Raw genomic sequence first — 57,671 nt, forward strand, 5'->3', positions numbered from 1 at the left:
CGGACGTGATGTGCCTGGGCAAGTCGATGACGGGCGGCTACCTCACCATGGCCGCCACCCTCTGCAGCAGCGAGGTCGCGGACGGGATCAGCCGCGGCGAGATGCCGGTGCTGGCGCACGGCCCGACGTTCATGGGCAACCCGCTGGCCGCCGCCGTCGCCAACGCCTCGATCGACCTGCTGCTCGGACAGGACTGGCAGGTCGAGGTGAAGCGCATCGAGACCGGTCTGCGGGACGGCCTGGCCGCCGCGGCCGACGTGCCCGGCGTGCGCGACGTCCGGGTCCAGGGCGCCATCGGCGTCGTCCAGTTGGACCACCCGGTCGACATGGCCTCCGCCACGGCGGCGGCCGCGCGGGAGGGCGTCTGGCTGCGCCCCTTCCGGGACCTCATCTACACCATGCCGCCCTACGTGACGGGGGACGAGGACGTGGCCCGGATCGCGGCCGCGGTGACCGCAGCGGCGGTGGCCGGATGATCACCCCTCCCGTTCTCTTCGTGACCGGCACCAACACCGAGGTCGGCAAGACCGTGACGACCGCCGCCATCGCGTCGGCGGCCCTCCAGGCCGGCCTGCGGGTCGCGGTGCTGAAGCCCGGGCAGACCGGGGTCGCCCCGGGCGAGCCGGGGGACGCCGAGGAGGTCGCCCGCCTGGTCGGCGCCCCGCTCGGCACCAGGCCCGACGCCCCGCTCGACACCAGGCTCACGCTGCGCGAACTCGCCCGCTACCCCGAGCCGCTGGCGCCGGACACGGCCGCCCGCCGGTCCGGCCGGCCCTGCCTCACACCCGCCGAGACGGCCGCCGCGGCCGCCGAACTCGCCCGCGACCACGACCTGGTGCTGGTCGAGGGCGCCGGCGGCCTGCTGGTCCGCTACGACGAGGAGGGCCGCACGCTCGCCGACCAGGCGCTCGCCGCCCGCGACCTCGGCCTGCCGGCCCAGCTGCTGCTGGTCGCTTCGGCCGGCCTCGGCACGCTCAACATCGCCGCCCTCAGTGCGGAGGCGCTGGCCGCGCGCGGCCTGCCGCTGTTCGGCGTGGTCATCGGCGCCTGGCCCGACTCCCCCGGCCTGGCCGACCGCTGCAACCTCGCCGACCTGCCCCGCTCGGCCGGCGCCCCGCTGCTCGGCGCCCTGCCCGAACGGGCCGCCGGCGCCGCGGACTTCGCCGCCCTGGCGCGCGCCGCGCTCGCCCCGGCGCTGCACGGCCACTGGGACGCGGCGGAGTTCACCGCGGCCAACGCGCCCGCGTAGGACGGCACACGGCCGACCTTGCGCGCGGTGCGGCCGGCACTGCGGCGGTGCGGCCGGAGTGCGGCGGTTCGTCGAAGGGCCACCGGTGCACTCCGGCGTCCGGGTTCCGGTCGGTTTCGCTCGAAGGAGTGAGAAATTCCGACGGGTGCGGCGCGGGTCCGGTAGGGCTCAATACCGTTCTCGGTATGACAGATGGCCTGACGGTAGACGAGTCCCTCCGGGCCCTCGCCGCACTCGAGGCGGCGTGGAAGGACGACGAGGAGGCGCTGGCCGCACTGGCCGCCGGCGGCCCGGACGAGCAGCCGCTCCCGGTCCTGGTCGCGGCGTACGGCGAACACGCCATCGACACCCTGATGGCACTCGCCTTCGGCCTGCGCTCCAGCATGACCGACGAGGAGCTGGAGGCGCTGACCGACGCCGTCAGCTCCAACATCGGCGCCCGGATGGCCGCCCTGCTCGCCCGGACCCTCCGTGCCTGGGCCGCGACGACGGCCGCCGGCGACCTCGGGGCCACCAAGGCGATCGCCCGCACCGTCATCGACGCGATGCGGGCGGTCACCGAGGAGCCGGGCAAGACGGACGTGCTGCCGCTGCTCGCCACCTTCCGCACCTACGCGCTCAGCAACCCGTGAGCGGACCGGTGGGGGCGCGGTTTCGTCACGGGAGCCGTCGCGGCGCCTGAGGCTTGAGAGTCGAGGCGTGCGGTTCGCGGGGTCCGAGGGGTGAGGGTCGGGGCCTGCGGTCAGGCGTCCAAGGGCTTGGCCCAGCGGGTCCACTGCGGCTGGGGCCCGTAGCCGGCCGCCCGCCAGGTGCGCTGCCCGAGCCCGTTGTCGTCCAGCACCATCGCGTCGGCGCGGCGGCCGCCGAGGGCGGTGAAGCGGGCCTCGGCGGCGGCCAGCAGCGCGGCGCCGATGCCCCGGCGGCGGTGCACGGGGTCGACTGCGAGGCGGTAGAGGTGGCAGCGCCAGCCGTCCCAGCCGGCGATCACGGTGCCGACGATGGTCCCGGCGTCCGCCGCCGTCGTGGCGACGATCAGGCACTCCCGGTCCCTCTGCAACAGCGCGGCCACGCCGTCGGCGTCGTCCGTGATGCTGGTCCCCTTGGCCGCGCGGGCCCAGAGGGCGAGCACGGCGGGGATCTCGTCGGTGGTGGCGGTGCGCAGCGCGATGTCGGCGGTCGTCCCGGCCATCACGTCGTCGGTCAGGTCATCGGTCACGTCGTCGGTCAGGCCAAAGGTCAGGTCATCGGTCATGCCGGGTTGTCTACCAGGGGGTCGGATCCGCCCGCGGGGAATTCCGGATCACGGACGATCCCGGCGCTTCGGACGGTCCCGGCCTTACGGGCGGTCTCCCTCCGGGCGGGTGTCTCAGTCCTTCGGCGGGTCGAGCCGCCAGACCGTGGTGGTCTTGAGCGCGGCGTCCTCCAGGTCGGCGACCACCGGGACGTCGTACGCGGCCAGTGCGCTGAACCGTTCGCGCGGCAGGTAGGCCCGGCCCGGGTCCCCGACGATCACCACCGCGCCGCGGGCCCGCGCCCGTTCCAGGAAGGGGAGGAAGCGGGCGGCCATCGCCCGCTCGTAGAAGACGTCGCCGGCGAGCACCACCTCGGCCGGCGCGCCGTCCCCGTCCAGCAGGTCCTGCACCGCCGCGTCGACGCGGACGCCGTTCGTCTCCGCGTTGACGTCGATGGCGGCCACCGCGTAGGCGTCGATCTCCGCGGCCCGCACCGACCGCGCGCCGCGCAGTGCCGCCGCGATGCCCACCAGACCGGATCCGGCCGCCAGGTCGAGCACCGTCCGCCCCGCGACCAGCTCCGGGTGGTCGAGCACGTACCGCGCGACGCCGACCCCGCCGGCCCACGCGAACGCCCAGAACGGCGGCGCCAGGCCCTCCTCGCCGCGCGCCGCCTCCGTGGTCTCCCACAGCGCGATGGCGTCCTGCGCCATGTGCAGGGTGACCTCCGGCACGAACGGCACGGGAGCCGGCCGGGTCTCCCTCCGCACAAAGCTCCGGTCCGACGGCACAGTTGCGCCGGGATGAACGTCGCGCGTCTCGTTCAGCATGTCCGCAGCATAGAGGCTCGGCGGGGGTGTCCCGACCAGGCGGCGCGGCCCCGGCGGCCGAGGCGGGAGAGGGGCCCGGGGACGTCCGGTGGCGCCGTGGAAGGGCGGCGTACGCACGGCGACCCGGTGCGTACCATTTCGATACCGAAGCCTGGGTGAGCTGCGGAGATGCTCGCCCGCCGGGCCCGGGCCCGGGTAGCATCCGGCACATGCCCTCCGGGCCTGGCGCAGACGGCCCAGCGCTGTCGTGCCCGCGGTCCGGTCGGCGGACTCTCGCGGGACACCCGGCGGTCGGCCTTCGGTGGTCGGCACTCGGTGGTCGCCGCGCACTCGGCACCGCGCGCCAGGGCTGTCGCGCGAACGGCGAAGGGCAGCGTTTTGGCGGATCGGCTCACCGGAGGAGACTCCTCGCTGCTGCGGCGGATCAACGCGGCGGTCACGCTTCGGGCGCTGCGGGCCGGCCACTCGGTGACCCTCACTCAACTGGTCGGGGACACCGGACTCTCCCGGCCGACGGTGGAGGGTGTGATCGAGGGGCTGGTCGAGACCGGCCTGGTCGCCGAGGTGGACCAGCCGCAGAACGGCGGTCAGCCCGGTGGTGCGGGCCGCCGGGGGCGTCCGGCCCGCTGGTTCCGGTTCCGCGCCGAGGCCGGGCACATCCTCGGCGTCGAGATCGGTGTGCACGACATCCGGGTCATCCTCGCCGACCTCACCGGCGAGGTGGTGGGCAGTCACTTCCGGACCGTCGAGGAGACCCTGGACGCCGAGGAACGGCTGAGCGCCGTGCGCACCGTCGTCGCCGAGGTGCTGCGCAAGGCCGGCGTCTCCCGGGACAACCTCTGGGCGGTCGGCGTCGGCACCCCCGGCATCGTCGACCGGGACGGCACCGTGCAGCTCGGCACCGCCATGGCCGGCTGGACCGGCCTCGACCTGGGCGCCCGGCTGCGGCGCTCGTTCCGCTGCCCGGTGATGATCGAGAACGACGCCAACCTGGCCGCCATCGCCGAGCACTGGCAGGGCGCGGCGGTCGGCGCGGACGACGTGGTCTTCGTGATGGCCGGCCTCAGCCCCGGCGCCGGCTCACTGATCAACGGCAAGCTGCACCGCGGCTTCGGCGGTGCGGCCGGCGAGATCGGCGCCCTCCACCTGCTCGGTCAGGAGGTCACCCCCGAGCGCCTGCTCTCCACCACCGGCAAGCCGCTCAACCCGCTGGACGAGGCCGCCGTCGCCCGGGTGCTGAAGCTGGCCCGCGAGGGCGACGAGGTGGCGAAGGTCGCGATGGACCGCTTCCTGACCCGCCTGGTGCAGAGCGTCGCCGCCCTGGTGCTGGCCATCGACCCGCAGTTGGTCGTGGTCGGTGGCTGGGCCGCCGGCCTCGACGGCGTCCTGGAGCCGCTGCGCGAGCGCCTCGCCCAGTTCACCCTGCGCGCCCCCGAGGTGGCGCTGGCCGCCCTCGGCTCGGAGGTCGTGGCGATGGGTGCACTGCGGGTGGCGCTGGACCAGGTGGAGGAGCAGCTCTTCGCCGTCGACCCGCCGACGGGCGCCGGCGCCCGGGGGTGACCTCGGGTGACGTCGGGTGACCGCTCGGCCGTGGGGGGCGGACCGGCGCCCCGTGGCCGAGCGCGCCTGCGCCCCGTGGCCGAGCGTCCCGGCGCCCCCTCTGCTCGCCCGTCACCACGGCCGAGGCCCGGGCGCCTGTGGGGCGTCCGGGCCTCGGCCTGAGGGTGTTTCGGGGTGGTTCAGGAGGCGGGTCGTTCAGGAGGCGGGTCGTTCAGGAGGCGGTGCGCACCTCGGTGGTGGCACCGGCGGTGGCGGCGACCGGGGTGACCTCGACCAGGCCGGTCTCGCCGAAGGTGAGCTTGCAGGTGTCCGCGCGGTAGGTGGAGACGGCGAGGGCGACCAGGCGGCCGGCGGCGGCGTACTGGGTGGTCATCACCAGGACGGGCGAGCCGGGCGGGCGCTCCAGCAGGGCGGCCTCCTCGGCCTCGGCGACGCCCAGCTCGACGGCGCGGGACTCGCCGTCGACCTCCAGGCGCTCCAGCTGGCGCAGCACCGAACGGGCACGGTCGCTCTCGGCGCGGAAGCCGGGCAGGTGCGGCAGTGCGGAGGCGGGAACGTGCAGCGACTCGGTGGCCATGTTCTGGCCCTGGACCATCCGGACCCGGCGGACGGTGTGCACGGTGGCGCCCTCGGCGACGCCCAGGGCCTTGGCGAGCCGGTCGGAGGCCGGGGCGGTGGTGCAGTCGACGGTGCGCCAGGCCTGGCTGCGGGCGGTGCCGGGCCAGCCCTCCTCGTGCCGGTTGACCGGAACGCCGACCCGGGGGGCCGCAATCAGGGTGCCTATGCCGCGGCGGCGTACCAGCCGGCCCTCCAGCTCCAGCTGGTCGAGCGCCTGGCGCAGGGTGGCCCGGGCCACCCCGAAGCGGGCGGAGAGCTCGCGCTCGTTGGGCAGGACCTGGCCGGTGGAGAACTCCGTGTCGATCGCGCGGAGCAGCACCGTGCGCAGGTGCCAGTACTTCGGCTCCGGTACCGCCGTGAGCTCTCCAGTCGTTCCCACCGTGGCCTCCACCCTGCTTTGTCCGCCCTGCCGAAAGGAGGGCGGACCCGGCCCGCTGTCCGCTGTTGCGGCAGGTGGGAGAGCGGGCTTTATCCGTCCTTCTTTATTAAAGGTCCTTGCAGTAAGTGACCCTAGGGGCTGCCTCCGGAGATGGTCAAGACCAATGGCGGCGGTTGGTGCGGTTGTCGCGCGGATTCATGCCGCGTTCACGACATCCTGACATCCGGACCCGACGCCGCCCCGGAGAGACCCCTCCCGGACGTGCCGTTCCCGGACGTGCCGCCGCCGGGCCGGCCGGGGCGCTCGGTAGGCTTCCCGGGTGATTGTGGTGACGAGTGTCAACGTGAACGGGATCCGGGCGGCCGCCAAGAAGGGCTTCATCGAGTGGCTGGCGGCCACCGAGGCGGACGTGATCTGCCTGCAGGAGGTCCGCTCCGAGCCCGGGCAGCTCCCGGTGGAGCTGCGCGACCTGGAGGGCTGGCACGCGGTCTGGGCACCGTCGGTCGCCAAGGGCCGCGCGGGCGTCGCGGTGCTGTCCCGGCAGAAGCCGGAGCGCACCGTGGTCGGATTCGAGTCCGAGGAATTCGACAATTCGGGCAGGTATGTCGAAATCGACCTTCCGGGGCTGACGGTGGCCAGCCTCTACCTCCCTTCCGGAGAAGTCGGCACCGAACGCCAGGAGGAGAAGGAACGCTTCATGGCGGAATTCCTCGTCCACCTCGGCAGGCTCCGCACCCGGGCCGCCGCCGACGGCCGCGAGGTCGTGGTCTGCGGCGACTGGAACATCGCCCACCGCCCGGAGGACCTCAAGAACTGGAAGGCCAACCAGAAGGCGGCCGGCTTCCTCCCCGAGGAGCGCGCCTGGCTCACCCGCGTCTACGAGGAGGCCGGCTACGTCGACGTCGTCCGCCGCCTCCACCCCGACCGCACCGGCCCCTACAGCTGGTGGTCCTACCGCGGCCGCGCCTTCGACAACGACTCCGGCTGGCGCATCGACCTGCAGTGCACAACTCCCGGCATCGCCGCCAAGGCGGTCGAGGCCTACGTCGAGCGCGCCGCCACCCACGCCGAACGCTGGAGTGACCACGCCCCCGTCACCGTGGTGTACGACCAGGGACTCTGACGGTCCTTTTCGGACCAGGTTCAGTCCGGCGCATCATGTGGCCCTCATTCGGTCGGATCGTTGTTCTGGCCACGGGGCAGGGCGATCCGACGAATGACGAGTCGGGGCGACTGGAGCCGCATCCGCCGCCAACGCCCAGGCCGGGACAGTAGCACACCTGACGGTCAGCCGCCCCGACCAGGCCCGGCAGTTGCTCGCCTCACTCACCGGCACGTGGCCCGGGCCCTGCGGGCCGGGGCCAACGGCTTCGGTTGCCCTGGGCTCGGACGCCCGGAACAGCGACACCGTCCTCGTCGCCGGCCAGGTCCGCAAACGGGCCGGCCGGGTGCTGGACGTCGACCTCCGGGTGCTGCGCGAGGAGGTGGCCGCATCACGTGGCCACATCCTCGCCGCCGCGCGTCCGCGTGCCGCCGGCCGTGCCGGATGACGCGCGACGCCGACCGTCCTCGAAGTAGGTTGAGGAACGTGACCGGCTGATCGTGCGCCGACTCGTGGAGGAGGCAGGGGGCCCTGCAACCCGGACCCGGCGCGTCATTCCTCCAGGGCTGCCGCCATGCGGTCGAGGTCGGCGAGCAGCGCGGCCACACGCTCGGGCGGGATCGCCTCCACCATGCGCCGTTCGATGGCGTAGACGGCGGCTTGGACGGCGGCCAGGCGAGTGCGGCCTTCCTCGGTGAGGTGGGCCGGGCGGGCCCGGCCGTGGTCGGCGACGGCCGGACGGGCGATCAGTCCCGTCTCCTGCAGGCCCCGCAGTACGACATTGCCGGACTGCCGGGTGACGAAGGTCGCGCGGGCGAGGTCGGCGTTGGACATGCCCGGGGACAGGGCCAGGAGTTCGAGGGTGGCGTACTGCGGCACGGTGAGCCCGTGCTCGCGCAGGACCCCGTCCATAGCGCCGCGCAGGGCAGCCTGGGTGCGCTTGAGTACGTATCCCACGCGCCGGGTGACGTCTTTCGCGAGGTGGGGCGGCTCGATCGGCGACTTCTCCATCATGTCAGCATTTTGACACGGCCGGCCCGGGATCCTAGTCTTCGCTATGTCAAAGTTCTGACATCAAGGATCCTGAGGATCGAGGAGGACCCATGTCCGTCACCATCGACGGCCCCGACTTCGTCGCCCTGCAAGTCCGCGACGTGGACGCCGCAGCCGCCTTCTGCGAACAGCACCTGGGGCTGCGCAGGGCCGCGGTCTCACCGCCCCACGCGGTCGTGTTCGATACCAAGCCGACCCCGTTCGCCGTCCGCGAGCTCCTCCCGGGCGTCGACCTCACCGACGCCGCACGGCCCGGCCTGGGTGTGGTGCTCTGGTTCCGGACCCCGGACGCCCACCAGCTCCGTGACCAGCTCACCGCCGCCGGCATCAGGATCCTGACCCCCATGGCGGACAGCCCGTTCGGGCCGATGTTCTCCTTCGAGGGCCCCGAGGGCTACACCCTCACCGCGCACGGAGGCTGACCCGTGAGCGCCGTCTCCCTCACCCCCACCGGGCCCTTCTCGCTCGCGGCCGGTATCCGGTTCCTGGAGGGCTTCACTCCCGCGAGCCACACTCAGGCCGCTGACGAGATCCTCCGTCTGGCCTTCCCCGCGGACGACGCGGCATCCGTCGTCGCGGCCACCGTCCGACAAGGGGTGGGGGCAGACGGCGCCACCGGCACGGTCCGGGCCGAATTCACGGTTCACCCCGGCACCCCGCCCCGGACACAGGCGTTGACCGCCGGGCATGCGGCCGGCCCAGCCGTACCGGCTCAGCTCGCCCGCATCCTCTCCCTCGACACCGACGGCACCGCATTCCCCGCTCTTGCCGCGGACCCGGTGGTCGCCGGACTCATGGCGGACTACCCGGGGCTGCGCCCGGTCTGCTTTCACTCCCCCTACGAAGCCGCCGCCTGGGCCCTCATCGGCCACCGCATCCGCATGACCCAGGCAGCCGGCATCAAGGCCAACATTGCCCGTCGGCACGGACAGCGCACAGACATCGCCGGCCAGACCCTGCACGCCTTCCCCACCCCCGCCTCCCTGCGCTCCATCACCCACGTGCCAGGGCTGACCGACCTCAAGATCCAGCGACTGCACGCGCTGGCCGAAGCGGCCCTCGCCGGACACCTCGACGCGGCCCGCCTGCGCGCCCTGCCCGCCGACCAGGCCCTCGCCGAACTGCGCACCCTCCCCGGCATCGGCCCCTTCTCCGCCGAGCTCGTCCTCATCCGGGGAGCAGGACACCCCGACGTCTTCCCCCGCCACGAACCACGCCTCCACCGAGCAATCGCCATCGCATACGGGCTCGGCACCGCCGCGGTTACCGACGTCACCCGACTGGCCGAGATCGCCGACCGGTGGAAGCCGTACCGTAGTTGGGTCGCTCTCCTGCTACGCACCCGCGCCCAGGGCATGGCGGGCGGTCCGGCCTGCCATGCGTCGAGCCGGAGGTGACGGCCCTCGCCGGCCGCGGTTCAAGCACTTCGACAAGAAGGCCAGTGGCGGGTGCGCACATGTTCTCGTCGTGGAGGACGACGCCCTACAGTCCGGTCTCCTGCACCGGCTGCTCCTTCGGGACGGTCACACCGCCGTCGCGGCCCGGAACAGCCGGGTGGCGAGCGACGAGGCCAGGAGCCGCAGGCCCGACCTGATCGTCCTGGAGCTGACACTCCCCGACATCGACGGCCTACGGGTCTGCCGTGTGCCGCGACGCGACGACGACGTGCCCGTCCTCATGCTCACCACGCGCTCAACCGAGGAGGACGTTCTGCTCGGCCTCGACCACCGCGCGGATGACTAGAATCTCGCGGCTCCCGTCGAAGCCGGCCGGCGTCCAGATGCCGCACCTTCGGGTCACAGTCCGCCGCGCCCAAGGCGGCGGTAGTGGGCAACGTTCCTCTTCGGCGTCGTGGCCACTCTGGACGGCCGCCGACAGTTGGCCGGTGCTGGAGCGGAAGTACCGATGGTCAATTCGCCCGCGTCGTCGAGCAGTTTTGACAATTCGACAACGATGCGGCATGGAGCATTGACCTCGTCGTCACCACTGGAAACCTCGCCGAGAAATGCGTCGAGGCCTACGTCGAACGTGCCGCCTCGCATGCCGAGCGCTGGAGCGACCACGCCCCCGTCACTGCCGTGTTCGACCTGAACTGACCGGCATGCAAGAAGCCATTGTCGTACCGATCTTGGCGGACATGGATTCGGTTGGTCCAGCCCGGCCGGTGGTCTTGCCACCTGTCAGGAATGAAGGCAGGGCCTCTGGGTGCGGCTCGGGGTTGTCGAGACCTTGAGCGCACCAGGAGGCCCTGCCGCCGCTGTTGTAAGCCCTGATCGGGCGATCGCCCGCCTGCGGTGACACCACAGCACACCAGGGAACCACGACCGGCCGGCCCGAGGGCGTACCCCGGGCCGGCCGGTCGAGCACGGTCTTCGGTCAGTACCGGGCGTGCACCCGGTAGATCGGGCGGTCCGGCACCCACCAGTGGCTGGAGTTCCAGATTCCGAAGACGAACTTCACCCCGTGGCTTCCACGCTTGTTGGCGGCCTTGAGGAACTGCTTGCCGACCCGCCTCAGGAGGAAGGCCACGGTCCGCAGGAAGGCCGCGGCGGCCTTGGCGGCCCAGTGCGGGAGCCTCCCCGTGATCCTCGAGATGCCCTGGCCGATCTTGCCGGAGACGTACAGCAGGGTGCCGATGGTGTTGCCCTCGGCCCGGCTGAAGTACACCGTCCACTTCTTCTGCCAGTTCATGCCGGTCAGGTCGTCCATGGTGATGGGGTCGACCGGGTAGCCATAGGCGTTGGGCGAGCCCTCCAGGACCGGGTCGGTCTGCAGGAAGCGGCCGGTGGTCGGGTCGTACACCCGGACGCCCATCAGGGTGAGGCCGGAGAGCTCGTCGGCCTCGCGCTGCGCGCCGCCGAGCCAGCCGTACTCGGTCGAACCGGTGGCGTCCACCAGGCTGCCGTACTCGTCGTAGTGGTAGACGGCGAGGTCCTGGGTGCCGTCGGGCGACAGCTGGACCGACACGTCACCGTGCAGGTTGGTCAGCAGCAGGACCGCCCCGCCGTCGGGGCCGGTGGCGGCCGTGAGCTGGCCGGTGAGGTCCTGGACGTGGCGGACCAGCCGGCCGGCGGCGTCCTTGGACCAGGCGGGGCTGTCGGTGGCGCCGTCGAAGTGGTTGGTCGACAGGCCGGTGACCGCCCAGGTGCCGTCGGTGCCCCCGGTCTCGGTGGTGCTGGTCGCGAGGCGGCCGGAGGCGTCGAGGTCCCAGGTCTTGCGGGTGTCGCCGAGGGTCTCGGTGCGCACCAGGTCGTTGGTGTAGTAGCTCAGCTGGGTGCCCTTGGGCAGGGCGGTGGTGCGGCCGTAGGCGTCGTACACGTAGCCGGTGTCGGTGAGGCGGTCGGCAGTGTCGTAGCCGTGGTTCTCCGTCTTGTTGACGGTGTCGTTGGTCGCCGGGTCGCAGTCGTCGGTCGTGGTGGTGCGGTTGGTGCGGTTGCTGCTCTTGTCGAAGGTGTAGGTCCGGGTGGCGCAGGCAAGGCCGGTGGTGTCGGCGGCCTTGAGGAGCCGGCCGGTGGCGTCGTAGGTGTAGGTGACGGTGGTGCTCTTGCCGTCGGACTGGGTGCGGCCGGCCTGCTGTCCGTGGACGGTGTGGTCCGCGTTGTCGGCGAGCAGGACCGCTCCCGCCTGGTTGGTGTAGGTCTTGCCGGTCTGGATGCCCCGGCTGTCGTAGGTGTTGGTGAGGGTGTTGCCGCCGGGCAGGGTCTGGGTGAGCAGCCGGCCCTCGATGTCGTAGGCGGCGGTGAAGGTGCCGGCGACGGAGTCGGTGAGCGAGGTGGGCAGGCCGCGCGGGTCCTTGGCGGTGTCGTAGCCGTAGGTGGTGGTGGACGGCACGGAGTCGGACCTCTTGACCACCCGGTCGAGCTTGTCGTACTCGGTGGTGGTGACGTTGCCGGCGCCGTCGTCGTAGGCGACCTGGCGGCCGAGCCTGTCGTAGGCCTGGGTGATGGTGGCCTTTCCGTTGCCGGTGGTGGCCGGCTCGCCGGTGGCCGGGTCGTAGGTGAAGACGGTGTCCGGGACGGCGGTCCCGGTGCCGCCGCTGACGGTGGCCTTCACGAGTCGGCCGGCGGCGTCGTAGCTGCGGGTCGTCGTCCGGGTGGCGCCGTTGGCGACCTCGGTGATGACCGTGACGTTGCCCCAGCGGTCGTACTGGTAGGTCTTGGTCGGCAGCTGGAGCGGGTTGGCGCCGCCGCCGGCGATCTGCGCGGCGGGGGCGGTGGAACAGACCAGGTCCGCCCACTCGGGGTGGCCGGCACACGCGCCGGAGCCGTTCGGGCCGTAGTACGCGGTCACCGTGGTGGACGCGTCCGAGCCGTTGGAGTTCGGGCGGCTCTGCGCGGTCACCCGGCCGCCGGCGTCGTAGCCGGTGGCCGTCGTGATCTTCAGGCCGGCCGGGTCCTGCACGGACCGGGTGGGCAGCCCCTGGGCCCAGTCGTAGGAGGTGGCGGTGGTGCGGGTGTCGGCGTCGGCGTCGGCGGTGTAGCCGTCGATCCGGGCACCGACCGTGCTGGACGTCGCGCGGTCGCTGACCGCGGCGTCGGCCGGGCGGCCCTCGTCGTAGGCGGTGACGGTGTGGGCGCGGGCCGCGACCTCGGCGCCGGCCGTGAGGGCAGGGCTGCTGCCGGAGGCGGCCAGGTCGTGCTCCAGGGTGACCAGCCGGATCGGGTCGTACTGCTCGGTGAGGCGCTTGCCGTCGGCCGAGTAGACCGAGGCGGAGGAGAGCAGCTGGGCGCGGTCGGCGGTCGAGCGGCCGGCGATCCCGAGCGTCTGGAGCTTGGCGAGGCCGGCGCCGGTGGTGGCCAGGGCGAGGATGCGGTTCTCCGCGGAGAGGGTCCGCACCGGGCTGCCGTAGGCGTTGTACTCGGTGGTGGTGATGCCGCCGCCGGGGGTGGCGGTGTTGACCTCGCGTCCGGAGGCGTTGGTGTAGGTCAGCTTGGCGCGGGCGTAGGCGGCGGTGCCGAGTGCCTTGCCGTCGTGGCCTGCCGGGACGGCGTCGGGCGGCAGTACGGCGGTGGCGTCGGTCGGGGCGTCGCTCTGGCCCCAGGCGGCGACGTCGGAGGGCGCCAGCGGGTAGGGGGCGTTGGCGCCGCTCAGCGGGACGTCGTAGACCACCGAGGTGGTCGCGGTGCCGTCGGTGACGTCCTTGCTGCCCTGCTTGAGGGTGGGCCGGGAGGCGGCGAGCAGCATGCCGTCGCCCGCGGTGGCGGCGTTGCCGGCCTTGCCGTACTCCAGGGTCCACGGCAGTTCGCCGGGCTCGGTCACGGTGGTGACCCGGCCGGAGGCGTCGTAGGCGTAGGCGGTCTTCAGCGCCGGGCTGATCCGCGGGTCCCAGACCTCGCGCAGCCGGCCCTGGTCGTCGTAGGCGTACTGCGCGACGACGACGGGGGTGGCGGCGGTGGCGCCCGCGTCGGTGGACCAGAGCCGGATCTGCTTCACCTGGCCGGCCGTGTCGCCGAAGGCGGACGCGCCGGCTGTAGTGGTGTCGGCGTAGACGTACTCCAGCACCCGGCAGCCGGCCGTGGACGGCACGGCGGCGCAGTTTGAGGCGGTCGCCGAGGTCGGCGCGACCACGTACTTCGGGCGGGCCAGGGTCTTGCCGCCGGCCACGACCTTCTCCGAGACCAGCGAGGTGGTGGAGTTGTCGCTGGGCAGCGAGGAGGTGGAGGCCTGCCAGGTGATGGCGGACGGGTCGACCTTGGCGAAGGTGACCGTGGTGCCGGCGGTGTCCCTCAGGGTGAAGGCACCGGTGAGCGCGCCGGTCAGGGTGAGGCCCTCGGCACCCGGCTCGGGCCTCCAGCCGCCGGCGCCGGTGGCGGTGAAGCCGACCTCGGCACCGTCGGCGGAGACCACCGACAGCGAGGTCGGCGAGGTCTGCCGGACGTAGGCGTAGTCGGCGTCGGTGATCTCGGCGGTGGTGCCGGAGCTCCACTGCGGGCCGAAGATCGCCGCCTGGCCCTCCTGCGCCGCGCCGCTGAGCGGCCCGCGGGAGGAGAAGGAGCGCTCGGCGGTCAGGCCGAAGCCCTCGGCATCGGTGGCGGAGAGGACGAGGTCACCGGTCAGGACGTTCACCTGGCCCGGGCCGACGTTGGCCATCGGGGCGTCACCGGCCCGGCGGTCCACGGTGATGGTGTTCGGCTCGGTCGCGGCGGTGGCGGCGGTTGCGGTGCCGTCGGTGAAGACCGCGCGGACGTCCACCGGGCCGTTCTCGGCCAGGGTGTCGGTGACGTTCCAGGTCAGCGTCGCCGGCTTGCCCTCCGGGGCCGCGAGGGGCCACCCGCTCACCGGCTTGCCGTCGGTGGTGGTCACGTTGGCGGTCGGGACGTCCTGCCAGGCGTCGGTCTCGCCGCGGCGGTACTGGTAGCGCACTCCGGTCGCGGTGCCCTGGCCCTCGGCGGCCAGCGTGGTGCGGCGGGCGGTGCGCTCGCCGGTGCCGGGGGCGGTCAGGGCGGCGCCCTTGCCGGCGTAGAAGGTGTACGTCCGGTCGGCGGAGACGTTGCCCGCCGCGTCCCGGCTGTGCGCGATGACGGTGTGCGCGCCCGCCTTGAAGGTGAGCGTCGCGTTGACCGGCGTGCCGGTGGTCGGCACGGTGACCCAGGTGCCGCCGTCCACCTTGTACTGGATGTCCTTCACGTCGCCGGTCGGCGGGGTGAAGGTGAAGGTGGCGCTGTAGTCACCGTTCCCGTCCGGGGTACCGGACCACTGGCCGGCCGGGAAGTCCCCGGAGGCGATAGTGGTCGCGCCCGGCGCGGTGGTGTCCACGGTGAACGAACGGAAGGCGGACCAGGCGCTGTTGGCGGTGCCGTCCCAGGAGCGGGAACGCCACTTGTAGCCGCCGGCGGGCAGCGCGGTGCCCGGTGTCCAGGTGAAGGTCGAACCCGAGGCCGCGTAGGCGGTGTGGCCGGACTGCAGTGCGCTGGTGCCGTTCGAGGCCCAGACCTCGAAGTCCAGCAGCACGTTGCCGCCGTCGGGGTCGGTCGCCTTCGCCGACAGCGCCGGCGTGGCATCGCCGGTGACCGCGCCGTCGGCCGGGGAGACCAGCGTGGAGACTGCCGGCGGGGTGTTGTAGGTCACCGACAGGTACGGCGTGTTGGAGGACGCGTTGCCGGAGTTGAATCTCTTCCAGCCGTACGGGTCGCTCTCGTCGGTGGCCCGGATGCCCAGGGAGTTCACCGGCTTGCCGTTGGCCGCCCAGGCTTTGACGAGCTCGGTGATGTCCTGGTTCACCCAGCCGTCGTTGCAGGAGCTGGAGTAGCCCTTGGTCGCGGTGGAGGTGGCCCACTTGTGGAACCAGGTGGGCTGCGCCGTCCACCGGGTGGCGGTGGTGGGGGTACCGGTGTCCCAGACCTCCCAGCCCTTCGCGGTGCACGACCAGCTGTGGAAGTTCCACAGGTTGAGCTTGCCACCGGTGACCTGCTTCCCACTGATCTTGGACATCGGGAACTGCAGGAAGGAGCGGGCGATCTGGCCGGAGCCGTTGTTGCCCAGCTTCAGCTCGGTCTGCGAGGACACGTCGGTGGCGTAGCCCTGCTGGACGAAGGTGTCGAAGCCGACGCCGATGTTGACGGCCGGGTCGATGGTGACCGGGTACTGGGTCCTCGGGTCGTTCAGGAACCCGGCGTCCGGGCTGAGCGTGAGGTCGACGGCGTCGCCGTGCTGGGTGACCTTCAGGCCGACCGGGGCGGTCCGGTTGTGGTCGCCGCTGCGCTCGTCGACCTGGGCGTCCCACATCACCGGCGCGGGCAGCCGGCCCTTCTCCTCCCCGCTCTTGGAATCGAGGAAGGAGACCGAGTCGTCCGGGTTGTGTCGGGCCGTCAGGCCGGCCACGTCCAGGGTGAGGGTGACACTGCCGTTGGCCGCGACGGCCGAGCGGTCCTTCAGCTCCAGAAACTGCTCGAAGCCGGTCCGGGTCGACTCGATCACCAGGTCGGTGGCGGTCAGCGCGTTCTCGTACCGGGCTCTGGTGCCGTCCACGGTGGGCGCCGGCAGGGTACCGCGCCAGGACAGCGCCATGCTCACGCCGCTGCCGTTGTCCAGCGACACCAACGGGACGGCCGGGGCCAGTTCGCTGCCGGCCGGGGCGCCGGCCGCCTTGAACTTCGACGCGGCGCCGGCCGGGGTGGCGCCCGCCAGGGAGAGGCCGAGCGGATGGCCTTTGGCCTTGACGGAGCCGTCCGGCTGCTTGGCCAGCGACACGTCGACCGGCTGGAAGACCCCGGACCCGTCCTTGAACCGGACCGGGCCGGAAGCCAGGTCGAGGGTGGTGGTGCCGTCCGGGTTGATCCAGGTGGTGGTGGACTCGGCGCGCTCGCCGGTCACCTCGATCCGGCGGTTCTCCAGCCGGGCCTTCAGGTGCGCGGTCGCGACGTCCTCGGCCTCGGCCGGACCGAGCGCCTTCGCCGGCTCAGGGACCGGCGCCTCCGGGGCGACAGCCACGGCCTGACCGGTCGTCATGATGACGGCGGCGGCCTCCGCGGCGAGCACCACGGCCAGGGCGACCGCGGTGTTGCGCAGCATGCCGGCGCGCCGGCGCCGGCATGCTGGTGGGACGGCTGAGGCGGCATCCCCGGCGCAGGGCCGGGGGACGCCGTTCGGGCGTGACATGGAACTCCTCGACGGTCGTGGAAAGTGACGGGACGCGCTGATCCGCGCGGTTTCTACAGGCCACTCCGGCTGCTGCGGCCATGTCGGCCGGATGCCGCCGAGCGGGCAGCCAGAAATGTTCACGCGGGGAGCAACTTCACCTGATGGCAGGACATTTGAGCCTGTCGGCCCCTGCACCGAGTCTCGTCCACCCATGGCTCGCTGCGGAAGTGATCAATGATGCATTGATGCACGGGTTTGATAGCCTTTTATGCATGGCCAGGGGCAGAGCATCCGATCCGAGCATGCATCAGCTAAGGCTGCTGCTCATCCTGTCCGAGGAACTGCACTTCGGCCGCGCTGCCCAGCGGCTGTTCATCAGCCAGTCGGCGCTCAGCCGCCAGATCCAGGCACTGGAGGAGACTCTCGGCCTTACCCTCCTCGATCGATCCACCCGGCGTGTGGTCCTCACCGCGGCCGGCGAGGACCTCCTGCCCCATGTGCGGGAGATGGTGGACGCCGCCGACAAGCTTCGGCAGGCCGCGGAGTCGGCCACGTGGGCAGGGGAACTCTCGGGACGACGGCTCACACTCGGCGCATACGTCACCTCGCTTCCCGTTCTTCGGGCGATCGTCGAACGCACCCGTGAGCGCCACCCCGGTCTGAAGGTCGAACTCCTGGAGGTGAGCTTCGCCGATCAGGCGCACGCCCTTCTGGAGGGGCGGGTTGACGCGGTCCTGTGCTTCGGGCCCGTACCATCGGGCCTCCAGGCCATGGAGGTGGCCACGGAACCCCGGCTCGTCTGCCTCCCCGACAGCCATCCGCTCGCCGACCGTGATCGCGTGGCCCTGGCCGAGCTCTCCGGCCTCCCGACCATCAGCCTCGCGGAGCACATCCCTCGGACCTGGCGCGACTACTGGGCAGCGGACCCTCGCCCCGACGGCACCGCCGTCCGCTACACCGATCACGGCGCGACGACGCTCGAGGCCATCGTCGCCGCCGTCGGCCTCGGCCACGGCATCGCCTTCGTGGCGGGCACCGCCGCCCAGCTCTTCCCGCGCCCGGGCATTCGCTATGTCGAAGTCGCCGACCTGTCCCCGTGCAACGCAGTCCTCGCCTGGTCGGCTGCCCGGCGGGACGAGACCATGTTGGCCGCCCTGCGTGACGTCGTCCGCGAGGCGCGCACGGTGACCCTGACGGCCGGACCGGACACCCCGTGGTGGAACACACCTCTCCAGCCCGACCGCCGACGCCGCGACGCCCGAAGGTGACCGGGGCCGAGGCAACCGGCTTTTGCTGCGACACCGTGCCCCACGTCCCCGTGCGTGTCCGGCACACGAGAACCCACCGCCGCAACCGGCGACAACGCCGTCATGCGGCCCACGGGAAGCCCTCTACCGTCCAGGCCGGCAGACACCCTCGAACACCCCCGCACTCGAACCGGTGGACGCTTTCGGAAAACGCGTCCACCGGCTGGAGAGTAGACCTAATTGTTTCTACAAAAGCCCTGGCCGAAAGGGCCGTCGAGGCCTACATCGAACGCGCCGCCACCCACGCCGAACGCTGGTCAGACCACGCACCCGTCACTGCCGTGTTCGACCTGAACTACTGACCCATGTCTCGGACCTGCCGCACTTCGCCGGTGCCGGGGGGTAGAACCCCTGATCGGCGGGCTCCCCGTCGACCAGGCACGGGGATTCGTACGCTTCCGGGGCTTCCCTCGGCTGTGGCAGCCGGAGCGAAGACATCACCCTCCACCGGTTTCCTGCCGTACGGGGAGCGCGCTCACGAGACGCTGACACAACCGGCCCTGGCATCCCGGCAGGACTGCTGCAGAGTCTCCGGCACCCCTCCATTTCCTGTGGGTTGCGGGTGTTCCGCAGAGCCCGCCGGCGCTCCGGCAGGAATCAGCGGGTGCGGCGCCGCCGGCCGGTGGCCCCGGTGGTGCGGGCGATGAACGCCGCACGTCCTTCGCCCGCCTCATCGACCGGCGGAATCGCGGCCCGTTGGCGGTCGGCGCGGTTCAGCAGCCACGCGGGGACGGTGGCGCGGGCCAGGTCGAGGAGGCTGTCGGTGAAGTGGATGTCGGCGAACGAGGATCCTTCCGGGTGGACCTGTCGGGCCGTGGTCCATTCGGCGAGCGCGCATGCGGCGCTCCTGGCCATCGACACGGTGTCGATGGCCAGGGCGTCTCGGCGTCCGCCGGTGGCGCGCCGCCAGGTCTCCTGCATCGCAGTAACCACTTCGTCCCGCAGACGGTGGAGTTCGTCCAGCGGAGTGTCGCAGAGCATATCGAAGCGTTCCTCACCATTCGTCTCCTCGAAGCGGCCCATCTGGCCCGCGTGAGTCGTGGCCGCGTACTCCCAGACGGCGAGTCGGGCAAGGCTGAACTCGTCGGAGTCCAGGTCGATCGCGGCCTCCAGGTCGCGCATGATGACGAGATCGTCCTCGGGCAGGCGGGGTGAGTTGAGGTGGGTCAGCACGCCGACCAGGCGTTCATCGGCCTCTTCCCGCGAGGCGCGGGCGAGATCGGGCAGCCGGCGCAAGTTCGCGCGCATCTTCCGGATTGCCATTCCACCTTCCTTGACATCGAGGACGGCTTCGGCCTCCGCCCGGTCGTAGAAGATGTCCTGCCCGGAGCCGGGGTCGTCAGGGACGGCGTCCGCGATCCTGGCCACCTCATCGCGATGGCGTTGCCGGTGTGGGAAGTACGTCCTGACCAGTGCCAACTTCAGTGGGAGTTCCGGAATTTGGGCGCTGTCACAGAAGAAGGCAGCAGGACCGTGTCGTCCAGCCGGCGGCCGGGCCGGTGCCGGCGCGCCAGCGCGCGGGCGAGGTCGTTCACTTCCTGCGGGTAGGAGGTGCTGGTGCCGGCCCGCCCCAGGAACAGCCCGTCGGGAGCAGGTAACAGGCCCGAGCAACGCCAGCGTTCGAGCTGGGCAAGGGTGGAGGTCCGCCCGGCGAGCCGGGCGGACCTCCACCTGCCCCGGAACCACGCGTGCACGTCCGGTCAGGGGTCGGCCTTCTCAGAGGTAGGCCTTCTGGAAGTCGGCCTGCCCGAACGCCTCACCACGGCCGGCGCCGGACGCCACGGCGCCCGGCGGGCCGCCGGGGTCCGCGACGCTCCGCAGGTCACGCGCGGCGGGGACGGGCGCGCCGCCGGTGGCCGTGAGCGAGGTGCGCACCCCGTACACGATCGCCTGCAGGTTGTCGGCCGCTAACCGAGCAGCACATGGCCGTCGCCCGGCCGGTGGGAGAGCGAGCGGCGCAGGTCGCGTGCCGCGAACGAGCGCTGCAGCCAGCGGTCCCGCCCGTCGTAGCGCGGGGTGAACTCGGTCCGGCCGTGCGCGGTCACCGAGTTGTCGACGATGGCCAGGTCGCCGGGGACGAGGTGGTGGGTGAGCGCGTGGCGGCCGAACAGGGACTGCAACGCGCGCAGGGCGGCTGCGGCCCGTTCGGTCAGCGGCTCGGTCGCCGCGAAGTCGACCACCATGTCCGGGTCGTCCGGCGCGCCGCTGAGCACCGCGTGCGGCTGCGGCTGTGTCGTCCCCGCCCCGAAGGACGGCGGCGGGCTGGTGACGAACTCGGGTCTGAACAGCACCGCGCGGTGGTCCTCACCGAGCAGCCGGTGGACCTGGCGGATGCACACGGTCCGCAGCCCGGCCACCCGTTCGTGGTCGGCCCGCAGGCACAGCAGCAGCACGTAGTCCGGCCGGTACGGGTGGAAGGCGTTCTCGGTGTGGAAGTCCAGCAGCACCGAGCCCTCGTTGCCCTGGAACTCCTCGTTGCCCGGCACCGGCACGACGTCCTGCACCATCGCGCCGGACTTCTCCGGGCGGAACGCGATGGGGTCGCCCAGCGCACTGGTGACGAGCATCAGCGCGCCCGCCGGGATGGTCGCCTCCCGCTGGACGGAGCCGCTGACCATCGGCGTGTCGGGCAGCAGCTCCTGGTCCACCGGCAGGCCGCGGACGAGCAGCGCCCCGGTGGGTCCGGAGTCGCGCCGGAAGGCCGAGAGGGACCTGCGCAGCGCCAGCGGCAGTTCGTGCCACCGTCGACCGGCCTCGCGCAGCCACCGGACGTCGTCGACGCGCCCGTCGGCCACCGGCAGCAGAGCCGCGGCGACCGCCTCCAGGGCCGGTGCGACGCCCGGGTCCAGCGCCACCACGCCCAGCTGCGAGTCGGCCGTGAGTATGGTCGGCATCACTTCACATCCCTCTTGCTCGCCGTGGTGTCGCTCTCGAACAGGCTGGTCAGCAGCTCGGCCACGTCCGCGACGTGGGGCGCGCGCAGGACACCGAGGTGGTTGCCGCTCACCCGGTGGACCTCGATCCCCTCGGTGGCCAGTTCGGCCCACCGGGCGGTGAAGTCCGTGAAGCTCACCCCGACCGCGACCTCGTGCTCGCCGGCGGCCAGTTCGTCGCCGGCCAGCAGGTGCAGCCGGGCGGGGACGGGCGTGTGGCGGTAGTCGAGCCGGGTCTGCAGCAGTTCCCGCCAGACCCGGACCCGGGAGGGCCAGAACTGGTCCCCGGGCACCGGCGGGTCCACCTCACCCTCATCGATGATCTTGGTGAGGACGGTCACCGCCTCCTGCTGGAGTTCGCCGATCCGCTCCCCGCTCGCCTCGGCGAGCTCGGCGAGCACCGCCTCGGCGTACTGGAACCTGCGCACGAAGTCGTGCATGTTCTCCCGCTCGTAGGTGTCCAGAGCGGGATCGAGCAGCATGAAGGTGACGTCCTCGCCGGCTGCCTGCAGCCGCCTGACCATCTCACTGGTGATCTGGCTTCCCCCGCACCAGCCGAGCAGCCGGTACGGCCCGGTCGGGGCGATCCGCCGCAGTTCGGCCAGGTTGAGCTCGGCGATCTGCTCGACGCTCTCCGGGGCGGGGCACGGCCGGGTCAGCCCGGGCCACTCGAACGCGGCCACCGGCTGGTCGGCCGGGAGGTGCTCGGCGAGTTCGGCGAACCAGTGCGCACTGCCCGGGTGGATGCAGAACAACGGCGGCTTGGTGCCCGCCCGGCGCAGCCACACGATCGAGTCCGCGGCCTGCGAGCCGGACGGGGTGTCGGCCCTCGCGTCCGTCACCGCGACGGCCAGTTCGGCCACCGTCCGGTGCCGGTAGAAGTCCTGGAAGGACAGCCGGTAGCCGTGCTCGGCACGGAGTTTGACGATCACCCGCATCACGGTCATGGAGTGGCCGCCGAGTTCGGCGAAGCTGTCGTCGATACCGACCTCGGCCACTCCCAGGGCCTCGGCCCAGGCCCTGGCCAGGATGTTCTCCACAGCCGTGCGCGGCGCCCGGTAGGGCCGGGTGGTCGTGGCCTCGTCGATCCGCGGCAGCGCGGCCAGGTCCACCTTGCCGCTCGGGGTCATCGGCAGGTTGTCGAGCACCAGGTACCTGGACGGCACCAGGTGGGCCGGCAGGATCCGGGCCAGCCGGTCGCGCAGCGCGACCGGGTCGAGCTCGGTCCCGTCGGCCGGCACCAGATAGGCGGCCAGCTCCCGCTCGTGGCTCGGCGTCGTGTGCACGCGCACGGCCACCTCGCGCAGTTCGGCCTCCCGGCGCAGCGCGGCCTCGACCTCGCCCGGCTCGATGCGGAAGCCGCGGATCTTCACCTGGTGGTCGACGCGGCCGGCGAACTCCAGCACTCCGTCGGCACGGTAGCGGGCCAGGTCCCCGGTGCGGTAGAGCCGCCCGCCGGGCACCGCGGCGTAGGGATCGGGCACGAAGCGCTCGGCGGTCAGGCCCGGCCGCTCCACGTAGCCGCGGGCCAGTTGCGCGCCACCGATGTACAACTCGCCCACCACGCCAACCGGTACCAGCTCCATCGTCCGGTCGAGCACCCGCATCGTGGTGTTGGAGAACGGCCGGCCGATCGGCAGCACGCCCGCTTCGAGGTCGGCCGCGGTGCCTTCGAGGTGGGAGCAGCCGACCGTGGTCTCGGTCGGACCGTACTCGTTGTCCACCACGGTGTCCGGCGCGAACTCGGCCCAGCGGGAGACCTTCTCCCGGGTCAGCTCCTCGCCGCCGGCGATCAGCCGGCCCGCCGCAGTGCGCAGGCCCTGGGGTGACAGCGACTGGTTGAGCAGGGCGAGGTGGGAGGGGGTCAGCTTGAGGATGCCGAACCCGCCCTGCTCCAGCGCCGCGACCAGGGCGTCGATCCCGGGCGTCCCGTCGTCCTCGACGAGCATGACCGGCTGGCCGGACAGCAGGGCGGGGAACAGCGAGGTGACCGGCAGGTCGAAGGCCATCGAGGAGTACAGCGGTGCGCCCGTGCCGCCCAGCGGGGTGTAGCCGCCCAGGCACCAGCAGACGTAGTTGACCACGTTGCGGTGCTCGATCATCACGCCCTTCGGCGTCCCGGTCGAGCCCGAGGTGTAGATGACGTAGGCGAGCGTGTCCGGTGTGGCGGTCCGCTCGAGGTTCTCCGGCGACTGGTCGGCGACCGCCGTGTCGGCGTCGACCAGGTACCGCTCGGCCGGGCAGTCGGCGAGCAGGCCGGTCAGCTCGCTCTGGGTGACGACCACCCGGGCTTCGGTGTCGGCGACCAGGGTGGCCTGCCGCTGCGCCGGGTGGGCCGGATCGAGCGGGAGGTAGGCGGCGCCGGCCTTGAGCACGGCGAGCAGCGCGACCACCAGCTCCGGTCCCCGCCGCAGCAGCACGCCGACCCGGGACTCCTGGCCGATGCCGAGCGAACGCAGGCGCCTGGCCAGGCGGTTGGCCCTGGCGTTGAGTTCGGCGTAGCCGACGGTCGTGCCGTCGGCGCACCGCAGCGCGGTCGCCTGCGGGGTGCGGGAGACCTGCTGCTCGAACAGCTCGTGCAGGCACAGCTCGGGGTAGGCGGTGTCGGGACCGGCGGCGAAGGAGAGCAGCAGGGACCTCTCACGCTCGTCCACGGCACTGTGGCGGGAGTCGCCGGCCGGGTCGGCGGCCATGCTCTCCAGGACCGTGCGGTACAGCCCGGCCAGCCGTTGCCCGTTGGCGCGGCTGATCCGCTCGGGCCGACCGGAGACGTACAGCACGCCGGGGAAGGTCCACACGTCCAGCCCGAACTCGTTCGGGCTGACGTCCACGACTTTCGCGGACTCGATGGGCCGGGTGTCCAGGACGTGGAAGTCCAGGTAGGTGAAGGCGATGTCGACCAGCGGCGTGCCGCCGCCCCACTCGCGCTGCATCTCCGGCAGCGGGAACCGGCGGTGCGGCCAGGCCGCCACCTCGGCGGCGAAGACCTGGCCGACCAGCTCGGTCCAGTTCGACCCGGTCAGCTCGACCCCCAGCGGCAGGGTGTTCAGGTGCATGCCGCGGACCAGGTCGCCGCCGTCGGTCTCCAGCCGCCCGTTGCAGACCAGGCCGGTGTGGAAGCGGTCGCTGCCGCTGATCACGCTGAGCACCTTCAGGTGCGCGGCGAACAGCACGCTCTTGAGCGGGGCCCCGGCGGCGGCCGCCAGCCGGCGCAGGCCGGGCTCCAGATCCTCGAACAGCACCGTTGTCTGGTACGGCGCCTCCCCGCCGTCCGGGGCGGCGGCCCAGGCGACCGGCAGCTCGACCCGGTCGAATCGGGAGACCTGCTCGCGCCAGAACGCGCGGTCCTCGGCGGACTCCAGCGAGCGCTTCTCCAGGGCGATGTGGTCGGCGAAGCGCACGGTGTGCGTGCCGGGAGCGGCCGCTTCGCGGCCGGCCCGCAGCGCCCGGTAGTCCGTCATCAGCTCATCGAGCAGCGAGTGGTGGCTCCAGCCGTCGAGGATGGCGTGGCACTCGATGAAGGAGAAGGTCCAACGGTCCTCGGCCGTCTGGTGCACGTGGAAGCTGAGCATCGGCGCCCGGCCGAGGTCGAAGGGGCTGCGCCGGGTGTCCGCGGTGAACCGCCGCAGCGTCTGCTCGGCCTCCTCGGCGCCGAGCGTGCGGAGGTCGTCGTAGCCGACCTCGATGGTGCCCCCGGCGTGCACCAGCTGGAGCGGCTCGGAAAAGCCGGTGAGATCGAAGCTGGTACGCAGGATCTCGTGCCGGCCGGCCAGCAGCCGCGCCGCCTCGCGCATCGCGGGCAGCGAGAACGGCGCGTCGTCGAGGAACGGGAACAGCGTGATGTTGTGGTACGGGCTGTCGTCCTGGTCCGAGACCATCTGGTAGGCCATGGCCGCCTGCACCATGGACATCGGGTAGGCGTCCGCCAGGCCGGCCGGCAGCTTCGCCCGGTCCATCGGCCTCAGCAGGGCGAACGGCTCGACCCGCTGCTCCTCCACGCCGCCGGCGTCCGCTGCCGTCGCCTGCGCGCCCGCCGACTGCGCGAACCGGGCGAGGGCCGAGACGCTCTGGTACACCAGCAGGTTCTGCACGGTCAGTTCGACCCCTCGCCGGCGCAGCGCTCCGACCACGCGGATGGCGCGGATCGAGTCGCCGCCCAAGGCAAAGAAGTTGTCCTGCGCGCCGACCCGTTCGAGCCCGAGCACCTCGGCCCAGGTCTCCGCGACGGTCCGCTCGACCGGGGTCCGGGGCGCGACGTACTCGTCGTCGGCCTGGGCCCGGTGCGCGTCCGGATCGGGCAGCGCCCGGCGGTCGGTCTTTCCATTGGCCGTCACCGGCAGCGTGTCCAGCGGGACGAAGACCGCGGGGACCATGTAGGCCGGCAGGACCCGGCCGAGGTCCTCGCGCAGCCGGGCCACATCGATCCGGCGGCCGGCCCCGGCCGTGAGGTAGGCGACCAGCCGCGCCTCGCGTTCGCCGCTGCGCCGGTGAGCGAGCACCACGCTCTTGTCGACGTCCGGGAGCCGGCCGAGGGCCGCCTCGATCTCGCCCGGCTCGATCCGGTGCCCGCGGATCTTGACCTGGTCGTCGGCCCGGCCGAGGAACTCGAGGTCGCCGCCCGGCCCGAAGCGCGCCACGTCGCCGGTGCGGTACATGCGCGCCCCCGGCTGCGTCGTGTACGGGTCCGGGCCGAATCGCTCCGCGGTCAGCGCCGGGCGGCCGAGGTAGCCGCGGGCCAGCCCGGGGCCGGAGACGAAGACCTGGCCGGGCATGCCGGCCGGCACCAGGTTGAGGTCGTCGTCCAGCAGGTAGACGCGCAGATCGCGCAGCGGCCGGCCGATCGGGCTCGGGCGCGTCCCGGCCGCCTCGGCCGCGTGCAGCGGGCGGTACGTCACGTGCACGGTGGTCTCGGTGATCCCGTACATGTTCACCAGGACCGGGCCGCTGTCGCCGAACCGGGCGAACCACGGCTCCAGCTCGGCCACGTCGAGGGCCTCGCCGCCGAAGACCACGGTCCGCAGCGCCAGAGCGTCCGGCCGCAGCCCGGCCTCGGCCACCGCCTCGCCCAGCACCCGGAAGGCCGAGGGCGTCTGGTTGAGAACGGTGACGCGTTCGGCGACCAGCAGCTCGAGGAAGTCCTGCGGGGAGCGGGAGACGGCGAACGGCACCACGACCGCCCGGCCGCCGTGCAGCAACGCCCCCCACAGCTCCCAGACCGAGAAGTCGAACGCGTAGGAGTGGAAGAGCGTCCACACGTCGGTGGGGCCGAAGCCGAAGTCGGCCTCGCAGGACCGTAGCAGCCGCAGCACGTTGGCGTGGGTCACCGGCACGCCCTTCGGCCTGCCGGTGGAGCCCGAGGTGTAGATGACGTAGGCCACGTTGTCCGCACCCGCACCCGCGGCGGGGGCGGGGGCGGTGTCCGGCCAGTCGCCCGCCGGGGCGTCGGTCGGCACCGTGGCGACCGCGTCGCCGGCCGGCTCCCGGCTGACCACGACGGACACCTCGGAGTCGGCCAGGATGTAGGCCAGTCGCTCGGCCGGCTGTCCCGGGTCGAGCGGCAGGTAGCCGGCCCCGGACTTGAGCACGCCGAGCAGGGCCACCACCAGGTCGAGGCCGCGCTCCAGGCGGACGCCGACCAGCTGGTCCGTCCGCACGCCCAGCGAGCGCAGCCGGTGGGCCAGCCGGTTGCTCCTGGCGTCGAGCTCGGCGTAGGTCAGGTCGGCGCCGTCGCAGCTCACCGCGACCGCGTCGGGGGTGCGCTCGGCCCAGCTCCGGAACACCTCGGGGATGCTCTGCCGGACCGGCTCGGTGGAGCCGGTCCCGGCCCAGTCGGTGAGCAACTGCTCGCGCTCGGGAGCGGTCAGCAGCTCCAAGCGGCTCACCGCGTGCTCCGGCGCGGCCACGGCGCCCTCCAGCAGCCGCAGGTAGTGGCCGGCCATCCGCTGGATCGTCGCCGGGTCGAACAGCGCGGTGGCGTACTCCAGATGGCCCACCATCGAGCCGTCCGGCCGCCGGACCAGGCCGAGACTGAGGTCGAACTTCGCGGTTTCCCAGTCGACCGGCCGCTGCTCGCCGCCCAGACCGGTGGGCGACCCGGCCGGCTCGGCATCGACCAGTTGGAAGGTCACCTGCACCAGCGGGGTGCGGGAGGCGTCCCGTTCCGGCGCGAACTCCTGGACCAGCAGCTCGAACGGGGTGTCCTGGTGCTCGAAGCCGCTCAGCACGTCCTCGCGCACCCGGGCGAGCAGCTCCACGAAGGACGGGTCGCCGGACAGATCGGTGCGCTGGACCACCGTGTTGACGAACAGGCCGATCAACTCGTGCGTGTCGGGGTGGTTGCGCCCGGCCACCGGGGTGCCGACCGCCACGTCGCTCTGCCGGCAGTACCGGCCGAGCAGCAGCTGGAAGGCGGCCAGTGTGACCATGAACGGCGTCGCGCCGTGCTCCCGGCCCAGCCGGACCAGGGCCTCGGCGAGCGTCTTCGGCAGCTCGAAGGAGACCTCGGCGCCGGCGGCGTCGCGCACCGGCCCGCGCGGCCGGTCGGTCGGCAGGCGGAGCGGCTCCAGGCCGGACAACTTCGAGCGCCAGTAGGTGAGCTGCTCGGCGAGCCGGGGGCCGGAGAGCCGTTCGCGCTGCCAGGCGGCGAAGTCCGCGTACTGCACCCGCAGCGGGGGCAGCGGGGAGGGCAGACCGGCCGCGAAAGCCGAGTACAGCCGGTCCAGTTCGGACAGCAGGACCGACTCCGACCAACCGTCGGAGGCGATGTGGTGCAGGGTCAGCAGCAGAGCGCACTCGTCGTCGGCCAGACGGACCAGCAGCGCCCGGATCGGCTGCTCGCCGGCCAGGTCGAACGGCCGCTCGCCGGCCTCGGCCACCAGCTCGGCGAACCGCTGCTCGGCGGCGTCCCGGTCGCTGCCGGACAGGTCGACCCGGGTGTAGGCGACGGCGCCGGGCGCGTCGATCACCTGCAGCGGCTCGTCGTCCACCGTCACGTACCGGGTGCGCAGCACCTCGTGCCTGGCGGCGATCTCGTCCAGCGCACGCCGCAGCGCCTCCTCGTCCAGTGGGCCGGGCAGTCTGAGCTGCAACGCCATCAGATATTCGGTGCCGCCCGGCTGGATCTGGTCGAGCACCCACAGGCGGCGCTGCGCGAACGACGGCGGCAACGAGCCGTCTCGGCACACCGTGGCGATCTCGTCGCTGTGCTTCGCCTTCGTCAGGCCTCGCAGGCGCCGCTGCAGCAACTCAGCGCGGGCAGTGGAGCTCGTGCTCATCTGGGCCTTCCTGTGTTTGCGGTGGTCAACCAGGAACTGGGGGGTGGGCTGGGCCTCAGCCTGCCGGGTGGGCGGCCGGCGTCGGCAGAGTCACTACGGCACACTTCGCACGGCTGTGACTGCGCGCGTGACTGCCGGTCCTTCTCTGCTCCCGGCCGTTCGCGCCCGCGCAGCATCGGCGCATGACAAAAAAGGTGCAACCGCTGCGGCACAACCGGGACTTCCTGCTGCTCTGGCAGGGCGCGGTGGTGTCCGAACTCGGTTCGAACGCCACGACGGTGGCCTATCCGCTGCTGGTCCTCTACCTCACCGGCTCGCCCGCCAGCGCCGGGTTCACCGGGTTCGTCGCGCTCCTGCCGCAGTTGCTGTTCCAGCTCCCGGCCGGCGCGCTGGTCGACCGGTGGAACCGGCGACGGGTGATGATCTGGTGCGACGTCCTGCGCGGCCTGGCCATCGGCAGCCTGGCCCTGGCCCTGGCCGCCGACCGGCTGGTGCTGGCGCACGTGCTGGTCGTCGGGTTCATCGAGGGCACGCTCACGGTGTGCTTCGGGATCGCCGAGGCGGCGGCCGTGACCACCCTGGTGGACCCCTCGCAGTACGCGCTCGCGCTGGCCCGCAACGAGGCGCGCACCCGGGGAGCCGTTGTGTTCGGCCAGCCGCTCGGCGGTCTGCTGTTCGGGCTCGGCAGGGCGATCCCGTTCCTCTTCGACGCGGTCAGCTACGCGGTGTCGCTGACCACGCTGCTGATGATCAGGAAGGACTTCCGGGCCGAGCCGGCCGACCGGCCGGGTCGGCTGACCACGGAGCTCGCCGCCGGGATCTCCTGGCTGTGGCGCCAGCCCTTCCTGCGCGTGACCACCCTGCTGGTCGCGGGCAGCAACCTGCTGTTCCAGGCGCTGTTCCTGACCGTCATCGTGATCGCCCGCGCCGACGGCGGTTCGTCGGGCGCGGTCGGTGTGATGTTCGGCGTGGCCGCGGTCGGCGGGGTGCTCGGTTCGCTGGCCGCGCCCGCGCTGGAGCGCCGGCTGTCGATGAGGACCGTGGTGATCGGGGCGAACTGGGCGTGGGCGCTGGTGGTCCCGGTGCTGCTGGTGGTGCACGACCCCTATCTGATCGGGGCGGTGTACGCGCTGATGTGCTTCGTCGGCCCGGTGTGGAACGTGGTGGTGGTGGCCTACCAGCTCGCAGTGACGCCGGATCGCATTCTGGGCCGGGTGCAGGGCGCGGCACGCATGATCGCCTTCGGAGCCATCCCGCTCGGCTCGCTGGTCGGCGGTCTGCTGCTGCGCTGGATCAGTGCCGGTGCCACGGTGGCGGTGCTGTCCTGCTGGATGCTCTTTCTCGCGGTCGCCGCGAGCGTCAGCCCCGCGATCCGCAAGGCGCCGAGCCTGGCCGAGCTGCACGCGCCGGAACCCGTGGCGGCGGCCGGCTGAACCACCGTGCGATGCCCCGCTCGTCGTCGGTGACGAGCGGGGCTCGACGCGGTCCGGCGCGGGGTCAGGCGGTCCCGGTCATCACGCACCCTCCTCGGAGAGCAGCCCGGCGACCTCGTCGTCGGTCAGCTCGGCGATGTCGTCCTCGACGGCCTTGGACACCGCCTGCCCGAGGGCGGCCACGGTGGTGGCCTCGAACAGCCGGCGCAGCGGGAGCTCGACCGCGAACGCCGTCCGGATCCCCGCCAGGACCCGGGTGGCCAGCAGCGAGTTGCCGCCGAGGGCGAAGAAGTCGTCCAGCACCCCGATCCGCTCCACGCCGAGCAGCTCGCTCCAGATGCCGGCCAGCGCCTCCTCGACGGGGTCGCGGGGCGCCTGGTACTCCCGCCCGCCGGCCGCCCCGGCCGACACCGGATCCGGCAGCGCCTTGCGGTCGACCTTGCCGCTCGGCGTCAGCGGCAGGTCCACCAGCGTCACCCACAGCGACGGGATCATATACTCCGGCAGCAACTCCCGGAGGTGAGAGCGGAGTTCGCCGATGCCCGGTACGGTGTCGCCGGGTCGGGCCACCAGGTAGGCAGCCAGCCGGCGGTCCCCGGGCAGTGGTTCGACGGCGATGACGACCGCCTCCTGCACCGCGGGGTGTGCGGCCAGCGCCGCCTCGATCTCACCGAGCTCGATCCGCAGCCCGCGCACCTTGACCTGACGGTCGATCCGCCCGAGGAACTCGATCGCGCCGTCCGGCCGTCGGCGGACCAGGTCACCGGTGCGGTAGAGCCGCTCCCCCGGTTCGACGGCCAGCGGGTCCGGCACGAAGCGATCGGCGGTCAGGGCGGCCCGGCGGTGGTAGCCACGGGCCAGCCGCACCCCGCCCAGGCAGAGTTCGCCGGCGATCCCGACCGGCACCGGCCGCAGGTCGGCGTCCAAGACGTGGGCCCGGGTGCCGGCGACCGGCCGTCCGATCGGCAGGGCGGCGGACTGCTGCCCGGGCGGCCGGGTGTCGCCCACCGGGTGCAGCAGGCAGGTGACGGTCGCCTCGGTCGGCCCGTAGTTGCACAGGAACCGCCCGGGAAGGCCGCTGTCCGCCCAGCGCTCGGCGTCGGCCACGGTGACCACGTCGCTGCCGACGTTCATCAGCTTCAGCGAGGTCAACCGGCCGAGCTCGGGTGACTCCAGCATCGCCCGGTAGTAGGCGGGGGTGATCTCGACGATCGTCACTTCGTGCTCGGCCAGTCGGGCCGGCAGTTCGGCGGGCGTCCAGAAGACCGGGTCGCCGACCACGACGGTCGCGCCGGCCACCAGGGTCGCCGCGATCTGGTCCATGGCGACGTCGAAGGTGAGGGCGGACAGCAGGACCACCCGCTCGCCCGGCGCGATGCCGTAGGCGTCCGCGATCACCCGGCAGTGCTGGGCGTAGGACCGGTGCTCGATCATCACCCCCTTGGGACGGCCGGTGGAGCCCGAGGTGTAGATGACATAGGCGAGGTTGCCGGGACCGGCCTGCGCGGGCAGGTCGGCCGAGGAGCCCTGCCCCGCGGCCGCCTCCTCCTTGTCCAGCACCAGCAGCCGCCCACCGCCGCCGCCGAGCCGGTCGGCGAACTCGGTGGAGGTGACCACGACCTCGGCGCCGGCGTCGGCGAGCATGAATTCCAGGCGCTGCGCCGGATGCCTCGGGTCGAAGGGGACGTAGACCCCGCCCGCCTTGAGCACCGCCAGCAGCACCACGACCGCCTCCGGGCTGCGCTCCAGGCACGAGCCGACGACCGTCTCCGGTCCGACCCCCAGCGCGCGCAGCCGGCGGGCGAACCGGTTGGCCCGCGCGTTCAGCTCCGCGTAGCTGATCCGCTGGTCCCCGAAGACCACCGCGATCGCGTCCGGCGTCAGCCGGACCTGGTGCTCGATCAGCTGGGGCACGCACAGCCCGTGCTGCTCGGCAGGGTCGAGCGCGGCCAGCCGTTCCCCGTCCGGGTCGGGCCAGACGGTGAGCAGGTCGTGCCGCTCGGGGGCGGTGAGCATCGCGAGGGCGCTCAGCCGTGCGTCCGGGGCATCCACGATGCTGCGCAGCAGGGTCAGGTAGTGTCCGGCCAGCCGCTCGACGGTGGCCCGGTCGAACAGCGCCGTGGCGTACTCGAACCAGCAGCGCAGCCGCCCGTCGCCGTGCTGGGTGACGCTCACCGTCAGGTCGAACTTGGCCACGGCCGGGCCGGTCTCGATGCTCTCCACGGCCGCCCCGCCGAGCGCGGTCAGGTCGCCCTCCTGGTGCTGGAGCTCGAACATGACCTGGAACAGCGGGTTGCGCGAGAGGTCGCGGTCCGGCTTCAGCGCGTCGACCAGGTGCTCGAACGGCACGTCCTGGTGGCTGAACGCCTCCGCGGACACCCGGTGCACCTGCTCGAGGAACTCACCGAACACCGGGTCGCCCGCCAGATCGGTGCGGATCACCAGACTGTTGGTGAAGAAGCCGACCAGCTCCTCGGTCTCCGGCCTGGTCCGCCCGGCCACCGGGGTGCCGACCGCGACGTCGTCGAGACCGGTGTAGCGGCCGAGCAGCACCTGGAACGCGGCCAGCATCAGCACGAACGGTGTCACACCGCGCCGGCGTGCCAGCTCCGCGACCTCCCGGCCCAGCGCCTGCGGCAATTCGACGTCGAACAGGTCGCCGCGTGCGTCGCGGACGGCGGAGCGCAGCCGGTCGGTCGGCAGCTCCAGCGGCTCCAGTCCGGCCAGCCGCTCACGCCAGTAGTCGAGCTGCCCGGCCGTCTCGCCGGCGGACTGCTGACCCCGCTGCCAGGCGGCGAAGTCCACGTACTGGACGGCTTGCGGGCGCAGCGGTGACGGCTCGCCGGCGGCGAGCGCGCGGTAGGCCTGGTCCAGGTCGCGCAGGTAGGGGCCCATCGACCAGGCGTCGCAAGCGATGTGGTGCAAAGTCAGCACCATCAGGTGCTCCTCGGGCCCGGTCCGGACCACCGTGACCCGCAGCGGCCACTCGGCCGCCAGGTCGAAGGCCCGGCCGGCGGCCTGGGCCAGCAGTCGCAGCGCCCGCTCCTCGGGCTGCGGCGTACCGCTGAGGTCGACCAGCTCGAAGGGGACCGGTCCCGCAGGGTCGATCACCTGCCGCGGCTTGCCGTCGTCGGCGAGGTAGCGGGTCCGCAGCACCTCGTGCCGAGCGACGGTGGCGTCCACCGCCAGCCGCAGCGCCTCGGCGTCCAACGGGCCGCGCAGGCGCACCGCCAGCGGGACGAGGTACTCGTCGCTCCCTGGCTCCAGCTGGTCGAGGAACCACATGCGCTGCTGGCCGAAGGAGAGCGGCAGCTCCCCGGTGCGCGGCACCGGCCGCACGCCCGGCCCGTCACCCTCGGAGCTGGCGGCGTCGATCCGGGCGGCCAGCGCGGCGACGGTGCGGGCGCTGAACAGCTCGCCGACCGTCAGCTTGATGCCGAAGTCCCGGCGCAGCCGCAGGACCAGCCGGATGGCCACCAGGGAGTGGCCGCCGAGCGCGAAGAAGTCGTCCTCGGCGCCGACTTGCCGCACTTCGAGGACCTCGGCCATCAGCGCGGCGACTGCGGCCTCCGCCGGGGTGCGCGGGGCGGTCCACCGCCCGCCCGCCGGCCGGTCCCGCTCCTCGGGTGAGGGCAGCCGCTGCCGGTCCACCTTGCCGCTGGGGGTCAGCGGCATCGTGTCCAGGAGCAGCACGACCGAGGGCACCATCGCCTCCGGCAGCCGGGCCGCGAGGTGGGCGCGGATCTCGTCCGTTCCGGCCGGCTCGCCGTCCTCGTCGCCGTCCGCGAGTACGACGTGGGCGAGCAGTTCGAGGTCGCCCGCCGTCGAGCGGCGGGTGGTCACCGCGGCGGCGGTGACCGAGGGGTGCGCGGTCAGCACGGCCTCGATCTCACCCGGTTCGATCCGCACCCCGCGCACCTTGACCTGCTCGTCGACGCGGGCGACGAACTCCAGCGCGCCGTCCTCACGGCGGCGCACCAGGTCGCCGGTGCGGTACCAACGTTCGCCGGGTCCGGCCGCGAACGGGTTGGGGGCGAACCGCTCGGCGGTCAGCGCGCCCTGGCCCAGGTATCCGCGCGCCAGGCCGATCCCGCCCACGCACAGCTCGCCGGGGACGCCGACCGGCACCAGGGCGTCGTCGCGGTCCACCACATAGGTCCGCACGCCGGTCAGCGGGTGGCCGATCGGCACGATGCCCTCGCCCCCGCCGCCCTCGTAGCGCCAGGCGGTGGAGTCGATGGCGCACTCGGTGGGGCCGTAGGTGTTGAACACCTCGACGTCGACCACCGCGCGCAGCCGCTCGCAGAGTTCGGCCGGCAGCGGCTCGCCGGCCGAGCACACCAGCCGCAGCGAGGCGCAGCCGGCCAGTTCGGGCTCGGCCAGCAGCAGCCGCAGCACCGAGGGCACCAACTGCAGGACGGTGACGCCGTGTTCGGCGACCGCCCGGATCATCACGGTCGGGTCCCGGTGTGCCTCCTGGGGGGCCATCACCACGGTGGCGCCGCAGACCAGCGGCGAGAGGAACTCCCACATCGCCGCGTCGAAGCCGATCGTGGTCTTCTGCAGTAGCCGGTCGCCGGCGCCGAGCCCGTACCGTTCGACCGACCAGAGCACCCGGTTGCGGATCGCGGTATGCGGAATCAGCACCCCCTTGGGCCGGCCCGTCGAGCCGGAGGTGTACATCACGTAGGCCCCGTCGGTGTCCTGGACGGAGGGCAGTCCGGCATCGGGGGCCGGGGCGTCGCCCGTCAGCCAGGCGTCGTCCGGCGTCACCACCCGCAGGTCGGCCGGCAGCCGCTCCCGCAGCGACTCCTCGGTCAGCACGACCTCGACGTCGGCGTCAGCGACCATGTACGCCAGCCGGTCGACGGGGTACTCGGGCGCCAGCGGGACGTACACACCGCCCGCCGTCAGCACCGCGAGCAGCGCCGTGACCAGGTCCGTGCCGCGGTGCAGCGCCACCCCGACCGGCGTCTCACGGGTGACCCCCCGGGTGCGCAGGTGGAGCGCCAGGCGCCGTACTCGGTCCGCGAGTTCGGCGTAGCCGAGCTCCTGGTCCCCGGACACCACCGCCACCGCGTCCGGGGTCGCCCGGGCCTGGGCGCGGAAGAGCTCGGGGAGCGAGAGTTCCGGCGACGCGGCGTCGGTGCGGTTCCACCCCTCGAACTGCCCCAGCTCGGCCTCGGCGAGGAGTTCCAGCCGGTGTACGGGGGCGTCCGGCCGGTCGGCGATGTCGCCCAGCAGCCGCAGCAGGTGCTCGGCCATCCGCGCGATCCGGGGGAGCTTGAACAGGGAGGTCGGGTAGATCAGCCGGCCGTTCACCGAGCCGTCGGGGCGCTCGGTGAGGTGCAGGGAGAGGTCGAAGGCGGAACTGGGAGTCGCCGTTTCGTCCGCGGTGACCTCGAGCCCCGTCAGCTGGAACGGTTGCGGCGCGACGGTGTGCAGGGCGAAGCCCACCTGGAACACCGGGTTGCGGGAGAGGTCCCGCTCCGGCGCGAGGTCGGCGACCACCCGCTCGAACGGCACGTCCAGGTGCTCGTGGGCGTCCAGGACCGTCTCGCGGACCTGCGCCAGCAGAGTGGTGAAGGACGGGCCGCCGGACAGGTCCGCGCGCAGCACCACGGTGTTGAGGAACATGCCGATCAGCTGTTCGAGAGCGGCCGGCTCGCGGCGGGACACCGACACCCCGACGGCCACGTCCTGCTGCCCCGAGTGGCGGGCCAGCAGCACCTGGAAGGCGGCCAGGTAGAGCATGAAGGGCGTCGCGCCGCGGTGCCGGCCGAGCTCGGCCAGGCGCAGGGCCAGCTCGCGCGGCACGGTGAAGGTCAGGTCGGCCCCGGTCGACACCCACTGGTCCGGTCGCCGGTGGTCGGTGGAGAGTTCCAGCGGTTCCAGTCCGGCCAGCCGCGCGCGCCAGTAGGAGCGCTGGCGCTCGATCACCTCGCCGGCCGTCTCCCAACGGTCGCGCTCCCACTGGGCGAAGTCCGCGTACTGCAGCGTCGACGGCTCCAGCCGGGACGGCCGGTCCGAGCGGAACGCCTCGTACAAGTCCTGCAGTTCGCGGGCGAGCACGGACCAGGACCAGCCGTCGAAGGCGATGTGGTGGACGGTGACCAGCAGGGCCGCGTCGTCCGGCCCGAGCTGCACCAGCGTCAGCCGCCAGGGTGCCTGTGTGCGCAGGTCGATCGGGGTCGTCAGTTCGGCGTGGCCCAGCTCGCGCAGGCGTGCGTCCCGGTCGGCGGCCGGCAGCTCGCGCAGGTCGACCGGGCGCGGCTCCACCGGCGCGTGTTCGTCGACGATCTGGACCCCGGCGCCGTCCACGGTGCCGTAGCGGGTGCGCAGAATCTCGTGCCGCGCGGAGATCTGCGAGAGCGCGGCCGACAGCGCGCGGGGGTCCAGCGGGCCGCGCAGCCGCAGCGTCTGGTTCGACAGGTACTCGGTCGAGGCGCCGGACCGGAGTTGGTCGACGAACCAGAGCTGCTCCTGGGCGAAGGACAGGGAGTATCCCGCCTCATCGGTTCCCATCGGAGGCCTCCCCGAGCGCGTCGGAGCGGTGGCCGCCGACGGCCGCAGCCGACCAGGGCTCGGCCATGGCCACCGCGATCTTGCGTGGACCGGTGAACGGCTCACGGCCGTGGGCCGCCAGCATGTTGTCCACCACCAGCACGTCGCCGAGCTGCCAGTCGAAGCGACGCTGCTCGGCGCGGTAGCACGCGCGCAGGTGCGCCACGACCTCGTCCGGGATGGGCGCGCCGTCGCCGTAGTAGGTGTTGGTCGGCAGATCCTCCTCGTCGTACATCTCCCGCAGCCCGGCGCACACGTCGGCGGCCAGCGTGCTCACGTGGAAGAAGGCGAGGTGGTTGAACCAGACGGTCTCGCCGGTGACCGGGTGCCGGTGCACTGCCTGGCGCCGGGCGAGGGTGCGCAGGCCGTTCTCGCCGGTCCACTGCGGCTCGATGCCGTTGCGGGCGCAGTACCGCTTCACCTCGGCACGGTCGTCGGTGTTGAACGCCTGCTGCCAGGGCACCCCGAAGCCGTCGGTGAAGTTGCGCACGACCATCCAGCCGCGGGCGGCGAACTCCTCGCGCACCGCGGGGTCGATCGACCGGTGGATGCGGCGGGTGTCGGCGAGCGGCGTCGCGCCGCGCGTGTCCGGCGGGCGCACGCAGGAAAAGAACAGCGTGAGCGGCCAGTCGGCCTGGTAGGAGTTCTCGTTGTGCAGGAAGATCTCCTCGGCGGGCGGGTAGTCCGTGGAGGTGTACACCTGCCCCTTGATCGTGCTGCGGGGCGAGGAGCGCTCGGCATAGGCCAGCGGTTCCCCGGACACCGCCCGGACCACGCCCGCGAACCCGTCCACCCCGCCCACCTCGAATCCGCGCAGCAGGACCGCCCCGTGCTCCAGGAGCCGTCGGCGGATCAGCGGACGGGCGGCGGGCAGGACGTCGGACACCGGTGTGCCCGGCGCGTCCGCCGCCAGGACGAACGGGAGCGCGGACTGCGTGGTGGGCTCCCGTTGGTGATCCGCAGGGGCGGACGGGGCGGATGGATGCGCGGTCATCGGATACCTCCATGGAGATCCCTGGCCTCGGCCGAGGGAGGAGACGGATCCCTGCGGAACGGGGCAGGGAGAGGTGGTCCACGGGCAGGCCGGGCCGCGTGGTGGCGGCGTCGACGAAGGCGGTGAACGCCGTGGTCGGCTCGCGTGGAGGACGACCGCGCAGACCGAACCGGCAGGCGGTTGCGCGCGGATGCCGTCCAGCGCGCTGACCATCGCCCGTCGGGTGTCCTACCGGCGCAGCCGGCGGGTGCCCGGCAGGGGGAGCGCGACTGCAGCGGACAGCTCGGGGTAGCCGGGCAGCGCGGCGGCCAGTTCGGCCACCGTCGAATGGTCGAAGAGCGCCCGTACCGGCACCTCCCGGCCGGTCGTCCCGCGCAGCCGCAGGGTGATCCGGCTGGCCAGCAGGGAGTGGCCGCCGAGGTCGAAGAAGTTGTCGTGCGCGCCGACCCGTTCCACTCCGAGGACCTCACGCCAAGCGCTCGCCACCGTCCGCTCGCCTTCGCTGCGGGGATCGACGAACTCCTGTGCCCCGCCGTCCGGTTCGACCAGCGGCAGCAGCCGGCGGTCGAGCTTGCCGTTCGGGGTCAGCGGGAGCCCGGCAAGGGTGGCCCAGGCGCTGGGGACCATGTGGTCGGGCAGCAGGCGGCGCATCCAGGCTCGCAGGTCGGCGGGATCCGGGACGGCGTCGGGGTCGGCGGGCACGAGGTGGGCGGTGAGCCGCTCCTGGCCGGGATCGCCCTGGACGGCGGCCGCGGCGTCGGCGACCAGTGGGTGTTCCCGCAACGCGGTCTCGACCTCGCCGAGTTCGATCCGGTGCCCGTGCAGCTTGACCTGGTGGTCGCTGCGGCCCAGGTAGGTGACGGTGCCGTCGGGGTTGCGCCGGGCCAGGTCCCCGGTGAGGTAGAGCCGACGGCCGGGGTGGCGGGGGTCGGGGTCGGGAACGAAGCGCTCGGCGGTCAGCGCAGGGCGTCCCAGGTAACCGCGGGCCAGCTGGACGCCGGCCAGGGCGAGCTGACCCGGGACGTTCAGCGGTTGCGGCGCGAAGTCGCGGTCCAGCACGTGGACCCGGGTGTTGGCGACCGGGGTGCCGATGGTGACGTGCTCGCCGGGCGGGCACGCGGTGGCCGTGACGTCGATGGAGGCCTCGGTCGGGCCGTAGAGGTTGTGCAGCTGGACGCGGCCGGTGGCGGGGTGCCGGTGGAAGGCGGCGGCGAGGTCGTCGGGCAGCGCCTCGCCGCTGCACAGCACCAGGCGCAAGGGCCCCAGCGGGGTGCCAGGGGGCAGCGCGGTCAGGAACGCCCGGAGCATGGCGGGGACGAAGTGCAGGGCGGTGATCTCGTGACGGCTGATGGTCCGGGCGAGGTACTCGGGGTCGCCATGGCCGTCGGGCCGGGCCACGACCAGGGTCGCGCCGGTCGTCAGCGGCCAGAACAGCTCCCAGACGGAGACGTCGAAGCTGTACGGCGTCTTGTGCAGGACGTGGTCGGTGCCGGTGAGCCCGTAGGTGTCCTGCATCCAGCGCAGCCGGTTCACGATGCCCTCGTGGGGGGTGACCACGGCCTTGGGCCGGCCGGTCGAGCCCGAGGTGTAGATGACGTAGGCCGGGTGCAGCGGGTCCACCCGGGTAGTCGCCCCGGCCCCCGCGGGGGTCTCCGCGGTGGCGGCCTCCTCGTCGACCAGCAGGACCTGGGCCCGGTGCGGCGGCAGGGTCGCGGCGAGCTCCGCGGTACTCAGCACCACCGGGGCCGCGGAGTCGTCCAGCATGTAGCCCAGGCGCTGGGCGGGGTAGCCGGGATCCAGCGGCAGGTAGGCGCCACCCGCCTTGAGCACGGCCAGCAGCGCCACCGGCAGCTCCAGGCCGCGGTGCAGGCAGACGGCCACCACGGTCTCCGGCCCCACCCCGGCGGCCCGCAGCCGCCGCGCCAGCTGCTCGGCACGGGCGTCCAACTCGCGGTATTCGAGCTGCTGTTCCTCGAACCGCACGGCCACGGCCGCCGGGGTGCGGGCGGCCTGCCGCGCGACAAGGTCGTGCAGCACCTCGCCCTGCGGGTACACCACCGAGGTCTCGTTCCACCCCTCCAGCAGGCCGCGCTCGCGCTGCGAGAGCAGCGAAGTCCCCGTCACGACGGCCTTCGGATCGCGGGCGGCCACGCCCAGCAGCGTGGTGAAGTGCTCGGCCAGCACCGCCATGCTCTCCCGTTCGAAGAGCTCCGTGGCGTACTCGACCACGCCTGACAGCGAACCGTCGGACTGCTGGGTGAGTTGCAGCATCAGGTCGAACTTGGCGCTGTGCCAGGGCGTCGTCAGCGCAGTGGCCCGCACCCCGGCCCCACTGAACTCCGCGGCGGTGTCCGAGTCGTGCAGCGAGAACATGGTCTGGAACAGCGGGTTGCGGGACAGGTCGCGCGCAGGTGCCAGCTCGTCCACCAGCCGCTCGAACGGCACGTCCTGGTGCGCGTACGCCCCCAGTGCCGTCTCCCGGACCCGGCCGACGACCTCCTCGAAGGTCGGCTCGCCGGACAGGTCGGTGCGCAGCACCAGGGTGTTGACGAAGAAGCCCAGCAGGTCCCGCACTTCGGCCCGGGCGCGGCCGGCGACCGGGGTGCCCACGGTGACGTCGGTGCGGCCGGCGTGCTGGGACAGCAGCAGCTGGAACGCGGCCAGCAGCACCATGAACGGTGTCGCGCCCCGGGACCGCCCCCAGGCGATCAGCGGCTCGGCGATCTCGGCCGGCACGGTGAACGACAGGGTGGCGCCGGCCGGGTCGAAGGCCGCCGGTCGGGGCCGGTCGGTGGCCAGCTCCAGCGCGGTCGATCCAGCCAACTTCTCCCGCCAGTAATCCAGTTGGCCGGAGAGTGCGGTGCCGGAGTGCGCCTCGCGCTGCCATGCGGCGAAGTCCGCGTACTGCACCGGGAGTTCCGGCAGCGGATCGGCCCGGCCATCGGCGAACGCCGGGTAGAGCGCGCCGAGTTCGGCGGCCAGCACGCCGATGGACCAGCCGTCGAAGGCGATGTGGTGCACCATCAGGACCAGCGCGTGGTGCTCCGCGGTGAACCGGCCCAGCCGGACCCGCAGCGGGCCCCGGCCGCCGAGGTCGAACGGCGTGCGGGCCTGGCGCTCCACGAGTTCGTCCAGCCGGGTTGCCCGGGCGTCGGCGGGAAGCTCGCCGAGGTTCACCGTCTCGAAGTCCAACTCGTCTTCAGGAAGCACGAGTTGACTCACCTCGTCGCCGACCGCCAGATAGCGGGTGCGCAGCACCTCGTGCCGCGCCACGACCTGCGCCAGCGCGGCGCGCAGCGCCGCCACGTCCAGCGGTCCGCGCAGCTCCCACCCGACCGGCACCACGTACTCGGTGGTGCCTGGGCGCAGGCTCTCCACCAGCCAGATCCGCTGCTGGGCGGACGACAGCGGCAGCGGCCGGTCCCGCGGCACCCGGGGGATGGTGTCGGAGGTCCGGGCGCTGCGGCCGCCCGCGCGCAGCAGGCTCTCGATCAGGGCCTGCCGCTGGTCGGCGGGGCTTTCCGAAGCGGGACCGGTCAGGGGTGTGCTCATCCCTCACGCTCCTGAGACAACATGGACTCCACCTCTGTGTCGGACAGCTGCGCGACATGCTCGGCGATCGCGCGATGGACCTCCTCGGTGAGCAACGCGACGGTGGGTGCGCTGAACACCACGTTCACGGGGAGGTCGACGGGGAACCGCTCCTGGAGCAGCACGGCGGCCTGGGTGGCCAGCAGGGAGTTTCCGCCCAGCCCGAAGAAGTCGTCGTGCACGCCGATCGCGGCCACCTTGAGCAGTTCGGTCCAGACCTCGGCGACGGCCTGCTCGAGGGGTGTGCGCGGGGCGAGCCCCGGGCCGTCACCGCCGGCCACCGGCGCCGGGAGCGCCGAGCGGTCCAGCTTGCCGTTGGGCGTCAGCGGGAACTCCGTCAGCCGCACCCAGGCGGTGGGGACCAGGAAGTCCGGCAACCGTTCGCGCAGATAGTCCTGCAGCTGCCCGTCGGCCGCCGGGCCGAGGGTGTCCGACAGCACGTAGCCGACCAGCTGCTTGTCCCCGTTCGGGGTCGTCCGGACGGCGGCCGCGGCCCCTCGCACTTCGGGGTGATTGCCCAACACGACCTCGATCTCGCCGAGTTCCACGCGGTGGCCGAGGATCTTGACCTGCTGGTCGCGCCGGCCGAGGTAGTGCAGCACGCCGTCGGCGTCCCGGCTGGCCAGGTCCCCGGTCCGGTACAGCCGGGCACCGGGCGCGGTGCCGAACGGGTCGGGGACGAAGCGCTCGGCGGTGAGGGCCGGCCGGCCGAGGTAGCCGCGGGCGACCCCCGGGCCGCCGATCAGCAGCTCCCCGGCCACCCCGGCCGGCGTCTCCTGGTACGCCTCGTCCACCACGTACGTGTCGGTGCGGACGATGCCGCCGCCGATGGGGATGTTCCCCCGGGTCTCGGCGACGGTGACGCCGCGCCGGGCGCAGCTGAACGTCGTGCACTCGGTCGGCCCGTAGGCGTTGACGACCTCCACGCCCAACTCGAGCACCGTCCGCACCTCGGCGGGCGGTGGCGTGTCGCCGCCCACCAGCACCTGGCGCACCCCCGCCAGCGCACCGGGGCGGGTGCGCACCACGTGCTGGAACAGCCCGGCGGCCATGAACAGCACGGTGACACCGTGGCGCCGCACCGCCTGCTCGATCGAGGCCGCGGTCGGCACGCCCTGCGGGAGCACGGCCACCCTGGCGCCGTTGCACAGCGCGCCCCACAGCTCGAAGGTCGAGGCGTCGAAGGACAGCGGGGCGAGCATCAGCATCACCTGCCCCGGGTCGAGGTCCGCGTAGTCGGCCTCGTGGACCAGCCGCATGATGTTGCGATGGGTGACCTCGACCCCCTTGGGGCGGCCCGTGGACCCGGAGGTGTACATCACGTACGCCAGGTCGTCGGGCCGGGCCCCGGCCGCCGGCGTACTGGTGGGAAGCTCGGACGCGGCCGACCAGTCCCGGTCCATCAGGACGGTGTCCAGGCCCGGGGCGCCGGCGAACCGGTCGGCGAACTCCGGCTGGACCAGCAGCAACCGGGTGCCGGAGTCGGCGAGCATGAACTCCAACCGCTCGGCCGGGTAGTCCGGGTCCAGCGGCAGGTAGTGGCCGCCCGCCTTGAGCACGCCCAGCAGCGCGACCAGCACCTCCAGGTCCCGTTGCGCGCACACTGCCACCGCGGCGCCGGGCCGCACGCCGCGCCCGCGCAACAGGTGGGCCACCTGGCCGGCCCTGGCGTCCAGCTCGGCGTAGGTCAGCCGCCGGCCGCCGCACTCCAGGGCCACGGCCTCCGGCGCGTCGTTCGCCCGCTCCGCGAACCGATCGTGCACGCACTGCCCGGGCAGCGGCGGCGCGGCGCGGCCAGCCTGGGTGCTCATGCGGGCCGGCTCTCCTGCTCCATGCGCCGGCGCAGGCTGAGCGGACGCATGTCCGTCCAGATCGAGTCGATGTGGTCCAGGCACGCCTGCCGGGGACCCTCGGTGCCCTCCCGGTGCCAACCCAGCGGGACCTCCCGGTCCGCGAGCCAGATCGAGTACTGCTCCTCGTCGTTCCGGACCACGAGATAGGTGCGCCCGTCGGTGTCCTCGTCAGCCATTCCGCTCTCCTCCCGCTCGGCCGGCGCCTGCCTTCCGGCGCCCTGGTGAAAGCCTGTCTCGCAGCGGTCCGGCCGCCATAGGGAAGAACCGGCCGAGGATCACGCAGTCGGCCCGCGGCAAGGACTGCCAGTCCTTCTCTACTACGCACCGTCACAGGCGCAGCATGCTGCCCGCATGCCGACTCGGCGACGGATGCCGTGTGGCCGGCCCTGAGTGCGGATGGTCAACGGAAGTCAGGAGGCGCTCGGGCCGCGAAGGCGCAGAGGGCCGTGAGTGCCGCGTGGACCTCCCGTCCGATCTTGGCGTAATGCCCGGGCGGGCTGCCGTGGTCGGGGCGGAATCCGGACTCCTCCTCGTACCCGGCACCGATGCCGGCGCCTCCGGGGACGAGGTGCGCCGGATACCCTCAACGCCGTCCCCCGGTAGGGTAATTCCGGCTGGTTCCCATCTCTTGCGCCGCCACCGGGCGGACTGACAGGCTCTGCGCCGTGATCGGTGACAGTACGCTCGCAGCAGGGGAGGCGACCGCCCCGTCCCGGTGGTCGCCGGCCCTCGCGCCGGCGCAGTCCCCGGGCCCGCAGCACCTCGACCCGGCCGAGTTCGTCGAGGCTGCTCTCGCCGCCGCACCCGGCGACCCGGTCCTGCCGTCCGGGCCGCTGCCCGGGACGGCCGGCTTCGCCGTCGTGCTCGCGCCGTTCGCCGGCCTGGCCGCGCGGCGGCTGCTCGCCGCGCTCGACCCGGCGGTCGGCCGGTCGGCCGAACTACCGCAGATTGTGGCGGAGTTCACCGCGAGGACGGCCGCCGCACTGGGCGGTCTGGCGGCCCGCGCGCTGGTGCTGGAGCTCCGGGTGGCCAGGGTGGAGGGGCGACTGGCGGGCGCGACCCCGCCGGCCAGGTTCCGCGACTTCGTCGCCACCACCGGCACCCGGGCCGGCCTGGCCCGGTTGTTCGCCGAGTACCCGGTGCTGGCCCTGCTGGTCGGCCGTTCCTGCGTGAACGCCGTCGCGGCCATGGCCGAACTGCTCACCCGGTACACCGCCGACCGCACCGAACTGGTCGCCCGGCTGCTGGCCGGACGCGACCCGGGGCCCTTGGCCGCCGTGGACCGGACCACCGGTGACGCGCACCGGGGCGGCCGACGGGTCGCCGTACTGGGCTTCGCCGACGGCAGCCGGCTCGTCTACAAGCCCCGCCCGCTCGCGGCCGACCACCACTTCGGCGAACTGGTCGACTGGTTCAACACCCGCCCCGGGACGCCCGTGTTGCGCACGCCCGCCCTGCTGACCCGTCCGGGATACGGCTGGTCGGAGTTCATCGAGGCCGGACCCTGCGCCTGCCCGGCCGAACTGGACCGGTTCTACCGGCGCCAGGGCGCGCTGCTCGCCATCGCCCACGTCCTCGACCTCACCGACCTGCACCACGAGAACCTGATCGCCTGCGGCGACCACCCGGTGCCGGTGGACGTCGAGACGCTCTTCCACCCGCCCTCGCCCGAGGACCCCGCCGCCGCCGACCCGGCGGGCCGTGCGCTGGACGAGTCCGTCCAGCGGACCGGCCTGTTGCCCCAACTGATGCTCGGGGACGAGGCCGCGCTCGACCTCTCCGGCCTCGGAGGCGGCACCGACCACCGCTCGCCGCTGGAGGCGATCGGCTGGGAGGCCGCCGGCACCGACGAGATGCGGCTGGTGCGCCGGCCCGGCTCGGTCCCCGCCGGCGACAACCGCCCCCGGCTGGACGGCGCCGAAGCCGAGCCCGCCGCCCACGCCGAGGCGCTGGTGGCCGGCTTCCGCGCCGGCTACCACGCGATCCTGACGGACCGGCAGGAGCTGGCCGGCCTTCTGCGCCGCTTCGCCGACGACGAGGTCCGCGTGGTCACCCGGGCGACCCAGGTCTACGCGACGGTCCTCGTCGAGGCCACCCACCCCGACGTGCTGCGGGAGCCGGCCGACCGGGAGGCGCTGCTGCGACTGCTCGGTACGGACGCGGTGGACGACCGGGGCTGGCCGGGACTGCTCGACCACGAGGTCGCCGAACTGGGGGACGGCGACGTGCCGGTGTTCACCGCCCGGCCGGGCCGCGTCGACCTGTGGAGCGGCACCGGCACCCGCATCCCCGGCGCCCTCGACCGCCCCGGACTGGCCCGGGTGACGGACCGCCTCGCGGCGATGGACGAGGCCGGCCTCGCCGGGCAGGAGCGGATCATCCGGGCGTCGCTGGCCTGCCGTGCCGCGAAAGCGGCCCATCCCGCCGCCGTGCCCGGCCCGCGCGCCGCCGAACCGGGCGAACCGCCCGCTCCGGGGCGGGTGCTCGGCGCCGCCCGGGAGCTCGGCGACCTGCTGGTCGGGCGGGCCCACCGGGGGCGGGGGCGGGCTAACTGGCTGGGCGTGGAACCGCTCGGCGAGCGGTACCGCAGGCTGGGGCCCTGCGGTGCCGACCTGGGGCACGGGTACACGGGCGTCGCACTGTTCCTCGCCCAACTGGCCGCGGTCACCGGCGCGGACCGCTACGCCGGCACGGCGCTGGCCGCTCTGCAGCCGGTGCCGGAGCTGCTCGAACGGCTCGCCGCGCTCCCGGACGAGGACCTCGCCGCGGTCGGCTCGGGCGGCTTCACCGGGCTCGGCGGCATCCTGTACGCACTCACCGGCGTGGCAGCCGCCCTGGACGACGCCGGGGTGCGCGCCCTGATCGATCCGGCGGCCGCCCTGACCGTCCGGGCCGCCGGGGTCGAGCAGCCGACCGGTGTGCTCGACGGCACGGCGGGCGGCCTGGTCGCGCTGCTGGCCGCGCACCGCGTGAGTCCGTCGGCCGAGCTCCGGCGCGGCGCGGGCGCCTGCGCCGACCGGCTCGCCGCCGCGCCCGTCCCGGCGGCGCCGGGCTTCGCCACCGGCGCCGCCGGGGTGGGCTGGGCGCTGCTCGGCTTCGCCGCCGCCGGGGGCGGCGAGCGGTACCGCCGGACGGGACTGGCCGCCCTGCGTTCGGCCGTGGCCGCGCTGCCGTCCACCGGGGTGGACCTCTCCTGGTGCACGGGCTCGGCCGGGGTGGCGCTGGCGGTCGCCGACCGGGCCGAGGCGATGGCGGACCCCGGGCTCGCCGAGACCGTCGCCGAGGTGGTCGGACGTCTCGCCGGCACCGGACCGTTACCTGATCACAGCCTGTGTCACGGCGAGTGGGGCGCACTGGAGTTGCTGCACCGGACGCCTGACCGTTCGGCGCTGCGGGACCGGGCCGCCGGTGCGGCCCGGCGCGGCCCCCGCCGCGCCGCCCGGGCCGGGACCGCGTCGCCCGGACTGCTCACCGGCCTGGCCGGCTGCGGCCACGGCCTGCTGCGGCTCGGCTTCCCCGACCGCGTCCCGTCGGCCCTGCTGCTGCGGGAGCCGACACCTGAACCGCCGTCGGCCCGACTCGCGTCCCGGGCCGCGGTCACCTCCGAGACCATCTGACGCCGACCTCCGAGATCGTCTGCAGTGGAAAGGAAACCGTTCATGAACACCACCGACCTCCTGCCGCGCCGGAAGCAGCCCACCAGCGGATCCGGCGCCACCGGCGACCACCCGGCGGGTGAGATCCGGCTGCGGAGCGGCGGCGGACTCGGCCGTCGGTCCCGGCTGCTGCGCGAGGCCTCGGCGTTCCGCAGCACCAGTCAGTGGACCACCATCAGCCAGCCGGTCACCGACGAGCACCACTGACCGTTTCGAGGTGGTTCCGGCCGGTCGCCCGGTGGGCGCGTGCAAGGAGCGTGGTTATCTTCCTCTAGAGATCACTATTCATCACAAGTCCTGCACAGTAGCCTGCGAACGTGCGCAACACTTCCCCGACGACCATCGGCCGTGAGATCGAACTCGGCCTGCTCCGGCGCGCCCTGACCGATCTTCAGCACAACGCGGGCCACGCGGTCTTCCTCTCGGGGGAGGCGGGGATCGGCAAGTCCCGGCTGGCGGGGGACTGTGCCGGGCGGGCCGAGTCGCTGGGCCTGCCCGTGCTGCGCGGACGCGGCAGCCCGACCAGTGCCGGGATCCCCTACCGCCCGCTCACCGAGGCGTTGAACTCTCGCTTCCGGGTCGTCGGTGTCCCCGACGACCCGGAGCTGGAGCCCTACCGTCCGGCCCTGGGCCGGGTGATCCCGGAGTGGCGGCACACCGCCGTGCCCGGCTACCCCGAGAGCGCGGTCGAGCTGGCCGAGGCGATGCTGCGGCTGCTGGTCGTCATCGGCCGGGACGGCGGCTGCCTGCTCGTCCTGGAGGACCTGCACGAGGCCGACTCGGACACCATCGCCGTGGTGGACTACCTGGTCGACAACCTGGCGGGACTGCCGGTCCTCCTGGTGGCCACGCTGCGGCCCGAACCGGGGACCGCCCTGGAGCTGGCCCGGGGCGGCGAGCGCCGCCGGGTCGCCTCGGTGGCCGTCCTGGAGCCGCTCGGCATGTCCCAGATCGGCGCGCTCGCCGCCGGCTGCCTGGAGCTGCGGGCCGAGCAGGTGCCCGCCGCCGTGGTCGACCGGCTGAACACCTTCAGCAACGGGATCCCCTACCTCGTCGAGGAGTTGCTCGCCGAGATGGTCACCTCCGGGGCGCTGCGCCAGGACGGCGGCGACTGGCGGGTCACCGGTGACCTGGCGGCCGCCGTTCCGGCCAACGTGATCAGCGGCCTGCGCCACCGGCTGGAGCAGCTCGATCCCCAGGTGCGCGACCTGCTGCTGCTGGCCGCCACCCTCGGCACCGGCTTCTCGCTCGGCACGCTCAAGCTGATCACCGGCCACGGCACGCGGCTGCTGCTCGATCACCTGGCCGCGGCGGCCGCCTCGGGCTTCGTCGTCCCCGATCCCACCGCCGTCGACCAGTACGCCTTCCGGCACGCGCTCACGGCGGAGGCCCTGCTCGCCGGGCTGCCTCCGGCCGAGCGGGCCGTGATCGCCCTCCGGGCGGCCGAGGCGATCCTGGCGGCCGACCCGGCACTCTCCGACGGGCACTGCCAGCTGGTCGCGCACCTGCGGCAGTTGGGCGGCGACGGGCCGGGAGCGGCGCTGCTCTACGCCGAGGCCGGCCGCCGCACGCTCGCCGCGGGAGCCTCGACCACCGCCGTGCAACTGCTGGAGCGGGCCCATGAGCTGGCTGCGGCGACCGACCGCACCGACGTCGTCGAGTCGCTGGTCTACGCGCTGGCCGAGGCCGGGCAGCTGGACCGGGTGTTCGCCCTGGCCGAGTCGTTACCGGATGCCGGGGCCGACGCGCTGGACGTCGAGCGTCGCGTCGCCCTGCACACCAGGCTCGCCTGGGTGGCCGTGATCGCCGAGCGCGCCGCCGACACCCTGGCGCAGATCGCCGCGGCCCGTGCTCAGCTCGACGGCTCCGGCGATCCCCGCCAGACCGCCGCCCTCGACGTGGTCGAGGGCCACCTGGCGCTGCTGCCCGGCCACGGCGGGGCGACGGCGCAGACCGAGCGGCTGGCCCGGCAGGCGGCCGAGGTCGCCGAGCGCGAGAAGCTCCCCGTGGTGGCCTGCCAGGCGTGGCAGTTGCTGGCCCTTTTGGCCCGCGAACGCGGCTTCGACGAGGCGGACGCGTGCCTGGAGCGGATGCTCGCCGTCGCGGAGGCGCACACCCTGCCGGTCTGGCGGGTGGAGGCACTGCTGCGGCTCGGCGGGAACGCCTTCATGCGCACCGGTGACGCGCGTCGGATCCGGGAGGCCAGGGACGCCGCCCGCGACCTGGGGGCCCTCATCCTCGCCCAGCACGCGGAAGGCCTGCTGGCCATGGACGCCCTGCAGCGCGCCGACTTCCCGGCCGCCCGGGAGATCATCGACCGCTGCCTGGAGCCGAGTGCCAGGATGCGCAACCTCGGCATCCACCGCTACCTGCTGCTGGTGGCGGCAGCCCTCGCCGCCCACCAGGGCCGGCGGCGCCAGATGGAGCGGGAACTGCTCCGCTTCGAGCGCGCCGACGACTCCGCTTCCTTCCTCACGCCGGTCGTGCACGGCCTGTGCCGGGCCTTCTGCGCTCTCCTGGAGGAGAACCGCGCCCAGGCACTGGCCGAACTGGCCGCCGCGGCCGCCTGGGAGGACCGGCACCCCAATGTGTTCTACCTCAGCGGACGACACGGCCTCGGTCCGTTGCTCGCCGTCCTGGAGGGCACCGCCGACCGTGCGGCGTACGCGACGGTCCTGGCGGCACCGGCCTCCGCGCTGGCGTGGAACCGGCAGTTCCTCCTGCTCGCCGACGCCGTCCTGCTCGGACGCGAGGGCCGCGGCGGGCAGGCCGTCGCCCGGGTGGAGGTGGCGGTGCAGGCGGCCCGGGGGTTCCCGACTGCCCGGCACCTCGGGCTGCGCCTGGTCGCCGAGGCGGCCCTCGCCGACGGCTGGGGAGATCCCGTCGGCTGGCTGCGCACTGCCGAGGAGCACTTCCACGAGGCCGGCGTCCGTTCCGTCGCCGGTGCCTGCCGATCGCTGATCCGGCAGGCGGGCGTGTCGGTCGCACAGCGGCGCACCGGGCGGGAGTTGATCCCCGAGGCGCTGCGGGCGAGCGGGGTGACGCCGCGCCAGTACGACGTGTTCGTCCTGCTCGTGGAGCGCCTCGGGAACCAGGACATCGCCCAGCGGCTGTCGATATCGCCCCGCACGGTGGAGAAGCACATCGCCGGCCTGCTCCACAAGACCGGCAGTGCGGGCCGCGCGGAGCTGTGCCGCCTCGCCCGGGAGCTGTGCGGGGACTGACCGGCCCGCGGTGCCCGGTCTCCGGAGGTTCCGCGGGGGCGGGGTCTCCCTCGCCCCCGCGGACCTGCCGCTCCTACGCCCCGGGGGCGAGGAAGTCCGGGACATGGGTGCCGAGGCCCTGCTCCTGTGCCCGGTGGTGGACCAGGTCGGCGACGGCCAGGTCGAGGACGCCCAGGCCGAAGGGCGAGAAGACCGTGAGCGCCTTGGGGTCGCGGTGGCAGCGGCCGGCGGTGAGGACGGCACCGATGGAGTCGGCGATGAAGTCGCGGTGACCGGCCTGCTGTTCGGCCAGGTGCAACGAGGTGGCCTCGCGGCACACGTGGTCGCCGTCATCGACGACGTTGACGCTGGACAGGATGGTCTCCGGGGTGAGGTCGCGCAGGGACAGGTGGAGCAGCAGTGTCCCGGGCCGGCAGGGGGAGGGGTCCAGGTGCGGGGTGGACGCGGTGGTGGCGAGGGAGACCAGCGGGTGGGCCGCCAGGGCGTCCTCGATCCGCTCGGCGGTGGCGGTCTTGAGCCCGGGCAGCCGGGCCGCGCACCGCTCGGCGAAGGCCTTCGCGCGAGCCGGGTCGAGATCGAACAGGGTGACCTCGGCCAGGTCGGGCAGCAGGGCACGCAGGAAGGTGAGCACCTCGAAGTTGATCACGCCGCAGCCGATCAGCGTGACGCCGGTCTGCGGCTCCCGCGGCGCGAGCGTCACGGCAGCGAGCGCAGCGGAGGCCGCGGTGCGCCGGGCGGAGATCACCGAGCCCTCCAGCAGCACCTCGGGGTGGCCGGTGCGCATCGAGTTGAGGATGACGGCCGCCGAGGCGCGTTCCAGCCCGGAGGCCGGGTTGCCCGGGAAGGACGAGATCCACTTGATGCCGGCGACCGGCTTCCGGTCCCCGGGGTCCCCGGTGTCCCCGAGGTAGGCGGGCAGGGCGATGATCCGGTTGCGGGCCTCCTCGGGGAACCGCAGGAAGAGCGAGTGCGGAACGGCGGTCCGGCCGGCCGCGTGCAGCCGGTAGGCCCGGCTCACCGCCTCGACCACCTGGTGCTCCGCACCGTCCAGGACCTGCCGTACGTCTCGGGCTGTCAGGATCAGCATGCTGTCACCTCGGCCACCGGACTGTTCTCCCTCCACAGGTGGGTGACGTCACCGAAGTGCGACGTCACCCAGTCGTCGTTGTAGATCGTGTCGAGGTAGCGTTCGCCCCGGTCGGGGAGGATCACGGCGCAGGTCGCGCCGGGCCGGATCCGCTCGCTCATCCGCCGGACCGCGGCGAGCACCGCACCCGACGAGCCGCCGGCGAGGATCGCCTCACGGTTCGCCAGCCGCCGGCAGCTGACCACGCAGTCCAGATCGCTGACGTGCACCACTTCGTCCGCGAGGCCGTCCTGGTGGAGCGCCGGCCGGACGGCGGCGCCGTGGCCGGGGATGAGCCGGGGTGCGGGCCTTCGCCCGAAGATGACGCTGCCCTCGGCGTCGACGGCCACGAGCGTGACCGGGAGCTGCTGCTCCCGCGCGTACTCGGCGCAGCCGCGCAGTGTTCCGCACGAACTGGTCGCGCAGAACAGGTAGTCCAGGCTGCCGGGAACGGCCTCGCAGATCTCCCGCATCGTCGCGTGGTGCGAGCGCGGGTTGAGCGGGTTCGAGTACTGGTCCGGCCAGTAGGCGTGCTCGGTCCCGGCGAGGATCTCGCGCACCCGCCGGATCCGCACCGGCAGGTACTCGCCGGTGACCGGGTCGGTCCGGGTGACCACCTCGACCTCGGCGCCCAGCGCCCGCATGACGGCGATGTTCTGGCGGTTGGCGCGGGGGTCCACCACGCAGATGAAGCGGATCCCGAAGTATCCGCAGACCTGGGCGAGCCCGATGCCCAGGTTGCCCGAGCTGGACTCGACGACGACCGACCGTCCGGGAAGCAGCCGGCCGGACCGGATGCCCTCGCGCAACAGCTCCAGCGCGGAGCGGTCCTTGATGGAGCCGCCCGGGTTGTGCGCCTCCAGCTTGGCGAAGAGGCGGAAGCGGCCGGCCGGGTCGATCCTGGTCAGCTCGACCAGCGGCGTCCGGCCCACGGTCTGGAGCACGCCGGCCGGAACGGTGTCAGACATGCGCATGGGCCCCGCCGGTGAGACCGGCACCACGGGTGCCATCGGTCCGCCGGTCGGGTGGCGGTTCGCGGTCGGGGAGCCGGATCACATGCTGCTCCTCGTCGTCGACGACCTGGTACGTGCAGGTGTCGGTGGCTTCCTCGTCCACAACGGCCCTCCTGGCTCCGGGGTTGACACTGCGACGGGGCGAGCCTGCCGGGCGCCGGGGAACGGCGGCAAGAGACAAACGGGCAGCAGGAACAGCATGCGCACCCTGCCGCTGTGTCCTTGGCGGCCGGTGGATGTCACCGGCGCGGGCGTTCGGACGTTCGGGCGTCAGGCGTTCGGGGCGGACTCGGCGGCACCGCGAGGGAGCGGGCGGAGCGCGCCGAGGAGGACCATCCGGGCGGCCAGGACCCATCCCTTCCGGGCGGGCCGGCTCAAGGTGTGGCGCGAGCCCGCCCCGGCGGCCACCCTCGGCCACCGGCACCGGCCCCACCCGGGGCGGCTGCACCGGCCGGCCGGCGACGAACTCGCGGGCGGCGGGCACGACGTGGCCTCCGGGCAGCCCTTCCAGGACCACCTGGCGCGCCGGACCGAGCCGACCCCCGGCGGTCTGGAGGTCCACCGGGTCGGCGGCGACCACCTCGGGGTGCTGCAGCCGCCGCACGTCGCGGGGCTCGCCGAGGTCCTCGACCGGCTGACGGCGCAGACGGACTGATGGCCGGACCGAGAGGTCGGCTCCCCGCGGCCCGGTCCGCCGGTGGTCGTACCGCGCCGTCCGCGGACACGCCGAACCGGCCGCCCTCCCGTGGCTCCGGAGACGGCCCGTTCGGCCGGGCTCACTCCTGGCCGGCTCCGGCCGGGTCGGTGCCGACGCACCACTCCAGCACCGCGCGGGCGCTGTGGTACTTGTTCTCGGCCTGCTCGAAGGCGATCGAGGCGGGCCCGTCGAGCACCTCGGCGGTCACCTCGTCGCCGCGGTGCGCGGGCAGGTCGTGCATGAACAGCGCATCGGGAGTGGCGTCCATGACGGCCTTGTCCACCCGGAACGGCTCGAAGGCGATCCGCCAGTCGGGGTCGGGCTTCGTCGTGCCGGTGGTCTGCCATCGGGTGGTGTAGACCACGTCGACCTGGGGCAGGTCGGCCATGTCGTGCCGCTGCTCCACCAGCGCGCCGCTGCCCGCCGCGTACTCGGCGGCCCGGTCGAGGTAGCGCTGCTCGACCCCGTACCCGCCCGGAGTTCGCAGGTGCAGCTCCGTCCCGGGGTAACGGGACAGCGCCAACGTCAGCGCCGATGCGGTGTTGTTGCCCTCGCCGACATAGAGCACCCGCAGACCCTCGATCCGCCCGAACCGGCCGAGCAGCGTGGTGAGGTCGGTGAGCGCCTGGGTGGGGTGCTCGGCGGCGCTCATCGCGTTGATGACGGCCATCCGCCGTTGGGCGGCGAAGGCCCGCAGCTCGGCCTCGCTGCCAACGGTCCTGGCCACCAGGACGTCGAGCATCCGGGACAGCACCGCGGCGGTGTCCTCGACGGTCTCCCCGGTGTTCTCCTGCAGGTCGTCGGGGCCGTAAGAGATCAACCGGCCGCCCAGACGCAGCGTTCCGGCCGCGAAGGCGGTGCGGGTGCGGGTGGAGGTCTTGCGGAACAGGACGCCCACGACAGCGTCCTGCAGCGGGCGGGCGTCCTCGCAGCGACCGGCCGCGAAGTCGGCGCCCCGCTGCACGATGCGGTGCATCTCCTCGAAGCCGAGGTCGTCGATCGAGATCAGGTGGCGGTGTTGCGGACGGGACATTCCGTCCTCCTTTCTTGGCGGTACGTCAGGTCCGTCAGATCGTTCGCAGGCCCTGCAGCAGCACGTCGAGGCCGCGGTCGAGGAGCGCGAGGTCGACGGTCAGCGGTGGCAGCAGCTTGACCACCTCGTCGTCGCGGCCGCAGAGTTCGACGATCAGCCCCTGCTCGAAGGCGTGGCGCTGCAGCCGGTCGGCGCGCAGCGGGCCACCGGAGGCGCCGAGGTCGATGCCGAGCGCCATCCCGCATCCGCGCGTCACCAGGTCCTGCCCCAGCTCGTCCAGTTCGCCGCAGAACCGGTCCAGGCGTTCGATCGCGGCGGCGAGGTGGGTGTGGAAGGAGTCCTGTCGCCACAGCTCGCAGGCCGCGGTGGCGGCGACGAAGGCCAGTTGGTTGCCGCGGAAGGTCCCGGTGTGCTCACCGGGCTCCCAGGCGTCCAGCTCCCGCTTGAAGAGCACCATCGACAGCGGAAGCCCGTAGCCGCTGAGCGACTTGGACAGCGTCACCACGTCCGGGACGATCCCGGCGTGTTCGAAGCAGAAGAACCGGCCGGAGCGGCCGCAGCCCGACTGGATCTCGTCGAGGATCAGCAGGATCCCGTGCCGCTCGGTGAGTTCGCGCAGGGCCCGCAGCCATGCGCTGCTCGCCGGGTAGACACCGCCCTCCATCTGCATCGGCTCGAGGATCACCGCGGCCGGCAGGTCGACGCCCGAGGACCGGTCGGCGAGCAGCCGCTCCAGGTATCCGATCGAGTCGAACGGGCCCTGCGGACCGTCCTCGTAGGGGATGAACGTGACGTCCTGCCCGCTGACCCCGCCCGCCCGGCGGGCCCGGCGGCTGCCGGTCACCGCGAGCGAGCCGCGCGACATGCCGTGGTACGCGCCGGTGAACGCGACCACGCCGGTGCGGCCGGTGTGCTTGCGGGCGAGCTTGAGCGCGGCCTCCACGGCGTCGGTCCCGGTCGGGCCGGTGAACTGCGCCTTGTAGTCCAGCCCGCGGGGCCGCAGCACGGTGTCGGCGAAGGCGGTCAGGAACTCCCGCTTGGCCACGGTGTACATGTCCAGGCCGTGCGCGATGCCGTCGGCGGCGAGGTACCCGGCGACCCGGGCCTTGATGAAGTCGTTGTTGTGCCCGTAGTTGAGCGTCCCCGCGCCGCAGAAGAAGTCGGTGAACGTCCGGCCGTCCTCGGCGTGCAGCTCGACGCCCTTGGCCCGCTCGAAGACGGCCGGGAACTTGCGGCAGTACAGCCGGACCTCCGACTCCAGCTCCTCGAAGATCTTGAACTCGTGCTCCGGCAAAGACTCCTGGCCGGTGTTCGGGGTGTCCTCGGCGATGTCCATCGGGTCCTCTCGGCAGGGATCGAACCCGCGGGGGACCGCTCGGGGCGGGCGTCCGCGGGTGGAGGGAGGGCGGCCATGCCCGCCGGACGGACATGGGCAGGAGCAGCGTGCCGCCGGACCGCGGCACGGCGCCAGGGAACGAGTGGCAGGCTCGGCGCCGCGGCGCTGCGTGTTTGTCCCGGTCCGGCGTCCCGGGGCGGCCGGCCGGTCAGATCAACCCGGTCCGCACGGCGTGGGCCACCGCGTGGGACCTGTTGTGCACCTGCAGCTGGCCCATCAGCTCGTAGATCACGTTCTTGACGGTGTGCTTGGAGCAGGACAGCGTCCGGGCGATCGCCTCGTTGCCGTGCCCGTCCGCCATCAGCCGCAACACCTCGATCTGGCGGTCCGTCAGCGGCGGGGTGCCCGCGCGCCGGCCGGTGCCGGCCGGCTCCGGCGACCCGTTGAGCAGGCAGGCCAGCACCGGGTGGGAGAGCCGGCCCTCGCCGCGGTGGGCCGAGTGGACGGCCGCGGCCAGTCGCGTCGGCGTCGCCTCGGCGGAGAGCAGCATGGCCCGCGCGCCCGCCTTCAGCGCCCGCAGCACTCCGTGCCGGGACAGCACGTCGGCCACCACCACCAACAGCCGCTCGCCGCTGCCCGGAAGGGCGGGCCGGCAGGCTTCGATCGCGCCCTCCACGGTGTCGCCGACGGCCACCAGCACGTCCCGCGACGACGGCTCCGGCGCACGGACCGGACGGAGCCCCGCGACCGTCAGCTTGGCCTCCACCGCCGCTCGCGCCACCGCGTCGCTCGACCGCACCCGCACCCTGGGTCCCGCGGCGGGGAGGGCCGCCGTCGTCGCGGTCACAGCAGACCCGCCCGCAGTGCGAACGCCACCGCGTGTGCGCGGTTGCGCAGTCGGAACCGCCGGGTCACGTCGTACACGACGGTGGTCACGGTGCGGGACGAGTAGCACAGTTCACGCGCGATCTCCTCGGTCTCCCGGCCGTCGGCGACCAGCCGCAGGACCGCCTGCTCCCGCTCCGACAGCTCCCACCCGGCCGGCGCCGCCACCCCGCCCGAGCGGCGGGTGCCGCCCCCGTGCTCGAGGAGCCCGTCCAGCAGGTCCGGCGGGAGCGTGCAGTCGCCCGCGGCGGCCGCCACGACGGTCCACGCCAGCCGCTCCACGGTGGCCTCGGAGCGGCGCAGCAGTCCTCGGGTGCCGGCCGCGAACGCCTGGACCGCGTCGCCGGCCGCGAGCTCCGTCGCGACCAGCACGATCTCCCGGCGCTGGTCCGCCTCCCGGGACGCCCTCACCATGTCCATCACCTGCGGTGTCACCCGGTCCACCATGATGACCGTGACCTGTGCCGGCTCCCCGGGCGGCGCCACCGCGATGTCGCCGTGGTGCTGCAGGCTGGTCCGCGCACCGGCCTCCAGCACCGGGTCCTGCGCGACGATGCTGACTCTCACCGGTTCGCCCATCGGCTCCTCCTGGGGATCTGGCCCGTACCCGACAGGAAGAGATCATCGACCGGTGAGCGCCCGGCGGGCATCGGGTGAGGGCCCCCAGATTTCCCGACCCGGCCGCGGGCCGGACCGGCACCGACCTGCGCGGCCGCTCGCACACGACCCTCGCCGCCCGCCCGGCGCCGCCCACCGTGCGTACCGTCCCGCGCCGCACAGCCGTGGAGCGAACCGCCGTGCGCCCGTCGGGGCGCGCCGGGAGACATGCGGGAAACATGGGGGCGATGCCCCCATGACGGGACGGGGCCGTCCGTCGACGGTCCCGGCCCGTGTCCGGGTACCGGCCCGGCCGGATCGGCGGTGTCCGGTATCGGAGCCCGAAGGTCCGGATACCGGTCCGGCGCGGACCTCGTGGACGCGGGAAGCGCGGACCGCATCCTCGGAACCCGCCCGGCGAGCCCGCCGAAGTCCGTGCGAGGGCAGGGGCGCCTGCCCGATCGGGCAGTGTCGGCATGCGCCGCCCGATCCCCGAAAGCATCCCGTTGACACCGAAGTTGGTCTAGTCCACCGTGGTGAAACAAGGTCGTCCACATGAGTCCTGCGGAGCCCCGCGATCCGGCACTGACACCGCTCGGGACTCACCGACGCCCTCAACTCGACTACTTCACCGCGGTTTTGAGCGAGTCCATGCGGCATTGCCATGGCTTGATCCTCGGACGGGCACATGGATCTGACGATCAGACGGAGAATCCCACACCATGCAACGAGTCTGCCTCGCCCTGCCCACCATGCGTCCCTGCCCGGGCACTATCGCGGACCTCGCCGAGGAGGCGGCCTACGCCGTCGCGAACTTCGGGGTCGAGGTGCACCTCCTCGTCCTCGACACCACCGACGCCGCCGAATTCGCGCAGAACGCGGACGCCGTGGCGTCACTGGCCCCCACTCCCGGCGTGTTCGTCCATCACCTCGGCGAGGCGCAGCAGCGGGAGTTCCTGCGCCGGGTGGCCGAGCGCTCCGGCGCCCCCGACCCCGAGCTGCTGCTCGACCTGATGCTCCCGCGGGCCGTCGCGTACGGTTCCTGCGTCAACCGGCTCTTCCTGGGCGCGGCCGCCCTGGGCTGCACCTCGGCGCACCTGCGCAACGACGACGCCGACTTCCAGGTCATCGACGGCCGGAAGGTCTTCCCGATCCACCAGGAGCTGCTCTCGATCGGCCGGCCGGCCGGCGAGGCGGTGGCCGGCGTGTCCCGCTCCGAGCTCGACCCGGCCGACGCGGACAAGCCGGTGATGCTGGTCAGTGGCTCCTTCATCGGCGAACTCAACGTGGACATCGGCGAGATCCACGAGATGGACCCGGCCGTCTACCGCGACGTGGTGCGTCTGTGGACCCCGCCGGTGTGGTCGGAGGAGGACAGGGACGCGATGGTGGACGTCTCCTTCAAGGGCGCCGGCTCCGAGCCGTTCACCACCGACCACTCCGTCGTCGGCGTGCCCGACATCTGGGACGTCTACATGTGCAACATCGCCCTGGACCACCGGGCCTACGAGGTGCTGCCGCTGCTGCCCTCGATCGAGACCATCGGCAGCGA

37 protein-coding genes and 2 pseudogenes (2 of these 39 cut by a window edge) are annotated in these 57,671 nt (G+C 73.2%); 18 read left to right on the forward strand and 21 right to left on the reverse strand.

The genetic code is table 11. The annotated features are described in order from the left end of the window. From ACZ5WK_RS14045 to ACZ5WK_RS14055, 3 genes are all read left to right on the forward strand, one after another. A protein-coding gene (locus ACZ5WK_RS14045; RefSeq protein WP_396323703.1) for an adenosylmethionine--8-amino-7-oxononanoate transaminase crosses the window boundary here: on the forward strand, window positions 1–476 show its end. 841 nt of this gene lie to the left of the window's left edge; 476 of the gene's 1,317 nt are visible here — the last part of the coding sequence; its start codon lies off the left edge, out of view; it ends in the stop codon at window positions 474–476. Further along, entirely contained in the window at window positions 473–1,249 is a 777-nt protein-coding gene (gene bioD / locus ACZ5WK_RS14050; protein ID WP_465547583.1) for a dethiobiotin synthase, read from the forward strand. Before ACZ5WK_RS14045 ends, bioD begins: the two co-directional genes overlap by 4 nt. A 185-nt stretch (window positions 1,250–1,434) precedes the next feature. Continuing rightward, on the forward strand, window positions 1,435–1,881 hold the full coding sequence (locus ACZ5WK_RS14055; RefSeq protein ID WP_465547584.1) for a hypothetical protein: 447 nt from the start codon (window positions 1,435–1,437) through the stop codon (window positions 1,879–1,881). 110 nt (window positions 1,882–1,991) lie between these two features. Here the strand turns inward: ACZ5WK_RS14055 and ACZ5WK_RS14060 are convergent, their stop codons facing one another. Both ACZ5WK_RS14060 and ACZ5WK_RS14065 read right to left on the reverse strand, forming a co-directional pair. Further along, a complete protein-coding gene (locus ACZ5WK_RS14060) occupies window positions 1,992–2,438 on the reverse strand; it encodes a GNAT family N-acetyltransferase (RefSeq protein ID WP_465547671.1) in 447 nt (148 codons plus the stop codon). A gap of 177 nt (window positions 2,439–2,615) precedes the next feature. Further along, window positions 2,616–3,215 (reverse strand): class I SAM-dependent methyltransferase, encoded by a 600-nt coding sequence (locus tag ACZ5WK_RS14065; RefSeq protein ID WP_465547585.1) that lies wholly within the window; start codon window positions 3,213–3,215, stop codon window positions 2,616–2,618. Between the two features lie 474 nt (window positions 3,216–3,689). On the opposite strand from ACZ5WK_RS14065, the gene ACZ5WK_RS14070 reads away from it, so the two are divergent. Continuing rightward, window positions 3,690–4,871, forward strand: a complete 1,182-nt coding sequence (locus ACZ5WK_RS14070; protein WP_396323707.1) for an ROK family protein — start codon at window positions 3,690–3,692, stop codon at window positions 4,869–4,871. Window positions 4,872–5,082: 211 nt separating this feature from the next. Here the strand turns inward: ACZ5WK_RS14070 and ACZ5WK_RS14075 are convergent, their stop codons facing one another. Further along, on the reverse strand, window positions 5,083–5,868 hold the full coding sequence (locus ACZ5WK_RS14075; protein WP_465547586.1) for a GntR family transcriptional regulator: 786 nt from the start codon (window positions 5,866–5,868) through the stop codon (window positions 5,083–5,085). A 319-nt stretch (window positions 5,869–6,187) separates the two neighbouring features. On the opposite strand from ACZ5WK_RS14075, the gene ACZ5WK_RS14080 reads away from it, so the two are divergent. Then, the gene (locus tag ACZ5WK_RS14080; RefSeq protein WP_465547587.1) at window positions 6,188–6,991 is read left to right on the forward strand and encodes an exodeoxyribonuclease III; all 804 of its coding nucleotides are present in this window, start codon (window positions 6,188–6,190) and stop codon (window positions 6,989–6,991) included. A gap of 190 nt (window positions 6,992–7,181) precedes the next feature. Then, complete coding sequence (locus tag ACZ5WK_RS14085; protein ID WP_465547588.1) at window positions 7,182–7,418, forward strand: hypothetical protein; 237 nt, start codon at window positions 7,182–7,184, stop codon at window positions 7,416–7,418. Window positions 7,419–7,522: 104 nt separating this feature from the next. Here ACZ5WK_RS14085 and ACZ5WK_RS14090 read toward each other — a convergent pair whose 3' ends face one another. Beyond that, window positions 7,523–7,984: a MarR family winged helix-turn-helix transcriptional regulator gene (locus ACZ5WK_RS14090; RefSeq protein ID WP_465547589.1), complete on the reverse strand. Its 462-nt coding sequence runs from the start codon at window positions 7,982–7,984 to the stop codon at window positions 7,523–7,525. A gap of 89 nt (window positions 7,985–8,073) precedes the next feature. Here ACZ5WK_RS14090 and ACZ5WK_RS14095 point away from each other — a divergent pair, with 89 nt between their 5' ends. From ACZ5WK_RS14095 to ACZ5WK_RS14110, 4 genes and pseudogenes are all read left to right on the forward strand, one after another. Next, window positions 8,074–8,445 carry a VOC family protein gene (locus ACZ5WK_RS14095; RefSeq protein WP_465547590.1) on the forward strand — a complete coding sequence of 124 codons (372 nt, stop codon included), beginning with the start codon at window positions 8,074–8,076 and terminating at the stop codon, window positions 8,443–8,445. Window positions 8,446–8,448: 3 nt separating this feature from the next. Then, window positions 8,449–9,420 (forward strand): DNA-3-methyladenine glycosylase family protein, encoded by a 972-nt coding sequence (locus ACZ5WK_RS14100; RefSeq protein ID WP_465547591.1) that lies wholly within the window; start codon window positions 8,449–8,451, stop codon window positions 9,418–9,420. Between the two features lie 70 nt (window positions 9,421–9,490). Then, the gene (locus ACZ5WK_RS14105; protein ID WP_465547592.1) at window positions 9,491–9,766 is read left to right on the forward strand and encodes a response regulator; all 276 of its coding nucleotides are present in this window, start codon (window positions 9,491–9,493) and stop codon (window positions 9,764–9,766) included. A gap of 200 nt (window positions 9,767–9,966) precedes the next feature. After that, window positions 9,967–10,119, forward strand: a pseudogene (locus tag ACZ5WK_RS14110) (exodeoxyribonuclease III); the annotation flags it as partial. Between the two features lie 280 nt (window positions 10,120–10,399). On the opposite strand, the gene ACZ5WK_RS14115 reads toward ACZ5WK_RS14110, so the two are convergent. Further along, complete coding sequence (locus tag ACZ5WK_RS14115) at window positions 10,400–16,534, reverse strand: DNRLRE domain-containing protein (protein WP_465547593.1); 6,135 nt, start codon at window positions 16,532–16,534, stop codon at window positions 10,400–10,402. A 341-nt stretch (window positions 16,535–16,875) separates the two neighbouring features. Between ACZ5WK_RS14115 and ACZ5WK_RS14120 the strand changes: the two genes are divergently transcribed. Further along, window positions 16,876–17,871, forward strand: coding sequence for a LysR family transcriptional regulator (locus ACZ5WK_RS14120; RefSeq protein ID WP_465547594.1), 996 nt, complete (start codon window positions 16,876–16,878; stop codon window positions 17,869–17,871). A gap of 194 nt (window positions 17,872–18,065) precedes the next feature. Further along, a pseudogene (locus ACZ5WK_RS14125) lies at window positions 18,066–18,212 on the forward strand (exodeoxyribonuclease III); the annotation flags it as partial. Between the two features lie 295 nt (window positions 18,213–18,507). Here ACZ5WK_RS14125 and ACZ5WK_RS14130 read toward each other — a convergent pair. The 4 genes from ACZ5WK_RS14130 to ACZ5WK_RS14145 form a co-directional block, all read right to left on the reverse strand. After that, window positions 18,508–19,278: a hypothetical protein gene (locus ACZ5WK_RS14130; RefSeq protein WP_465547595.1), complete on the reverse strand. Its 771-nt coding sequence runs from the start codon at window positions 19,276–19,278 to the stop codon at window positions 18,508–18,510. Window positions 19,279–19,626: 348 nt separating this feature from the next. After that, window positions 19,627–19,785: a hypothetical protein gene (locus tag ACZ5WK_RS14135; RefSeq protein ID WP_465547596.1), complete on the reverse strand. Its 159-nt coding sequence runs from the start codon at window positions 19,783–19,785 to the stop codon at window positions 19,627–19,629. 32 nt (window positions 19,786–19,817) lie between these two features. Then, window positions 19,818–20,804 (reverse strand): TauD/TfdA family dioxygenase, encoded by a 987-nt coding sequence (locus ACZ5WK_RS14140; protein WP_465547597.1) that lies wholly within the window; start codon window positions 20,802–20,804, stop codon window positions 19,818–19,820. Further along, complete coding sequence (locus tag ACZ5WK_RS14145) at window positions 20,804–28,117, reverse strand: amino acid adenylation domain-containing protein (RefSeq protein WP_465547598.1); 7,314 nt, start codon at window positions 28,115–28,117, stop codon at window positions 20,804–20,806. The genes ACZ5WK_RS14140 and ACZ5WK_RS14145 overlap by 1 nt, the downstream gene beginning before the upstream one ends. Window positions 28,118–28,299: 182 nt before the next feature. Here ACZ5WK_RS14145 and ACZ5WK_RS14150 point away from each other — a divergent pair, with 182 nt between their 5' ends. Then, a complete protein-coding gene (locus ACZ5WK_RS14150; RefSeq protein ID WP_465547599.1) occupies window positions 28,300–29,550 on the forward strand; it encodes an MFS transporter in 1,251 nt (416 codons plus the stop codon). 81 nt (window positions 29,551–29,631) lie between these two features. Here the strand turns inward: ACZ5WK_RS14150 and ACZ5WK_RS14155 are convergent, their stop codons facing one another. The 5 genes from ACZ5WK_RS14155 to ACZ5WK_RS14175 form a co-directional block, all read right to left on the reverse strand. Continuing rightward, a complete protein-coding gene (locus ACZ5WK_RS14155) occupies window positions 29,632–36,075 on the reverse strand; it encodes an amino acid adenylation domain-containing protein (RefSeq protein WP_465547600.1) in 6,444 nt (2,147 codons plus the stop codon). Continuing rightward, window positions 36,062–37,108: a TauD/TfdA family dioxygenase gene (locus ACZ5WK_RS14160; protein ID WP_465547601.1), complete on the reverse strand. Its 1,047-nt coding sequence runs from the start codon at window positions 37,106–37,108 to the stop codon at window positions 36,062–36,064. Before ACZ5WK_RS14160 ends, ACZ5WK_RS14155 begins: the two co-directional genes overlap by 14 nt. Window positions 37,109–37,336: 228 nt before the next feature. Further along, window positions 37,337–40,660, reverse strand: coding sequence for an amino acid adenylation domain-containing protein (locus ACZ5WK_RS14165; RefSeq protein WP_465547602.1), 3,324 nt, complete (start codon window positions 40,658–40,660; stop codon window positions 37,337–37,339). After that, entirely contained in the window at window positions 40,657–42,510 is a 1,854-nt protein-coding gene (locus tag ACZ5WK_RS14170; RefSeq protein ID WP_465547603.1) for an amino acid adenylation domain-containing protein, read from the reverse strand. The genes ACZ5WK_RS14165 and ACZ5WK_RS14170 overlap by 4 nt, the downstream gene beginning before the upstream one ends. Then, window positions 42,507–42,728, reverse strand: coding sequence for an MbtH family protein (locus ACZ5WK_RS14175; protein WP_465547604.1), 222 nt, complete (start codon window positions 42,726–42,728; stop codon window positions 42,507–42,509). Before ACZ5WK_RS14175 ends, ACZ5WK_RS14170 begins: the two co-directional genes overlap by 4 nt. A gap of 489 nt (window positions 42,729–43,217) precedes the next feature. Here ACZ5WK_RS14175 and ACZ5WK_RS14180 point away from each other — a divergent pair, with 489 nt between their 5' ends. The 3 genes from ACZ5WK_RS14180 to ACZ5WK_RS14190 all read left to right on the forward strand — a co-directional run bounded on the left by ACZ5WK_RS14180 (window position 43,218) and on the right by ACZ5WK_RS14190 (window position 49,432). Beyond that, entirely contained in the window at window positions 43,218–46,169 is a 2,952-nt protein-coding gene (locus ACZ5WK_RS14180; protein ID WP_465547605.1) for a type 2 lanthipeptide synthetase LanM family protein, read from the forward strand. A gap of 42 nt (window positions 46,170–46,211) precedes the next feature. Continuing rightward, window positions 46,212–46,415 (forward strand): hypothetical protein, encoded by a 204-nt coding sequence (locus ACZ5WK_RS14185; RefSeq protein WP_405363419.1) that lies wholly within the window; start codon window positions 46,212–46,214, stop codon window positions 46,413–46,415. A gap of 110 nt (window positions 46,416–46,525) precedes the next feature. Then, window positions 46,526–49,432 (forward strand): helix-turn-helix transcriptional regulator, encoded by a 2,907-nt coding sequence (locus tag ACZ5WK_RS14190; protein WP_465547606.1) that lies wholly within the window; start codon window positions 46,526–46,528, stop codon window positions 49,430–49,432. A 73-nt stretch (window positions 49,433–49,505) separates the two neighbouring features. Here the strand turns inward: ACZ5WK_RS14190 and sbnB are convergent, their stop codons facing one another. The 3 genes from sbnB to ACZ5WK_RS14205 are packed head-to-tail and all read right to left on the reverse strand — an operon-like array spanning window position 49,506 to window position 51,674. After that, the gene (gene sbnB / locus ACZ5WK_RS14195; protein ID WP_465547607.1) at window positions 49,506–50,519 is read right to left on the reverse strand and encodes a 2,3-diaminopropionate biosynthesis protein SbnB; all 1,014 of its coding nucleotides are present in this window, start codon (window positions 50,517–50,519) and stop codon (window positions 49,506–49,508) included. After that, window positions 50,513–51,526: a 2,3-diaminopropionate biosynthesis protein SbnA gene (gene sbnA / locus ACZ5WK_RS14200; RefSeq protein WP_465547608.1), complete on the reverse strand. Its 1,014-nt coding sequence runs from the start codon at window positions 51,524–51,526 to the stop codon at window positions 50,513–50,515. Before sbnA ends, sbnB begins: the two co-directional genes overlap by 7 nt. Beyond that, complete coding sequence (locus ACZ5WK_RS14205; RefSeq protein WP_465547609.1) at window positions 51,519–51,674, reverse strand: hypothetical protein; 156 nt, start codon at window positions 51,672–51,674, stop codon at window positions 51,519–51,521. Before ACZ5WK_RS14205 ends, sbnA begins: the two co-directional genes overlap by 8 nt. Window positions 51,675–51,950: 276 nt before the next feature. Between ACZ5WK_RS14205 and ACZ5WK_RS14210 the strand changes: the two genes are divergently transcribed. Then, the gene (locus ACZ5WK_RS14210; RefSeq protein WP_465547610.1) at window positions 51,951–52,226 is read left to right on the forward strand and encodes a hypothetical protein; all 276 of its coding nucleotides are present in this window, start codon (window positions 51,951–51,953) and stop codon (window positions 52,224–52,226) included. Window positions 52,227–52,347: 121 nt separating this feature from the next. Here the strand turns inward: ACZ5WK_RS14210 and ACZ5WK_RS14215 are convergent, their stop codons facing one another. From ACZ5WK_RS14215 to ACZ5WK_RS14230, 4 genes are all read right to left on the reverse strand, one after another. Continuing rightward, window positions 52,348–53,301, reverse strand: coding sequence for an ornithine carbamoyltransferase (locus ACZ5WK_RS14215; RefSeq protein ID WP_465547611.1), 954 nt, complete (start codon window positions 53,299–53,301; stop codon window positions 52,348–52,350). Between the two features lie 34 nt (window positions 53,302–53,335). After that, window positions 53,336–54,637 (reverse strand): diaminobutyrate--2-oxoglutarate transaminase, encoded by a 1,302-nt coding sequence (gene ectB / locus ACZ5WK_RS14220; RefSeq protein ID WP_465547612.1) that lies wholly within the window; start codon window positions 54,635–54,637, stop codon window positions 53,336–53,338. A 208-nt stretch (window positions 54,638–54,845) separates the two neighbouring features. Continuing rightward, a complete protein-coding gene (locus ACZ5WK_RS14225; protein WP_465547613.1) occupies window positions 54,846–55,484 on the reverse strand; it encodes a helix-turn-helix transcriptional regulator in 639 nt (212 codons plus the stop codon). Next, window positions 55,481–56,101, reverse strand: a complete 621-nt coding sequence (locus ACZ5WK_RS14230) for a helix-turn-helix transcriptional regulator (protein WP_465547614.1) — start codon at window positions 56,099–56,101, stop codon at window positions 55,481–55,483. Before ACZ5WK_RS14230 ends, ACZ5WK_RS14225 begins: the two co-directional genes overlap by 4 nt. Window positions 56,102–56,841: 740 nt before the next feature. On the opposite strand from ACZ5WK_RS14230, the gene ACZ5WK_RS14235 reads away from it, so the two are divergent. Continuing rightward, a protein-coding gene (locus ACZ5WK_RS14235) for a DUF6271 family protein (protein ID WP_465547615.1) crosses the window boundary here: on the forward strand, window positions 56,842–57,671 show its 5' portion. Its footprint extends 496 nt past the window's final position; 830 of the gene's 1,326 nt are visible here — the first part of the coding sequence; it begins with the start codon at window positions 56,842–56,844; its stop codon lies beyond the right edge, outside the window.

The sequence above is a fragment of the Kitasatospora sp. NPDC032757 genome (genome assembly GCF_055579305.1).

Bases quoted from the DNA above. Each gene is read 5' to 3' on its own strand.
- bioD (WP_465547583.1), top strand. From the start codon at position 473: ATGATCACCCCTCCCGTTCTCTTCGTGACCGGCACCAACACCGAGGTC.
- ACZ5WK_RS14055 (WP_465547584.1), top strand. From the start codon at position 1,435: ATGACAGATGGCCTGACGGTAGACGAGTCCCTCCGGGCCCTCGCCGCA.
- ACZ5WK_RS14060 (WP_465547671.1), bottom strand. From the start codon at position 2,438: ATGGCCGGGACGACCGCCGACATCGCGCTGCGCACCGCCACCACCGAC.
- ACZ5WK_RS14090 (WP_465547589.1), bottom strand. From the start codon at position 7,984: ATGATGGAGAAGTCGCCGATCGAGCCGCCCCACCTCGCGAAAGACGTC.
- ACZ5WK_RS14095 (WP_465547590.1), top strand. From the start codon at position 8,074: ATGTCCGTCACCATCGACGGCCCCGACTTCGTCGCCCTGCAAGTCCGC.
- ACZ5WK_RS14115 (WP_465547593.1), bottom strand. From the start codon at position 16,534: ATGCTGCGCAACACCGCGGTCGCCCTGGCCGTGGTGCTCGCCGCGGAG.
- ACZ5WK_RS14120 (WP_465547594.1), top strand. From the start codon at position 16,876: ATGGCCAGGGGCAGAGCATCCGATCCGAGCATGCATCAGCTAAGGCTG.
- ACZ5WK_RS14140 (WP_465547597.1), bottom strand. From the start codon at position 20,804: ATGCCGACCATACTCACGGCCGACTCGCAGCTGGGCGTGGTGGCGCTG.
- ACZ5WK_RS14145 (WP_465547598.1), bottom strand. From the start codon at position 28,117: ATGAGCACGAGCTCCACTGCCCGCGCTGAGTTGCTGCAGCGGCGCCTG.
- ACZ5WK_RS14150 (WP_465547599.1), top strand. From the start codon at position 28,300: ATGACAAAAAAGGTGCAACCGCTGCGGCACAACCGGGACTTCCTGCTG.
- ACZ5WK_RS14155 (WP_465547600.1), bottom strand. From the start codon at position 36,075: ATGGGAACCGATGAGGCGGGATACTCCCTGTCCTTCGCCCAGGAGCAG.
- ACZ5WK_RS14160 (WP_465547601.1), bottom strand. From the start codon at position 37,108: ATGACCGCGCATCCATCCGCCCCGTCCGCCCCTGCGGATCACCAACGG.
- ACZ5WK_RS14165 (WP_465547602.1), bottom strand. From the start codon at position 40,660: ATGAGCACACCCCTGACCGGTCCCGCTTCGGAAAGCCCCGCCGACCAG.
- ACZ5WK_RS14170 (WP_465547603.1), bottom strand. From the start codon at position 42,510: ATGAGCACCCAGGCTGGCCGCGCCGCGCCGCCGCTGCCCGGGCAGTGC.
- ACZ5WK_RS14175 (WP_465547604.1), bottom strand. From the start codon at position 42,728: ATGGCTGACGAGGACACCGACGGGCGCACCTATCTCGTGGTCCGGAAC.
- ACZ5WK_RS14185 (WP_405363419.1), top strand. From the start codon at position 46,212: ATGAACACCACCGACCTCCTGCCGCGCCGGAAGCAGCCCACCAGCGGA.
- sbnB (WP_465547607.1), bottom strand. From the start codon at position 50,519: ATGCTGATCCTGACAGCCCGAGACGTACGGCAGGTCCTGGACGGTGCG.
- sbnA (WP_465547608.1), bottom strand. From the start codon at position 51,526: ATGTCTGACACCGTTCCGGCCGGCGTGCTCCAGACCGTGGGCCGGACG.
- ACZ5WK_RS14215 (WP_465547611.1), bottom strand. From the start codon at position 53,301: ATGTCCCGTCCGCAACACCGCCACCTGATCTCGATCGACGACCTCGGC.
- ectB (WP_465547612.1), bottom strand. From the start codon at position 54,637: ATGGACATCGCCGAGGACACCCCGAACACCGGCCAGGAGTCTTTGCCG.
- ACZ5WK_RS14230 (WP_465547614.1), bottom strand. From the start codon at position 56,101: ATGGGCGAACCGGTGAGAGTCAGCATCGTCGCGCAGGACCCGGTGCTG.